We start from the raw sequence: 41,517 nt of genomic DNA on the forward strand, positions 1-41,517 counted from the left end.
CAGGATGCCCACCCCACAAGACACTTGATCTATGTTTTTATTCCCTGGGGCGGGCAGGATGCCCACCCCACAAGACACTTGATCTATGTTTTTATTCCCTGGGGCGGGCAGGATGCCCACCCCACAAAACACTTGATCTATGTTTTTATTCCCTGGGGCGGGCAGGATGCCCACCCCACAAAACACTTGATCTATTGTGGGATGGGCATCTTGCCCGTCCCTGACCCCTTGTAAGATCTAAGTTATGGAAATTCATCAAATCGTTGTGAAGTTTATATAATACCCTCTCCCATTGGGGGAAGTGCAAAAACCAAATATGTTTACCTATCAATGTCCGAAAGGTCACGTTTCAACCGAACCAGATTACTGTTCCGAATGCGGTGCTAAAATTCAGGGCATCTCTGAACTGTCATCGGTGAAAAATGCAGTTGCTGCAACTGTACCAAAAACCGCCCAAGCGATCGTAAACTGCCCTGAATGCGGCACACCCCACGAACCGGACAGCGGCAATTTTTGCGAAATTTGCGGTTATAACTTCACGACTGGGGCGCGTGGGGAAGTGCCAATTACTCCCGTTGCGAATATCAATAAAATTGATATCCCAACACCACCTTCTCAACCGCTAACCTCTAACTTTAACTCTGCCCCAACCAACAGACAAACTGCCGTTGCCCTTGAAATTATTGTTACCATAGATCCATCTTTAAGAAGTCCGGAAAGTCCGCCAGCGCCTACCAATCAACCGCCTATTACTTTCAAACTAGATCGAGAAAGCAATTTGATCGGACGCCGCAGCGAAATGCGGGGAATTCACCCAGATATTCCCTTAAATTTTGACGATGCCGTTTCTCACCGCCACGCTTTGATCGTTCGACAATCTGACGGAATTTTTATTTTGCGCGATATCGGTTCATCAAACGGGACGAAACTAAACGGTGTGGAATTGCAACCGATGGTAGATACTCCGATAAAAGATGGCGATGAATTCACGCTAGGACATTGGACGCGAATCAAGGTGAAAGTGGCTAATAGCTAATGGTTGGCTAATAGGTAATAGTAAAAATCTACCTAATACCATATTCCCCAATTAGCAATTAGCAATTAGCAATTAGCAATTAGCAATTAGCAATTACCAATTACCAATTACCAATTATGAAAACAACTGCAATTTCAAAACAGGCAAAGCAACCCACAAATATAATTGCCAAATTCAATACGCCGCAACTGCTTAAAGGTGGGTTATATCTCAGTTGGGGGACAAGTTTGCTGCTTTTAATTGCGACAATTTCCGGCGTTCAAGGGCAGCGACATGCTATCCAAACTGTGGGGAAAGACTCAGCTCCTAGTATCCTTACTGCTATCCGAATTAAGGATAGTTTGGCGGGTATGGATGCCAATGTTGTAAACGAATTACTTGTTAAACCGGGAGAAAACCCCCGAGCTATTCAAGACTACGAGGAGCGCTACCAAAAATTTGCTGAAAGAATGGTTGCTGTGGCTGAAAATATTACCTATGATGGGGAGCGCAAACCAATTGAAACTTTACAACTTGCTATAGGTGTATACATTGCAAAAATTCAACAGGCGCGGGACTTCAATGCCAGCGGCAATACAAATGGGGTGATAACTGCTTATCGCGAAGCTGCTGAAATTATGGATAAAACGCTTTTGCCAGCAGCGGATGAACTAGCTAAGGTAAATTTGGAACAGTTAGATAAATCCTACGATACGGAAAGGTTTGCTGCGGGGCGATCGCTCTTTTTTGTCATCATCTCCGGTTTGCTTTTAATGGGTACGCTGGTGGGAATTCAGCTATTTCTCAACTACCGGATGCGCCGCATTCTGAACCCGATGTTGCTGGCGGCGAGCGCGATCGCTTTCATTTTCCTTGGTTATACAATACAGGCATTGTTGGCTTCATCTCACCACCTAAAAGTCGCCAAAGAAGATTCTTTTAAATCTCTGCACTTGCTGCGACAAAGTCGAGCGATTGCCTACAGCGCCAATGCAGACGAAAGTCGCTATTTGCTCGATACAACTCGTGCTGCAATTCACGAACAAGCTTTCTTCAATAAGGTTGATAAAATTGCCAAATTGCCTAACAATCAGACATTTGAAACCCTCGCTACCACAGTCTTGAAGGGTGAGAAAGTTTGGGGTGTGACTGGGTTGATGGCTGATGCTTTGAATAATATCACCTTTGAAGGAGAAAAAAATGCGGCGGTGGCTACCCTTAACACTTTTGACAGTTATTTCAAACTGGATAAACAGATCCGCCAACTCCAGCAAAGCGGCAAACGTGACGAAGCTATAACGCTTTGTACCGGGTATAACCAAGGACAGTCAAACTGGGCATTTGAGCAGTTTAAAGCTGCCCATCAAAAGTTCCTCGATGTGAATCAGGAACAATTTGATGATGCGATCGCTAAAGGTTTCAAAGATGTACAAAACTTCGAGATTATTGCCTCAGTCGCAACTGCTTCAATCGCCTTACTAACTTTATTTGGACTGCTTCCCCGCATTAAAGAGTACGAAATGTAAATGGGTAATGCCGTTCCCAGGCAGATCCGTGGGAACGAGTCCCAATGCCGTTCCCAGGCAGATCCGTGGGAACGAGGAATGGGTAATGGGTAATAAAAAATCCTACCAATTACCTATTAGCAATTAGCAATTAGCAATTAGCAATTAGCAATTAGCAATTAGCAATTAGCAATTAGCAACATAATCTAATGCCAGATAAATAACTAAATCTTGACGCTCGTTTCCCTCCTCTTTGGTCATCATGTTGTGAGGGATATTTAATGCCTTTTCAAAGCCGATATACTGACATTTGGGTTGAAGTTTTACTACAGCTTTGAATAACTTTTGAGGTTCGCGTCTGCCGACGGCGCGATCGCATTCGCTTGATACAATTAACATCGGTGCCGCAGGGCTAGTTTTGGCGCGTTGGAGTACCTCATCTCCCATGTCTAAAAACAAGCGCAATGCTGGCATGTAAAAGCCTTCATAACCATAATTCACCGCTCCAGGCGGAGTTTTCCACTTAAAGTAAATATTGAACAATCCCACTACCAAATCTACTAACTTGTTAGTATTGCTTAAATAAGGAGCAAATATCAAACCACGGTCAATTTTTTGAGGGCATTCTAGTGCCAGCCAAGCGGCTAAAGTGCTGCCACCCGATAACCCGCCCACAACGACTTTTTCTCCAAAAACCCGCGCCTGCTCTAGCCACTCCAGCCCGAATTCCTGATAAGTTACCCGATTTTCTGGCAGGGGAGGCGGATTTTTTTTATCCCAATTACCTGCAATTCCATGACCGGGTAGACGTGGAATTAAAACATTGTATCCCGCCTGAAAAAAAGCTTCTCCAATCGGAACAAATTGCTGGGGAACGGCAGTGAATCCGTGGAAAAATAAAAGAACTTTATCCGTGGGAGTAGGATGAAGAAAAAAACGGGAGTAACAGGTATCATCTGCTAATCCCATTGCTTCTTCCCTTTCCCTAGTCTTTTCTACGATAATCTTTGAAATGGTAGAATAGTTAGACAATACTCCTTTCAAAGCGCTACACATAAGTTGCTCTTTCGACCTCTGCCCCACAAGGTTATTCACGATTATAACCCGACCCCGTGAAAATCAATAGCGGGTTGCAACAGCAGCGAAATCGCTGCTACAACCAAAAAAGATAAAGTCACCCAAAAGAAAATACGCATTTTACCTATTTGAGCTTCTGATCTAGTGTTAGCGTTGCGTCCGCGAGTTTATCGTGCGTCCCAAGGCGGATTTGTGAAAGAAAGCGGGTTTCTTTCACAATACCTTCGCCAAAATCCGACACCCTTAAGGGTGTGGCTATACAAACAAAGCCCGCCTGCGCGGGCTGCAAGAATTTTAGCCCAGGTCGGTGGGCTTTGTTTGTGTAGCCCCAGGCTTTAGCCTGGGGGCTCTTGGCGTTTCAGAAAATTGGCAGATATATTAATTAAAAAACGCGGTTTTTTTAATTAAGTATTAAACTAAAGTCATCGCCCTTCAGGCATAGATACTCACTGTTATGAGAAGGAAACTTGCTATCATCACCCTCAGCTTAGGAGCGGTGTTAGTCGATCTCGATGGATGCACGCCGAATCGGCTAGATGCCTTAACCGTAGCGCAAAACCAGGTGGATACTTCCGTCTCCATCCCTCAATCTGACGTCCCTATTTTCGAGTTACCCGCACCGAATTGGACGCCGTTGTTACCCGTAAAAGAGTCAGCTTTTACAGTTTGCTGTCAGTCTAGGCGCTGGGGTTTTGACGAGCAATTGTGGGAACAAAACGGTAAAACTGGGGATAAAGAAGCGCTTCTCCAATCAATTGATCGGAGTTTGCGTTACTTGCAAACTGCGGAATCCGCCGCCGCTTATCGCCGCTACCGCGTGGCTGGTATTACGCGCGAACGCGCCCGACGCAGTTTGAGGCGATTTCAACAACTTGTAATTGAGTCGCGATCCCCCGCAGAACTTCAAGCCGCAATTTACCGCGAGTTTGATATTTACCAATCCATCGGGAGTGACGGATTTGGTAATGTTTTATTCACCGCTTATTTTGAACCAATTTATACTGCTAGTCGCGTTCCTACCCCAGAATATCGCTATCCGATTTATCGATTACCCCCCGATTTCAAATCTTGGCGTAGACCCCATCCTACCCGCGAACAATTAGAAGGAAAAGATGGTTTGCAAGGTGACCAAGGAAAGTTGCGGGGATTGGAGTTATTTTGGTTCAAAGATCGCTTAGAACCTTATCAAATTCAAATCCAAGGTTCGGCTCGACTTCAACTCAACGATGGCACTCAAACAACGGTAGGATATGCGGGAAATACTGCTTATAATTATACCAGTTTGGGACGCTCGTTAATCGATGATAAAAAGTTACCAGAACAAGGGGTAACGATGCCGATAATTCTGCAATATTTCCAACAACATTCAGAGGAATTGGATATCTATATCCCGCGCGATCGCAGCTTTGTTTTTTTCCAAGAAAACCACGGTCGTCCTGCTACGGGAAGCATTCACGTTCCCCTAACTCCAGAGCGTTCAATTGCTACGGATAAATCTAAAATGCCACCCGGTGCTTTAGCGCTAATTCACGCCCAAATTCCCTATGTTAATGCTACAGGTCAGATGGAACAGCGAACCGTTAGCCGTTACGTACTCGACCAAGATACGGGAGGCGCAATTCGAGGCCCAGGGAGGGTAGATTATTTTTTAGGTAGCGGTCAAATAGCAGGCGATCGCGCCGGAGTTACTGTCGGAAACGGACAGCTTTATTATTTGTTTCTCAAGCGTTGAGAAAGGGAGCGGGTGAGCAGGTGAGCAGGTGAGCAAGTGAGCAGGTGAGTAGGTGCGCGGGTGAGCAGGGGAAAATATATAGCGGATTGCAGCCGTATGAGGTACGGCTTGGTGTGCAAGCAGCAAAAATGGCAGCGCGCTTGACAAACAAAGCGATTTGGCTTTCCTTCACTCGCTTACAATCCGCTGTACATTCAAATTCCCCTCTGCACCTGAAGCTCCCCTGCCCACCTGCACACCTGCACACCTGCACACCTGCCCACTTTCCCCATTTTCTGCTATTTGAGATCGGCAATAGCTTGGCTTACTTCAATGGGATTTTTAAACTCCCGATCTGGTAATTTCTCTAATGCTGAGATGGCTGCTTCATCAGCACCTTTTTGCCTGACGTGGTTGATTAAGTCTTGCTTTCTAGCTGGATAGTCAACCCCTTTTAGGTGCTTTTGTAGCTGAACTGGGTTGAGTTGAGCCATTGTTCTCCCCCTATTATTTTGATGCTCTAAGTGAAAATTATGCTTTCAAATTAGCGCCCGTATCGGGGTTTCTCATCTTACCAGGGTTACAGCCTGCTGTTAAATAAATCTGTCAATCGGAGTAATAAATAAAACTCCAAATTTAATTATCTATTCGTTAACCAGCCATTTACCAATAACCTGAGCCATACCAACGGGCTGTTCGGTAAAGCCAATTTTTTTGTAAAACTCAGGCGCATCATCTGTAAATAAATAACCCAAGTTGCTAGTTATAACTATCGTGGGTTGCACAGCAGAAGCTAATCGCCAGCTTGCTAATTGCTGATGGGAATATTTTTCGGTTCTACCAGCCATTAGCTATTAGCCATTAGCCTGTCTTGGGCCGTAAAAAGATAACTAGCAACTTGTGTTAAATATACATGTTGTCCTTTTAATTTCTCTAAAATGATTTGCATCATTGTGCGTGCAATTCCCTGACGGCGATAGATAGTAAGTGTCCAGACATCAACAATATAAGCATTGCAGACACCATCAGACAAAACACGAGCTGTGCCAATAATTTGATTATCTGCATAGGCAATACAAGTAGCGTAGCTATTTTCAAATGACTTTTTGAGTTGAGCATGGCTTCGTCCATTATCAAATGCATCGGCGCGTAGCACTGATTTCATCTGATGCCAATCAACATTGTCCAAATTTGTTTTGTAAGTTACTTGCAGCATACCCGATTAAACTAAAGGATCGCTCCTTGTCTGTTTCCCTTTGCCGCTTTAGAACCCCGGTTTTTCTAAAAAACCGGGGTTCTGTCAACTAGGATCTCAGACTTAGTTAATATCAGCCTCATACTTTGGGCAGATTTAGCCGAGGGGTATTTCGATGACAAACTCCGTCCCTTCTCCCGGTGCTGAAATACAGCTTAATTTGCCTCCATGTTTTTCTGCGATAATTTGGCGACAAATAGACAATCCTAACCCGGTTCCCTTCCCTAGGGTTTTGGTAGTAAACATCGGCTCAAAAATCCGCTGTTTTACTTCTGCCGTCATCCCCGAACCGTTATCAGCAATCCGGATTATTACATGATTTTTATCGCTCAGTTCAGTGCAAATTTTAATAGTAGGTAATTCGTGATTGGTAATTGGTAATTGGTCAAGAGTAATTTCTTTCCCATTACCCTCGTTCCCTGGCGCAGCCTGGGAATCTTCCAACGCATCAATTGCATTGGCAAAAATATTCATAAATACCTGATTCATTTGTCCGGGATAGCACGTCACAAGGGGGAGGTTACCATAGTGCTTAATGACTTTAATTTCCGGCTGGTTACCGCAGGCTTTCATTCGATGGCGCAAAATTAATAAAGTGCTATCGATTCCCTCGTGCAAATTTACCGGGATTTTTGTCGTGATATCCGAGCGCGAGAAATTCCGCAGCGAGTTAGAAATATTTTGAATTCGCTCCGACCCCAACTTCATCGAATCGAGAATTTTGGGCAGATCTTCTAGGATAAATTCTAAGTCTACCTCGTCTGATTCGTTTTCAATTTCGGGTACTGGTTGAGGATAATGTTTTTGATAAAGTTGCAATATTTTAGTCAGATCTGCTACATATTGTTTCGCCGGTTCAATATTGCTGGAAATAAAGCTGATTGGATTATTAATTTCGTGAGCAACCCCAGCGACTAATTCCCCCAAACTCGAAAGTTTTTCCTGCTGAATCATTTGAATTTGAGCTTTTTGCAGTTCTGCCGTTCGCTCGGCAACTCGTTGTTCTAATCCCTCGTTCAACTCTACGAGTTGAGCATTTTTTTCTTCCAGGGTTTTGGTTAAGGAGCGCAGTTTCAAATGCACCTTAACTCTCGCTAATACTTCCTCTTGTTCAAAGGGTTTTGTGATATAATCTACCGCTCCCAACGACAACCCTTTAAGCTTACTTTCCTTATCGGCAAGGGCTGTCATAAATATGATCGGAATGTCATAAGTTGATGGGTTAGATTTCAGTTTGATACAGGTTTCAAACCCATCAATTCCCGGCATTTCAACGTCCAACAAAATGAGTGCGGGTTGGTCATATTGTACCTGTTCGATTGCACTTTCACCATCCACAGCTACCCGCACTTTGAACCCCGCAGATTTTAGTGCTTGGGTTAGTACTGATAAGTTAGTGGGGTTGTCATCTACAACTAAAATGAATTCTGTCATTGTTTTAAACCAATAATTTTTGAGATAATTTTAAGCTAATTAATTAGCGTTTATCAAACTTTTAATAAAATTTTGAATTTGTTTTACCTGAAAGCTTTCGGCTAATTCAACTAATTTTTGGGCAAACGGTATTGATTCAGGCTGAGATTGTTTAAGCTGGCTAGCTGCTTCTACGATTTCATCGAGATCTCCTTTTTTAGCAAGTTCGTACAGTTGCATCAAGATATCTGCGCTTGGGGGTATGATCTCTTCTGAACTCAGGGTTACAGCGGGTGCTGAAACAATTTTTTTCAGGGGATCTCGCGCTTCGTAAACCCATGTTAGTTCCATGTGTACTCGCAGGATTTCTAGCAATTTTTCGGCTGGCAAGGGTTTAGGTAAAAACTCATCTGCTCCCGCATCTAAACTCTTGTTTTGATCCGTATCAAATACGCTGGCTGAAGAAGCGATCGCCACCACTTCTTTCAACCCCGCTATCTGTCGCAAGCGTCGCAGCATCTCGAATCCATCCATCACCGGCATCACCAAATCGGTAATAATTAAATCCGGTTGAAACTCGACGGCTTTTTCTAAACCTTCCGCACCGTTTTTAGCTTCCACTAATTCAAATCCAATCGGTTCGAGCAAATTCACCAAAATCGAACGATTTTCCCATCTATCATCGACAACTAAAATTTTCCGCTTTGTACCTTCAAACCCGATTATAGTTCCTTGTTGCGCGACTCTCGAACTTTCTGCCCAGTTTAATGCTAAAGGCAAGTTTAAATCAAAGCTAAAAATGCTCCCTTTTCCTGGTTGACTTTGCACTTCTAAGGTGCTGTTCATTAAAGATACTATTTTTTGGCTAATTGCCAATCCCAAACCCGTCCCTTCGGATTGCTTTTTGCTGTCTCCCACTTGCTCGAAGGGTAAAAATATTTTTTCTAATTGTTCGGCAGTCATCCCTACACCCGTATCTTCAATTTGAAAGCGAATTTTTTTGATGGGTAATTGGGAATTGGTCATTGGTAATTGGTGAGATTCTTTTTCATTACCCTCGTGACCAGGCGCAGCCTGGGAATGCAATGACCCATTCCCAATTACCTCAATAATTTTGCATGTTACTCCGCCATTTTCGGTGAATTTTATGGCGTTGCCGAGTAAGTTAATTAATACCTGTCGCAGGCGCTTTTCATCTACGCAAACGCCGATGGGAAGTTGACCCTCGCTTTGGTAAATAAAAGCCAGACCTTTTTGTTCGGCTCGAATGCGACAGATTTCGGCAACGCTTTGGAGAAAGGACGGAAAATGGATTTCTGATGAATTAAGTTCCATTTTCCTGGCTTCGATTTTGGACAGGTCAAGAATATCTTCGATTAGGGTTAATAAGTGAGAACCGCATTGATAGATAATACCCACTCCTTTTTGTTCTTTTTCGGTCAAAGTTTTTGAGCGTTGGAGAATTTGGGCATAACCCAAAATGCCGTTGAGGGGAGTACGCAATTCGTGACTCATGTTAGCGAGGAATTCGCTTTTGGCTTGGCTGGCAGTATCGACAATTTTTAGCGCTTCTTGGAGTTGCTGGGTGCGTTCTTCTACTCTAATTTCTAGTTCGGCTTTGGATTTTTCTAACTGATCGAATGCGGTTTGCAGTTGAGCAGCCATGCTGTTAAAAGCTTTGGCTAAAACTCCTAATTCGTCTTTTCTTTTAACGCTAACTGTTTGAGTTAAATCCCCAGCAGCTACCTTGGTTACTGTTTTAGTCATGGCTAAAATCGGTCGCGTAATTTGGCGCGATAGCCAGTACACTGCTACTAGCAATAATCCAGCCAAAACCAATCCAATTACTACAATAGTACTGGCTAGCTGTCTGGCAGGCGCAAAGGCTTCTGTTTGTTCGATCTCGGCTAATAGTGCTAAATTCTCTTTGTCAAGCCAGCGATAAACGCCTACAACTGGAATCCCGTCATAGTTTTGATAGCGTCCAAAACTGCTAGAACCTGCGACTGCGGCGTCGATACCGAAGCTGCGAATTCCTTCAGCAAATTTTTGGCTTCCCGCCTGTCTTCCTGAAATAAAAACGTTTCGGTTGGCTAATTTTCCTACTAGATACGTTTCGCCGCTCCTTCCTAAACCTGTGCGATCGCCTATTAATTCCTCGATACCTTTTAGATCTAAATTAACTGCGATCCCTCCCAGTCTCTGTCCCTCTTGGTTAAATATCCCAGTCGCAAAGGTAATCTTCGCTTCTCCAGTCTGCGGCGATGTATAAAACTTCGGCGCCGCCGCCTCTGCTGTCTCGCGGGTAAAATAAACTATCGGTTCTTCTAATCGAAAATATTTCCCTTCTAAAGTTTTATCGATTGAGGAAAAGACGACCATGTTGCCGTTAGTTGCGATCAAAATACTTTGCAAGCTCGGCTTAACTGCACTAATATCTGATATAATTTTTCTCAGCCGCGAATAGGCTATGTCCCGTTCCGGGTCATATTGGTCTTTTACGTACAAAATCGCCAGTTGTTCCTGAATTTCCGGCACTTGGGCGAGCCAAAGAATATCTTGACGCTGGTTTTTGATCCAATCTTCCAGCTGGTATTCTTTTAAGGATGTGGCTACGGTGAGTCGATCGACGACAGATTGTTCGAGGGCGTTTTGTGCTTGCACATAAACAGTTGTCGCCAAAAGACCGAGAACTAGGAGCGATAAAACTGAATAATAACTGACTAATTGGAATATCAAACTATTCTGGCGAAATTTCATAGATTAATCGCGGCGTGTCCTTTTTGTTTTTATTGCTGAAGCGAGGCGCGCGAGTGGCGAGCGCTCCCAAAAATCCCAGAAATACCAGTGTCAAGGTTCATACGTGTTTGTCATAGCTTGTTAGGTAACCCTGGCTGAATGGTTTATTCCACGTAGCTTCGTTCCCCGTTTTTTTAATTTAAGTAACATTTTAGACGAAAAAAAGCAGAAGGGAGGGGCGACGTTTTTATAGCGGATTGCAAATGAGTCAGGTACAGCCTTCAGGCTTTGTTTGTCAAGCGCGCACCGTTAACGGTGCCGCTACACAAACTTGCGGTGTACCTCATACGAGTGCAATCCGCTGTACTCTTCACGGCATCTTTAAAAATGGGGGGGAAGATGAGCAAGATCGGCAAGATGAGGAAAACAGGACTTACGCAAAGAAACCGGGTTTCTATGTCTACGCAGAAACTTTGGTGATAAGCTCGTAGTGCGTAAGTCCTGGCAAATCACCAAAGTTTCTCTGAAAAATCTTCGGTTTGGCAACGAGAGATCTACGCAGAAACTTTGGTGATAGGAACGCCCTTGCCTAAGTTTTAGAAGAATTCTTCTCGCTCTTCCCTCTCCCTAGAAGGAAAATACGCCTTAGGGTAAATTGCCAAAGATATGTCACCTATCTAAGGTAAAGAAAGCTAGCGACTTACGGGGAATAAAATTCCTTGGCAACTTTCATGGTCAAAATACCGCGTTATCAACTTTGGTGCTACGGCGTTGCTGCTTTCAGTGTAGCGATGGCGCTGTTACTCACCCTACTGCTAGAGCCATTTGTTTCCCCCAGGATTTTTGCGCTGTTTTATGCGGCGGTAGCCATCAGCACCTATTACGCCGGTATGAGGGCGGGGTTGCTCGCTACTCTATTATCTACCCTCGCCATCAGCTACTTCTTCCTGCCGCCACTTGATTCCTTTGCAGGCATGAGTCTGGCGAACACGATCCAGTTGGGTGCCTTCGTATTGGTAACGCTGCTAATCAATTCGCTCAACACTGCGTTGCGGGATGCCAAACGGCGCGCTGAAAGTAACTTGCAAAAGCTACAAGCAAGCGAGGAACGTTACCGCGTGCTGGCGGAAAACGTACCCCAACTGGTTTGGTTTACCCGCGCCGATGGTTTCGTGGAGTATTTTAACCAGCGCTGGTACGATTCCACCGGACTAACACCGGATACATCCTTTGGATGGGAGTGGCAACGCGCTATTCACCCAGATGACCTGCCAGAAATGCTCCGCAAGTGGAAAACTGGTCTGGCAACGGGTCATGCAGTTGAAACGCAATACCGCCTCAGACTAGGCAATGGTGCTTACCGCTGGCACATGACGCGGGCAGTCCCCTTACGTAACTCACTTGGTAATATTACTAACTGGTTCGGCACTTGTACTGATATTCACGACCAAAAGCAAGCAGAGGCGGCGCTTGAGCAGCAAAAGCAGGAATTGAAAGCTTTGGTGGAAAACTCGCCCGATATTATCGCTCGCTTTGACCAAAACTTGCGTCACGTGTATGTATGTCCCGCCGTCGAGCAAGCAACTGGAATGCCAAGAGAAGCGTTCCTGGGTATGACTAACCGGGAAATGGGTTTTGGAGAGAAAATTTCTAGTTTTTGGGACGAAAACCTGCGGCAAGTCTTTAATACTAAACAAGGAAAGACCATCGAGTTCGAGTTCTCGACCCCGAAAGGCACGCGCCACTATCACTCTATGCTCGTACCTGAATTTGCCCCGGATGGATCGGTAAATTCGGTACTGGGTATCTCCCGCGACCTGACAGAGTATAAACAAGCGGAACAAGAACGCATTCGCCTGCTGCAAGCACTGAAGTCAGAACAAAAGCTTTTGCAAGCGACGATCGAACAAATGCCAGCGGGACTGATAGTGGTAGAAGCGCCTGCGGGTCGCTTGTTGTTGGCAAACGCCCAAGCACAGCAAATTTTAGCTGGATTTTCCCTAAATCTGGAACGGGTGGTAGATTACGTTCAGCCTTCCCACTCATTTTTTGACTCGGATGGACGACGCTACACCGCAGAGGAAATGCCTTTAGCGCGCAGTCTCGTTTCCGGAGAAATTGTCATCGCCGAAGAGATGGAAGTTTTGTTCCCCGATGGGGGTCGCAAAACGTTGCTAGTTGATTCTAGACCGATTGGCAATGCTGCGGGAGAAATCGAGGCAGCGATCGCTACTTTCTACGACATTACAGAACGCAAGCAATTTGAACAAGCAGTGCGCCAACAAAGTGAAGAAAGATTTCGCCAATTGGTAGAAAACCTGCAAGATGTGTTTTGGATATCCGATCCAAAACAAGAGCAACTGATTTATGTTTCTCCCGCTTACGAACAAATTTGGGGGCGTGACTGCGAAAGTTTGTACGCTAATTTCAACGAATGGATGGAGGCGATTCATCCCGAAGACCGGGAACGAATTCGCACTGTTTTTTACGAGCGATCGCTCATTGGCGGATACGATGTTGAGTATCGCGTTGTCCGCCCCGATGGCACAATGCGATGGATACGCGATCGCGCGGTGCCGATTAAAGACGAATTTGGCAATGTGATTCGCGCCGCTGGTATCGCCGAAGACATCACCCGACTAAAGCAAGACCAAGAAATTATCGCCGCACTCAATCTTGACTTGCAGCACCGCGTATCCGAGTTGCAAACATTGTTTGAAGTGATACCGATATCGATTGCGATCGCTAACGATCCTCAATGCCGTCACATCCAGGTAAACCGAGCTTTGGCTCAAATTCTAGGCATCTCCCCCGATAGGAATGCTTCCAGCACCCCAGCAGAAAATGCTCCCCCACCGCCGTTTAAAGTTTACCGTCATGGTGAAGAATTACCAGGGGAAGAATTGCCCCTGCAATACGCCACGATTCATGGTGTAGAAGTGCGGGATGCAGAAATTGATGTCGTGCGCGACGATGGGACAGTATTTAACTTATATGGGTACGCCTCGCCTTTATATGACGAACAAGGACAACCCAGAGGCGCAGTTAGTGCCTTTTTAGACATTACCGAACGCAAGCGCACCGAAGCCGCACTCAAACAAAGCGAGGAACGGTTCCGCGTCACCCAAGAACTATCCCTCGATGGCTTTACCATTATGCAAAGCGTGCGAAACGCAGCCGGAGAAATTATCGATTTTGAATGGAATTACGTCAATCCCAAAGCTGGAGAAATTCTCCAACGTTCTGCTGAAGAATTAATCGGACGGCGTCTATTGGAAGTGCTGCCGGGGAATAAAGAAAACAGCGAATTGTTTGACCGCTACGTGCAAGTTGTCGAAACAGGAACGCCCCACGATATTGAAATTTACTACGAAGCCGAAGGCATTAAAGGTTGGTTCCGCAACATGACCGTAAAATTGGGGGATGGCGTCGCGATTTCGTTTAGCGATATTACCCAACGCAAATCTGCCGAAGCCGAACGAGTCGAGTTGTTAGAAAGAGAACGCACAGCCAGGGAAGAAGCCGAGAAAGCCAACCGGATCAAAGATGAATTTTTGGCGGTATTATCCCACGAATTGCGAAGTCCGCTCAATCCGATTATGGGATGGGCGAAATTGTTGCGAAGTCGCAAGTTCGACGAAACCAAGACAGCCAGCGCCCTAGAAACTATCGAACGCAACGCCAAATTGCAAGCGCAACTAATCGAAGACTTACTCGATGTCTCCCGCATTTTACGCGGCAAATTAACTTTAAATATCGCCCCCGTTAACTTAGCAAACACCATTGCAGCCGCAATCGAAACAGTTCGCCTATCCGCCGAAGCCAAGTCAATTCAAATTCAAACCGAACTTAACCCCAATGTCGGATTAGTTTTGGGAGATAGCGGACGACTTCAACAAGTCGTATGGAACCTCGTATCTAACGCCATTAAATTTACAGCGGATGGAGGAAGAGTTGAAGTAAAACTGTCAGCGGTAATGGGTAATAGGTCATCCCATTCCCAGGCGGATCCAGGGAACGAGGGTAATGAAAACTCTTTTCTTGCACCTGACATGGGCGAGACGGGCAGGATGCCCATGCCACAAGAGATGCCCATGCCACAAGAAATCCCCATGCCACAAGAAATCCCCATGCCACAAGAAATCCCCATGCCACAAGAAATCCCCATGCCACAAGAACAACCAGCCTCTTGTGGGGTGGGCGAGACGGGCAGGATGCCCATGCCACAAGAAATCCCCATGCCACAAGAACAACCAGCCTCTTGTGGGGTGGGCGAGACGGGCAGGATGCCCATGCCACAAGAAATCCCCATGCCACAAGAACAACCAGCCGCTTGTGGGGTGGGCGAGACGGGCAGGATGCCCATGCCACAAGAAATGCCCATGCCACAAGAACGGGCAGGATGCCCATGCCACAAGAACAACCAGCCTCTTGTGGGGTGGGCGTCCCGCCCGCCCAGTCTATTGCTGCAAGATCTCAGGAACAATTACCAATTACCAATTACCAATTACCAATTACCAACTACGCTCAAATTACCGTCACCGATACGGGCAAAGGTATCAAACCAGACTTTCTTCCCTACGTGTTTGACTACTTTCGTCAAGCAGATAGCAGCACAACGCGGAAATTTGGCGGGTTGGGATTGGGACTGGCAATTGTCCGTTACTTGGTAGAATTACACGGCGGTACCGTTCGGGCAGAAAGTCCCGGTGAAGGAATGGGAGCAACTTTCAGCGTCAGACTTCCCTATCGAGTAATGAAAAATGCAGCAGCAACAACAGAAGAACCAACCAACCTGCCAACTGTTGCTACAACGCATCCATTGCAAGGCGTGCAAGTTTTGGCAGTCGATGACGATGGGGATATGCGCGAGTATATCGCCTTTGTGCTAAAGGAGTCTGGTGCAGAAGTAACTTTGGCAGCATCGGCAGATGAAGCGCTAAAACTTTTGCCACAAATTAAACCACACTTGCTGGTAAGCGATATTGGGATGGCAAAGGTGGATGGTTATATGCTGATGGGGCAAATTAGATCTCTCGCACCAGAAGCAGGGGGGATGGTAAAAGCGATCGCTCTCACCGCCTATGCTGGTGAATACGACCAAAAACGCGCCCATGAGGCAGGTTTCCAAATGCACCTACCCAAACCTGTTGAACCGGAACAATTAATTGATGCAATCCGGCAAATTTTGGGGATTTGGTAATTGCTAATTGCTAATTGCTAATTGCTAACTCTATTCATTGAACCATTAGCGATTAACCATTAGCTATTAGCAAACATTCTAATGTGATGTAAAAATACCTCCTTCTCCCCGATTAACTATGGCGAATTGCCGGAGCCATTGCCAAAGTTTCTGCTGCTTTTTGCATTGCTTCAATCTCCGATTGCGTCCAAAAATGAGTATCCTGGCAGTGATGAGCAATCAGCAAACCCCACAGCCTTTTCTGATTCAAAACTGGCACGGCTAAATTCGCTCGCACTCCTAAACTGCGGAGAAAATCTCGGTGACAATCGCTAATTTGTTCTGTTGCAATATCTGGAATTGCCCGTACCCTTCCTGCTTGGTACAGCGCGGCATATTCGCTGTTAAAACACTCATCCGGGCCTACCGACCCAAAGATAGAAAACTGACTGGAACTTAAAGACTCAAATGTAACGCGACCCGCCCACTCGCGATAAAAATAATATAAAACTACCCGATCTACCTTTAGCAACTCTCTTAAAGAGTTTGTTGTTTTTTGAACTAAATCATCCCGCTCTATACTAGCAACCAAACGCTCAAAAATTTGTTGCAATCCTCGCTCAAACATCAGACCTGTTAGAACTCCGAGTCAATTTTTCATGATGTAATTAACGCTTGCTAGTTATCAACTCGCTAATTGCTAATTGCTTGCTAATTGCTAATTGCTGATGCAGCATTTTTCCTAACACTAGCCATTAGCTATTAGCCATTAGCTCTAGCTTTGAGATAACTAGCAACTTGAGTTAATTATTACATACACTAGCGCCCAAATATCGATCTGTATAGAGTATTTATGCTTAGAGGGCTGGATGGCTAGACTAATGGTAGAACAAGTTGGGGAAAATTCTGTAGCGAGCGCATCACTATTTATACCCACCTACTTAGAAGCTTTTTTCCAGAATCTCTGCCAATAGAAAGATGACTGCTTGCTGATAAAGGCAAGACAATACAAAACTAATTTAGCTCGCTCTGTTTCACAGGCAACGTCTAAAGTCAACTTACCTATACAGGACTTACGCGCACCCATCCGGGTTTCTACGAAAAATCTTTGGTTTGTAAACTAGAGAGCTAGGTCGAAACAAAGGTGATGGCAAGGTTGTGCGTAAGTCCTGCTATAGTTAAATTATGAATTAAGGAGATAAAAAGTGAAAATCGGAGCGAATTATCTTGGTAACAATCGTTGTGAATTTACAGTTTGGGCACCGGCTCACGAAGATTTAGCCGTACAAATTGTATCTCCGGAAAACCGCGTCTTGCCAATGCAAAAAGACGAGCGGGGTTACTTTTCAACAATGGCAGAAAATATTGAACCGGGAACGCTTTATTATTACAAAATAGCCGGAGAAAAGGATTTTCCCGATCCAGCGTCGCACTCGCAACCAAAAGACGTACACGGCGCTTCAGAAGTAGTCGATCATACTAAAATGAACTGGACTGACCCCCAGTGGTCGGGTATTCCTTTAGAGGAAATGATAATGTACGAACTGCACGTGGGCACGTTTACACCCGCAGGCACGTTCCTGGCAATTATACCGCGCTTAAGCGAATTGCGCGAGTTTGGGGTGAACGCAATTGAAATTATGCCCGTGGCTCAATTTCCAGGCGATCGCAACTGGGGTTATGATGGGGTTTATCCCTTTGCGGTGCAAAATTCCTACGGCGGTAGCGAAGGATTGAAAAAGCTCGTAGACGCGGCGCATAAAGAAGGATTATCAATTATTCTCGACGTAGTTTATAACCACTTTGGCCCCGAAGGAAACTACACGAGTCAGTTTGGCCCTTATTTTACAGAAAGCTACAGAACTCCTTGGGGTAGGGCGATAAATTTTGACGATATTTATAGTTTCGGGGTGCGGGAATTCTTTATCCAAAACGCGCTTTACTGGTTGGAAAATTACCATATTGACGCGCTGCGATTGGATGCGATTAACGCAATTTATGACATAGGGGCGAAACACTTCTTGCAAGAATTGGCAGATCGAGTAAATGAACTTTCTATGCGGGTAGGGAGGAAACTTTATCTAATAGCCGAAAGCGATTTAAACGACGTGCGAGTAATTCGCGAAAAAGAATTAGGCGGATATGGAATAGATGCTCAATGGAGCGATGATTTTCATCACGCCTTGCATACAGTCCTGACAGGAGAACAGGGGGGATCTTATCAGGATTATGGTAGCTGCGAACAACTAGCCAAAGCTTTTAAAGAAGGCTTTGTTTACACCTGGAACTATTCGCAATATCGTCAAAGATATTATGGGAGCGATCCAGGAGATCGCTCGGGAAATCAATTTGTCATTTTCGCCCAAAATCACGACCAAATCGGCAATAGAATGTTAGGCGAGCGACTCTCGAATTTAGTTGATTTTGAAGCTGTGAAACTAACTGCGGGTGCTGTCTTCCTTTCCCCTTACATTCCGATGCTATTCATGGGGGAAGAATACGGAGAAGATTCGCCTTTCCTCTACTTTATCAGTCACACAGATGCCGATTTAGTCGAAGCGGTAAGGCAGGGAAGAAAGCGAGACTTTTCTGACTTCTATAGCGAAGGAGAATTTATCGATATCTTCAGTAAAGATGCCTTCGATCGATCTAAATTGAAATGGGAGAAACGGCAAGAAGGCAAACACAAAGTCTTGCTCGAACTGCATCAACATTTAATTCAGCTACGCCGCACAATGCCAGTTTTGAAAAATCTGGATAAGCAAAATATAGAAGCATCTGCTGTAGAGGAAGATAAGCTGATATTCCTCCGCCGCCGCGACAGTATGGGAAGCCAAATCTTCTGCATAATGAACTTCAACCAAAAAGATGTAACCTGCCAAACATCACCAGGCGGAATCTGGCGAAAGATATTAGATTCTGCCGATACTAAATGGATGGGAGCGGGTTCTAAAATGCCAGAAAAACTAATTCACGAGCAAGAAGTAACAATTTGCCCCCAAAGTTTCGCTCTTTATGAATTAGAAACATTAGCACAATGACCTCTATTCCCCTCGTTCCAAGGCTCCCGCCTCCCCTCGTTCCAAGGCTCCCGCCTGGGAACGCCGTCCCCTCGTTCCAAGGCTCCCGCCTCCCCTCGTTCCAAGGCTCCCGCCTGGGAACGCCGTCCCCTCGTTCCAAGGCTCCCGCCTCCCCTCGTCCCCTCGTTCCAAGGCTCCCGCCTCCCCTCGTTCCCCTCGTTCCCCTCGTCCCCTCGTTCCAAGGCTCCCGCCTCCCCTCGTTCCCCTCGTCCCCTCGTTCCAAGGCTCCCGCCTCCCCTCGTTCCCCTCGTCCCCTCGTTCCAAGGCTCCCGCCTGGGAACGCCGTCCCCTCGTTCCAAGGCTCCCGCCTCCCCTCGTTCCCCTCGTCCCCTCGTTCCAAGGCTCCCGCCTGGGAACGCCGTCCCCTCGTTCCAAGGCTCCCGCCTGGGAACGCCGTCCCCTCGTTCCAAGGCTCCCGCCTGGGAACGCCGTCTAGGAGGCTATGCCTCCATTTGTCAGGAGGCATAGCCTCCTGACTAACATTTCCAGGTAGAACCTGGAAACGAGAATTAAACGAGAATTAACGAGTATTAAATCTGCCAATTGGAGTCAATTAAATTATGCGGATTCCTACAGCAACTTACCGAATTCAATTCCATTCAGGATTTAAATTTGAAGCGGCAAAAAAAATTATTCCTTATCTTGTAGATTTGGGAATTACTGACATCTACGCTTCGCCAATTTTTAAAGCTAGAGCAGGCAGTACCCACGGGTATGATATAGTTGACCCGACTCAAATTAATCCCGAATTAGGGACGCCAGAATATTTTGAATCCTTAGTAAAAGAAATTAAAAAATATGACATGGGATGGGTGCAAGACATCGTTCCCAACCACATGGCATATGATAGCCAAAATGCTTGGCTAATCGATGTTTTAGAAAATGGCCACGACTCGGAATCTTTTGACTTCTTCGATATAGAATGGGAACGGGCATATGAAGATATTATATCAAATCCGGTTGCATCGGAATGATCGGCCTTTCTTGGTAATTGCTAATTGCTAATTGCTAATTGCCCCTACAGGTCGTAATTCCGATGCAACGGTCAACGATATTAAAGGACGAGTGCTTGCCCCAATGTTGGGCAATTTTTAGGGAGAATGTTGGGAAAATGGCGAGATTCAACTCAAATATGACGAAACTGGATTAAGCGTCAATTATTACAGTTTAAAATTGCCAGTCAGAGTCGAATCTTATGCCAAGTTTATCACTCAAAACTTGCGACAGTTGGCGAAGGTATTGGGAAGGCGTCATCCAGATTTTATCAAATTACTGGGGATTCTTTATCTAATTAAAAGCGCACCCGGAGAAACCAAAGGCAAAGAACGATACGACCAAATCGCCTTTGTTAAAGGACTTTTGTGGGAACTTTATACCCAAAATCCCGATGTCAAAGAATTTATTGATGGCAACGTCAAGTTTTTTAATGGAGAACCGGGTAACCCAGAGAGTTTTAACCCTCTGGATAGCTTACTAAACGAACAGTTTTACCGTCTAGCGTTCTGGAAAGTTGGGGCGGAAGAAATCAATTATCGCCGATTTTTTACGGTTAACGAATTGATTTCGGTTAAAATACAAGAAATCAAAATATTTCACAAAGCTCATGATTTGGTCAGTCAGCTAATTGAACAAGGAAAAGTAACCGGACTAAGAATCGACCACATTGACGGACTTTACGACCCAACGGAATATTTAAAGCGACTGCAAGACAAAGTGGGAGATGCTTATATTACCGTTGAAAAGATTTTGGAACTGAAAGAAAAATTACCAGAATGCTGGCCTATTGAGGGAACGAGCGGGTATGATTTTTTAAACTACGTTAACGGGATTTTCTGCAAGCGGGAGAGCGAGAAAGAGTTAACCGACCTCTACGTCAAATTTACTGGCATTAATAGTTCTTACGAGGAGCAATTTATTGAGAAGAAAAATATCATCATCGAAAAGAACTTAGCCGGGGATGTAGATAATCTGACTCAAATTTTGAGAAAGATAGCTGGTCAATCGAGGCGTTATAGCGATTTTACCATCAATGGGTTAAAACGAGCGCTGGCGGAAGTGCTGCGAGTTTTTCCAGTGTATCGGACTTATGTAAATGGAGATGGTTTGATCGAACAAGATCGCGGTTATATTCAGGAAGCGATCGCACATGCCAGAGAACGCATTCCCCTCCTAGTTAACGAATTGAATTATATCGAAAAATTGCTGCTTTTGCAATGGGAAGAATTCCTCACCGAAGAACAAAAAGCCGATCGACTTCATTTCGTGATGCGGATGCAACAGCTTAGCGGCGCTTTAATGGCAAAGGGAATTGAGGATACCTTATTCTACGTTTATAACCGACATTTAGCCTTAAATGAAGTCGGCGGACATCCGGGTAAATTTGGCATCAATATTGAATATTTACCCGAATTTAATCAACAACAAAACGTTGCTTGGCCTCACAAAATGAACGCCACCGCTACCCACGATACTAAACGCGGCGAAGATGTGCGGGCAAGATTGCAAGTGCTTTCAGAAATACCGGAAGAATGGGAAAAACAAGTGAAAACTTGCAGCGAAATTAACCTGCCCAAGAAAAGCTATGTGCGAGGAAAAGCCGTTCCGGTTCCCAATGACGAATACTTCTTTTATCAAAGTTTGTTGGGTGCGTATCCCTTCGATGAAAGCGAGAACGAATCCTTTTTAGGACGGGTTAAAGACTATATCCTTAAATCGCTCCGAGAAGCGAAGCTGCACAAGGCTTGGTTGCGCCACGATAGGGATTATGAAGCAGGATTTCTGGCTTTTGTGGAGAAAGTTTTACATACTTCTGACTCGAATCAATTTATGAAGCAGTTTCTGCCTTTCCCAAAGTGGATAGCCACCTATGGAATCTATAATTCGCTTTCCCAAACTTTGCTGAAGTATACATCTCCAGGCGTCCCCGATACTTATCAGGGAACCGAGTTGTGGGATTTGAGTATGGTTGACCCAGATAACCGCCGCCCGGTAAATTACGAACGGCGAATCGGGTATTTAAAGGAGATTAAAGAGAAAGCACAGATAGATATTCATCAACTGCTCGATGAGTTATTGTCTAATAAAGAAGATGGGCGGATTAAGCTGTTTTTAACTCACAAAGTGCTGCCAGCAAGAAAAGAGAATGTGGCAGTTTTTGAGCAAGGAGATGCGTTGGCGAGGAGCTTTGGGGATAAAATGGCGATCTCCGTCGCCCCGAGCTTCTTCACCACCCTAGTAAAACCAGGGGAATTGCCTCTAGGCGAGCAAGTTTGGGCAGATACTAAGTTGCTAATGCCCCTTGGCGTGGAGTCTACCGGGCGCGATGGGATTACCAATCAAACTATTTCTGGGGGCAATCGGGTAGCGCTCGCGCAAATTTTACAACACTTCCCCGTGGCATTGCTGATTAGTCAGGCTTAAACAAAGGGCAATCGCTCGCTTTGAATTACAAAATATACCAGCAGGGGCATCTGAATCATGAAAAATTTTTCATAGATTTTTCACCCGCGTATCACACAAACCTACGAGATTAGATACTGTAAGGCAATGAACCCTTACATCTGAGTAATCGGTAATCTTGGAGGAGATCAATCGTGAAAGCACATCTCAAAACGGTTCTGTTGCTTGGTTTTGGTAGCTTGGCAACTGTTCTGGGCGTCGCGACTTTGCCTCAAGCTGCTGTTTCTCACAACTCAAATGCCAGTATGGAAGTCGTTCAGGCGGCGACAGAACCGTTATCAGAACGGGAGATTCAAATCGCTCAAGCACCCAGAGGGAATGCTTTGGCAGCAGAGTTGCAGGGTAAACCAACTATCGTCAAAATCTATGCCGACTGGTGTTCTGCCTGCCAGCGCCTCAGACCTGTGACGAATTCATTGCAGCAGCAATTCAAGGGCAAGGCAAATTTCGTTGTGTTTGATGTGACAAATCGCACCACCACTCAGGCAGCAGAAGCCAGAGCCAGACAGTTAGGCTTGAGCAATTTTCTGGCAGCGCACCGCGCCCAAACATCCACCATTGCGGTGATTAATCCCAGTAATGGGCAGATTTTCCGACAATTTCGCTACAACTTCAATCAGCAACAATACGTAAACGCGATTAACCAAGCGATCGCTCGCATCAGTGCGCGTTCATAGCAAATCGAAGGCTCGTTTTCAGTCAACCGATTCTCTCGCTCCCTATTGCTGCCAAATTAACGGAGTTAACCCATCATGGCTCAGTCTATTTCGCTGCATCAAACCCTTGACATCGGTGAGGAAAAATCAATTTTGGTCAAGTTTGTTGCGCCCCATTGTAGTGGTTGTGTGACGATCAAACCGCTCTTGGAGCAACTGACACGGGAACAAAGCGAAGTTTTACATCTGGTGGAAATTGACATTACCGAAGAGCCAGAATTGGCGATGGAACTGGATGTCAGAAGCGTGCCTACAGTTGCGTTGTTTAAGCAAGAGCAAGAATTGGGGCGACTGGTTGGATTGCAACCCAAGAAACATTACGCGAACTTAGTGCAACAGGCTGTTTAAAAGATGCCTTTTTCCTCAGGACTGACGCATCGATCCCCCCTAGCCCCCCTTGCCCAGGGGGGAACCTGACAGCTCCCCTTGCCCAGGGGGGAACCTGACAGCCCCCCTTGCCCAGGGGGGAACCTGACAGCTCCCCTTGCCCAGGGGGGAACCTGACAGCCCCCCTTGCCCAGGGGGGAACCTGACAGCCCCCCTTGGCATTGGGGGTTGGGGGGATCGGCATGTGAGACATTGGGTGCATAAGTCCTGTTCCTGATTCTCAGGATTTGATATTTGAGCCGTTAAATGCGTCAGGGCGAAGCATCACCAAAGATTTTCTCATCAATGCTTCACCCCTACTTTCCCCCTACACCAATCTGGAGAACTGGCGATGAAATCCGAACGTACTGCTCACGAAACCTCTCTGGAAATGCCCCGCACGCGCCGCAAACTTGCTTTCACTGGCAAAACGCTATTCTACGGTGGGCTGTTTCTGGGAGCGATCGCACTAACTTTAATCTCGCCTCATCTTTCAGGCTGGTATCTTTATCTCACAGAACTTGTTGGGCAGGTTCAAAATCCTTATCACCAATGGCTGGAAGAGCAAAATCTCAGCAATCCCTTGGTTCTGATTCCATTAGCATTTATTGGCGGATTAATTGCCAGTATTTCTCCCTGCATTTTGTCACTCCTGCCCGTTAACTTGAGCTATATCGGCACGTTGAAAATTACATCTCGTCGGGCAGCGTTTGCCAAAGCAGGATTTTTTGTTCTGGGTGTCGTTACTGTGTTCAGTTTGTTTGGGCTGTTTGCATCCTTTGCCGCAGCAGTGTTAGTCGATTATCGCGGCTATTTCCACGTCGTTGTCGGTGCAATCATTTTGGTCATGGGGCTAAGTTTCGCCGGATTGATTCACCTGCCTTTGCCTCAACCTAAGGCTTCTGTATCGGCGGCGGGTCCCTACGGAGTGGGGTTAACCTTCGCTTTGGTCAGTTCTCCCTGCTCCAGTCCGGTTCTGTTTGCTGCGATCGCTGCTGCCGCTGCCACTGGCTCCCAATTGGTAAGCGTGGCAACACTCGTAAGTTACGGATTGGGATACACAGCCATCATCTTCTTTGCCAGTCTGTACGCTGGATTGGTCAAGCAAAGCCGGGTGCTTCTGGGTCAATCCGACTGGGTGATTCGCGTGGGCAGTGCCGCCCTGATTCTGGCGGGCGGATTCTATCTGATCAACGGTATTCGCTGGTTCTTTTAATAACCCAAGTTGCTAGTTATAACTTGTGACAGCGGTAATTGCGAGCTTGCAAGCTTGCTCGCTTGCTAATTGCTAATTGGGTTAACAGGCTTTTGCCTTCTTGACAACTACCCATTAGCCATTAGCGATTAGCCATTACCAGTACCGCTTGATGTAACTAGCAACTTGCGTTAATAACAGATAACTCTGATACCTTTTTCTTGACACTCTGCGCCATAAATCGACGCAGATTCTTGCCTCTACAGACTCCTCTCGCCAGGAGAGGAATCCAACATCGGCGTTCAGGGGTGTGCCCAGCACCCCATCCTCTAAACCAGATACAGCTATAACCTGCTTCACAGAACTTGGCTAAACTTGCTTAAAGTTCACCATTCAACCAGAAACAGTTTTTGGAGGGTCTGCTTCCTGCTTCAACCTTTGGGAGTCGGCTCCTTCTTGTCCACAGGCGTTGAGTGCAGACTTTGCCAGCCGTACTATACCAACAAGTATAACTGGGATCCAGCACCAGTCAATTTTTGCCGCTTTGGAGCTTTGAAACTTACCTAAAATAGCCAAGTTTAGATAAGTTTAGGAAAGAAATTCGTTATGCAAGTCTACCTCTCTACTCGTATGGTTAATGGTATTGTAGAGGCGGGTTTTACCAATCAATCTGTGGCAGCACGAGATATTTCGTTAAACCCGCCCCTACTTTGATGCCAAGCGAATTGTGTTGATAAACCCGCCCCCCGCGCGATGCCCATGCCAGGGGACATGATATGCATGACAAAATATACCAGTAGGGGCACGGCATATTAAACATTTCGATTCCACGATAAACGTTAATTATGCCGTGCCCCGCTGTCGCTTTGTAGCTGTGAATACAAACTGATTTAACATTAGACCTGTTGCGGTATGAAAAAATTTTTTCCAGATGTTTATTAATCTCTTACTTTAGTTATTTGACGAAGGAAGAAGTACGACCAGTTAATTTGTGAATAACTTCTCTCAATGAGATGTATTCCAGCTTGCCTTATGAAACAAAAATTGGGGAATTAAACTCTTCAGGGCTGACGCAGCGGCAATACCTGTTGCTAACAATAATCTAATGGTTAATTCTGCGTCAGCCCTGATTTTTTCACCCGTTATTGCCTTTGAATTAGGCGGTAGATTCCCTATGGCAAGCGTTTTGATTCTCGCGATTGACTAGCAATTCGCATTCGCTAAATCGAGGAAGTCAGTAAAATACATGACAACAAAATTTCCCAAATTTAGCCAAGACCTTGCTCAAGACCCGACTACCCGTCGAATCTGGTACGGAATTGCAACGGCTCACGATTTTGAAAGCCACGATGGCATCACCGAAGAAGGTCTTTATCAAAAGATTTTTGCCACTCACTTTGGGCACGTGGCAATAATTTTCTTGTGGACTTCTAGCCTTCTATTCCACGTTGCTTGGCAAGGTAACTTTGAGTTATGGATTAAAGATCCGATCAATGTGCGTCCCCTCGCCCACGCGATTTGGGACCCCAGTTCGGCAAACCGGCAATTGACGCATTCACCCAAGGCGGTGTCAGCTATCCGGCTAACATTGCTTACTCTGGCGTCTATCACTGGTGGTACACCATCGGGATGCGGACGAATAACGACCTGTATCAGGGTTCAGTGTTCTTGCTGCTGCTGGCTGCACTTTTCTTGTTCGCGGGTTGGTTGCACCTACAGCCCAAATTCCGCCCTAGTTTAACTTGGTTTAAGAGTGCGGAACCTCGGCTCAATCACCACCTGGCAGGGTTGTTTGGCGTTAGTTCTTTAGCTTGGACGGGTCACCTAATTCACGTGGCGATTCCCGAATCTCGCGGCATTCACGTGGGTTGGGAGAATTTCTTGAGGATGCGACCGCACCCGGCGGGTTTAGCGCCGTTTTTCACGGGGAATTGGGGAGTTTATGCCCAAGATCCGGATACGCTCGAACATGCTTTTGGTACGTCCAATGGCGCTGGAACTGCGATTTTGACGTTTTTGGGCGGCTTCCATCCCCAGACGCAATCTTTGTGGCTGACGGATATGGCGCACCATCACTTAGCGATCGCAGTCATCTTCATTATCGCCGGACACATGTACCGGACAAACTGGGGGATTGGTCACAGCATCAAAGAAATGCTCAACTCCAAAAATTTCTTTGGCACTCCAGTTGAAGGTCAGTTTAACCTGCCCCACCACGGACTGTACGACACCTATAACAATTCGCTGCACTTCCAGTTAGGAATTCACCTCGCTGCTTTGGGAGTCGCCGCGTCGTTGGTAGCGCAACACATGTATTCGCTGCCGCCTTACGCCTTCATCGGGTTTGACTATACCTCTCAAGCATCCCTATACACCCATCACCAGTACATTGCAGGCTTTTTGATGGTGGGTGCATTTGCCCACGGTGCGATTTTCTGGGTGCGGGACTACGACCCAGAACAAAATAAAGGCAACGTTTTAGATCGGGTGCTGAAGCATAAAGAAGCGATAATATCTCACTTATCGTGGGTGTCGCTCTTTTTGGGCTTCCATACATTAGGTTTATACGTCCACAACGACGTCGTGGTCGCCTTTGGCACCCCAGAAAAGCAAATTTTGATCGAGCCGGTGTTTGCTCAGTTCATCCAATCAGCGCACGGTAAGCTGCTGTATGGCTTCGACACGCTGCTGTCTAACCCAGATAGCATTGCGACAACGGCTTGGCCCAACCACGGTAACGTTTGGTTACCAGGCTGGCTGGATGCGATCAATCGCAGCACCAACACGCTGTTTTTGACGATTGGACCAGGAGATTTTCTGGTACATCACGCTTTCGCACTCGGTCTGCACACGACTACCCTAATTTGCGTCAAGGGTGCGTTGGATGCTCGCGGTACCAAGCTGATGCCCGATAAAAAAGACTTCGGCTTCACCTTCCCTTGCGATGGGCCAGGGCGCGGCGGCACTTGCCAAACTTCGGCTTGGGAGCAGTCTTTCTACCTCGCCATTTTCTGGATGCTCAACACGATTGCCTGGGTAACTTTCTACTTCCACTGGAAACTGCTGGGCATCTGGCAAGGGAATGTGGCACAGTTCAACGAGTCTTCAACCTACCTCATGGGCTGGTTCCGCGACTACCTCTGGCTGTACTCGGCGCAAACAATCAACGGATACAACCCTTACGGTACGAGTAACCTGTCGGTCTGGTCTTGGATGTTCCTGTTCGGACACTTGGTTTGGGCAACTGGCTTCATGTTCCTGATTAGCTGGCGCGGTTACTGGCAAGAGTTGATTGAAACTCTCGTCTGGGCGCACGAACGCACGCCGCTGGCGAACCTGGTGCGCTGGAAGGATAAGCCCGTTGCTTTGTCCATCGTCCAAGGTTGGTTGGTGGGTTTAGTTCACTTCACAGTTGGCTTTGTCCTCACCTTCGCAGCATTCCTCATCGCCTCCACTGCGGGTAAATTCGGTTGATTTTGTCGCGGTTGACACTCCGCCCCATTCCGGATGGCGGATTCTTGCATCTACAGATTCCTCTCACAAGCAGAGGAATCTTTCATCAAGTTCGGGGCTGTGCCAAACAGCCCTTCTAAATTTTTATTAATAACTCAAGTTGCTAGTTATCTCTCTGGGAGCGGCTAATGGCGTTCCCAGGCAGGAGCCTGGGAACGAGGCTAATGGCTAATGTCAGTAAAAATCCTATATTAGCAATTAGCAATTAGCAATTAGCAACGGCCTTGTTTATAACTAGCAACTTGCGTTAATATATAAAACTTTATAAAACCTTTAAAAAATCGGCTTTTTTAAAGCTTACATAAATAAGAAAAGTCGGAAAAGTCGGAACTTTAGGGAAATTGCAGAGATTTGGGCATTAATTCGGTAAAAGGTGGCGAGTATATACGCAATCCTTCAAGCGGAGATTGGGTGAAGTAAAGCACCACCCAACACAAAAAATAAAACAGTTAGGTAGTTTTCCTGAAAGCCACCTAACAAGCTTTTAATGCGAAATAACAAACACCTTTAATGACCTACCCAAAACCACCCATAATATCGTGTCCGGTTGCATCGGTTGCGTTTGGAGAGCTGGGGGAGCAAAGGGGATGGGGGAGCTGGGGGAGAAAAAACGCTTTTTCGCACAATCAACTATACACAACTGATCTCTCGCGGACATGATATAACTCAAACCTCCACCGCCCCTGCTAAAAGCCTAGAAATCAACGCTTCCCGTCAATTCACCCCCTGGTTGTTCGAGCAAAATCTCAGTCTTGCCTTCACCACAATTCAAGCGGGAAAGCTATTTTTCATCGGCTGGCAACCTGACGGGCGACTCTCCGTATTCGAGGACATGATATGACGCCGTGCTACTAGGGCAAACCCCCTTCGCTTGCACCCTGAAGGGCTTTAGCCTGGGGGGCTGAAATTTTGTACCTAAAGGTACAGATGAACTTGCCTCGCTCCATTCCCAGGGCAGAAGACAGGAGAAAAAAATAGCGGGTTTTTTAGATAAATATTCTCGTTTTAAGCATTGGGAGATGAGCGCGCTTCATCGCTCAAAAAACTTTATGCCCAACAAAATTGAATTCAAATTATTTGCACCTCACAACAAAAGTGTCAGTAGTCAGGAAACAAGGCAAAAGTCTACAACCCGCCCGGAAATAAATTTCCGGGCTAATAGCTGAAGTCGGTTAAAACAGACTAAATGTAATCAAACCAGTTTGTTTTAACGGAATTGAGCTACTCGCTGTGGGAATAAATTCCCTGGCGGGTTCAATATTTTTGCAAGAGGTTTAGATAAACAGTCGATTATTGCATAGATGGCTGGTCAAACACACCCCGTCGCCCCTACACAACAAACTAATTAACGCAAGTTGCTAGTTATAAACAAGGGCGTTGCTAATTGCTAATTGCTAATTGCTAATCTAGGATTTTTACTGACATTAGCCATTAGCCTCGTTCCCAGGCTCCTGCCTGGGAACGCCATTAGCCGCTCCCAGAGAGATAACTAGCAACTTGAGTTAATTAACCAAAAATGCCCCAATTTTGAATACCCTGCTGGCTAAAGATTTCTCCAGCACGATTAATTTCTTCATCGGTCCCATCTACGATGACTAAATAACCCAAGTTGCTAGTTATAACTTGTGACAGCGGTAATTGCTAATTGCGAGCTTGCTAATTGCTAATTGCTAATTGGGTTAACAGGCTTTTGCCTTCTTGACAACTACCCATTAGCCATTAGCGATTAGCCATTACCAGTACCGCTTGATGTAACTAGCAACTTGCGTTAAATAGTAACCTTGGATCAGGCGATCGCTATAAGTTCTCGCTTGCGGTTCTTCAATACCCAACTCAGTCAGTGCTTTAACTAAACCACCGATATTTGCAGCACTCATAGCACTACCTGCCACACCAGTAAGCAACGCTACGCCGAGGCTACCAGCGGCTAGGATGGGGCCGATACCGGGAAGGGCTAAACTGGTCAAACCGACTAAAATAGTGCCCCAGGTAGCACACGTGACGGCGTCTCCTAGGACTGCGGTTGTGGACTCTACATCTCGATTGCCGATGCGATCGCTCATTGTAACACCGCTAAGTTGAGCGTTTTCTTCGGCTTGCTTGGCAATGACGGAAACGTTGTCCATTGGAGGGCCGGAAGCTTTTAATTCATTTATTGCTTGCTCTGTGGCTTTACGGCTGGGGAATATTCCAAAAGCACGTTTTTTAGCGATCGCAACCATATTTTCCTCCTGCTGCCATGTCAGACTCATATTAAAACTTTCGTCTTTTATTAATATTTTTTTGATTAACTTTATACGTTTCATCCCTCTAGCGATGTAGCCTACGACCTCAGCAATTGACCGCAAGCACGCATCAACAAAATTCCCTGGCAAAGTGGGGTTTAGCCAACATTTTATCCAGCACAAATATCGGTCTTAAGAAAGGGTGATATTTTGACACTATAGATAGACATTATCGCTGGAATGGGTCGTTAATATGAAGGCGTAACAAAGCGTAATCTAGCGGTAAAAAGGCGTGCAATCAATCAAATTTACCTCGGTATCTGTGGATGAAGAATCTATTAAAGGACTGGCGATCGCTGTTTCCATGATTAGTTTATGGGCGATTAGTCTAATTTTTCTACTCTCCGTCGCTCTGGCGCAAGTTCCTATTTTTTGGATAGGGGGTGCTGTTGTTTTACAAACCTTTTTATATACAGGTTTATTTATTACGGCTCACGATGCCATGCATGGGGTGGTTTATCCTAAAGACCCCATAATTAATAACTTTGTAGGGACAGTATCCTTATTAGTTTATGGACTATTTTATTACAAATAATTGTTGAAAAAGCATCATTTGCACCATCGCTTTCCTTCTAGCGAAAAAGATCCAGATTTCCACGACCTCAAGCACAAAGACTTTTTAAGCTGGTATCTCTATTTTATGAAAAATTACTGGAGTTGGACAAGACTAATGGGGATGGCTTTAATCTTCATTATTCTTCATTTTGCGCTCCAGGTTCCCATCGCCAACATGGCTTTATTTTGGATAATTCCTTCACTTTTGAGTTCGGTGCAACTGTTTTATTTTGGCACCTTTTTGACCCACCAAGAGCCAGAAGAGGGATATACAAATCCTCATCGCGCCAAAAGTACTTCATTTCCCGTTTTCTGGTCGTTTATCACTTGCTATCATTTTGGCTACCACGAGGAACATCACCAATATCCTAATGTTCCTTGGTGGAAGTTACCCGAAGTGCGTGAACGGCACAACTGTTAGTGGATAATTTACCTAGATTCAGCCGAGTGCGATGCAGATCTGCTCGGCTAATAGCAACAAACGAAAAGGTTTGGCGAAAACAGCAGCAACTTCCAAATTGGCAAAGTTTTCTCGCTCTAATTGTTGGGCTTTTGCTGTTCCCAAAATGACTGGAATTGCCTGAGTTTTTGGGTTGGTTTTGAGTTGTTGCAAAGTCGATCGTCCATCCAGATACGGCAGCATCATATCTAACAAAATCGCATCTGGTTGATGCTGGATAAGTCCTGCTTAAAGTAAAGTGCTACTGGCAATCTGATACAAGGATTGTAAAGTTATTCCATCGGTGGGATACTGAGCGATTCGCCACCCCAAAATCAACTTGAAATCCCTGAGTATCGGGTGCTGTAAACACTTGTGTTCGCAACGCAGTTAAGAGATCGGAGATGCGATACGTGCTGACGCACACGCTGCTGACTGGTGAGACACTGCAACAACATATCCACTAGCGCTTCATCGTCCTCAATTAGCAGAATCCTCATTGCTAATTTCTTCGCTAGTTTTTCCCGATATATAGCATTTTTCCCGATTGAGCGATTAGCCATTAGCCATTAGCCGTAACAAGTTTCAATCATTGTCATAATTTCATCAAAGCAGAAATTATATACCAGCGTACTCAATTCTTTTGCTAAACTTCTGTGAGTAGAAGGAATTTGATCGAGCAGTTGGGAAATCATATCCCCATCAACTGCGAGCGCTGCTTGATACAATTGTTCAATCCATTCTGAAGGCATTTCTGCAATACCATCAAGTGGCTCGATTTGACTGTTAGCTGGAGTTAGAGAGTTTTCTACTGGTGGCTGTTCGTAAATATATTCCACTCCCAAATATTGAGCCAGTTTATCAAAAATCACTTGTTCTCTAAAAGGTTTGCGGACAAAGTCATCGCATCCCGCTGCAAAAACATTGGCTTGTTGTTCTTCAAACCCACTCGCGGTTAAAGCAATAATGAAAGTATTAGGAAAGTAATTTTCCTCAACAGCTGCCACAGGCGAGACGCCTGTGCTGCGCTGCTCAACAGCTGCCACAGGCGAGACGCCTGTGCTACGCTGCATGGCTTTAATTTGCCTAGTAGCTTCGTAGCCGTCCATTAGAGGCATTCGCATGTCCATCCAGATTAGATGAGGATGCCACTGCTGCCAAATTGCGATCGCTTCTTCTCCATTCGCCGCACTTCTCGTTTCAAATCCCACCGTTTGCAGCAATCGTAATAGTAATTGGCAATTTTCTTGCCGGTCATCAACAACTAAAATGCGGTATAATGGTTGATTTGGAGCCAGTTGAATTACTCGCCCTTTGGTCGTAGGTTGGGCAATAATTTCCCCGGCTTTAGCTAACGTGACTGGCAGATGAAAAGTGAAAATCGACTCTTCACTCAAGACGCTATTGCAATGGATATTTCCTCCCATTAGTTGCACGTATTGTCTGCTAATTGTCAATCCTAAACCAGTCCCTTCTTTTGATTTAATTCCGCTTTCGGTTTGGACAAAAGGTTGGAAGAGGCGATCCATTTCTTCGGGGGCAATGCCTTTGCCGGTATCTTCTATTTCAAAAAATAGTTGAGGGTTAACGGTTGGCGAACTGTCAACAAATGCCCGCAAGGTGATGCCTCCGGTTTGGGTAAATTTAACCGCATTTCCCAATAAATTAATTAACACTTGCCGCAATTTACCTTCATCGGTGACAACAACTTGCGGCAAGTCGGGGGCGATATCAAACTCCAGGAATAATTGCTTGCTTTGGGTGCGAATTTGAAACATTTCTTGCAAGGTTTCTAATAAAAAATGCAAGTTAAATGGAGCCGGATTTAAAACGATTCGCCCTGCCTCAATTTTGGACATTTCTAACACATCATCGATCAGAGCGAGCAAGTGTTCGCCGCTGCGGTTAATAATTCCCAGGAATTCTTGCTGACGGGAGGTGATGGCGGGGTCTCGTTCCATTAATTGGGAAAAACCGAGAATGGCGTTTAGCGGCGTGCGGAGTTCGTGACTCATATTTGCTAAGAAAATACTCTTAGCTTTGCTGGCATTTTCGGCGGCTTCTTTGGCAACTTTTAAAGCAGATTCGGCTTGATGTCTGGCGCGTCCGATGGCGATGAGTTCTCCTACCAATCTGACTAAATTAATATCTTCTTGACTCCAATTTTTGGCAAACCGCATGGCATCTGCACCGATATAACCGACCACTTTGCCAGCGTGAATCATGGGGACATTCAGGCAAGATTTAATCAATTGTGTTTCAAAAGATGCTCGGATTTCTGTTGCGTCTGGTGGCAGTTCGTCTAGATTAGAAAGCGCGACGATTCGACCGTTAAGCATCTGGTTATTCAACCAAGAACAAACGTTAATAGAAGCCTCAGTATTCTGATGGCAATTGCCAAAAAATTGAATTCCAGCCGCACACCAATCGTAAAGCAAGCGGTATCGTTCTTGGTTTTCTGCATACTCAAAAATGCAGAGGCGTTCGGCATTGATGAACTTAGCGATCGCTGCTAATGTAAAATGAATCGCCGCCTCTGCATCAGAGTCGATAAACTGCCTGGAAATACTGCTGAGCATGCTATCAATTTGGGCGCGACGCTGGAGTGCGGCTTCAGCTTGTTTGTGCTTGATGCCTAATGCAATTTCTCTAGCTGCAAAGTGCAATGCTTCCAGGGTAGATTCGGTTAATTCTGATTTGGAAAAAATCACCAGCATTCCTAATATTTCTGACTCTAACATCAGGGGATAGCTGGCAGCAGCAACAATTCCCTCGCGCTGCACCCAATTCGGATTGACAATGGCTCGATTTTTGAGGATGGCGTTATTTCTAGAAAGCTTTGGCGATTGATTGGGGAAGAATTTGTGAAAAGGGACGCGATTGTAAGCAGCATTGGAGCGAGTATCGCTTCCTGCATTCGCTTGTAACTCGAAGATATTTTCTGTGGCGTTGATCGTCCAAATGCGCGCGCAAGTAATATTTAAATGTTTGACTGTCGCCTTGGCACAGCGATTGAGCATGACTAATAAACTATCGCTCATTCCGAGGGCGCTACCGACATCGGCGCGAAATGCGGCTAGACTTGCGCGTTGTGCTAAAGCAGCTTCTGCAGATTTGCGCTCGCTCAAATCTTGCACAATCGCTTGGACGTATTTGTTCGCGCCTACATCCACTGCTGTTAAACAAACTTCTGCCGGAAAATCCACCCCATCCGCGCGACGGTGCATCCATTCAAAAGTATAATTGCCTTTTTCTAAAGCTAACCCGATCGTTTGATTGGCAAGTGTATAAGCATCTTCACCATTTGGCTGGATGGGAGATGAAAATAGAGAAACATGCTTGCCAATCATTTCTGCACGAGAACAGCCAAAAAGTCGTTCTGCTGCACTATTACAATCCACAATTCCCGTCGCACTTCCCAGTACAATTGCAGAACTAATCGATTCGTAAAGCGCCCTTAATCTCGCTTCAGAAAGTCGCAACGCTTCTTCTGCCTGAATTCGCTCTGTAATATCGGTGATTGTGGCTAACGCGCCTATAAACTCTCCTTTCTCGTTTTGAAGTGGATTGCCAGAGACAATTGCCCACAAATCAGAGCCATCTTGGCGACGGAATTTAAAATCGTGTTGTTCTTCAATTCCTTGACGACGACGTTCTAGATATTGGGATGCGATCGCAATGTATTCTTCATCCATAAAATTAAATATTGGCTGACCGATGGTTTCAGCCACCTTATAACCCAGTAGATCGGCCATTTTAGGATTGACAAAAGTAGTAATCCCATCCGCGTCAATTTCCCAGATTCCTTCTTGTGCCGTTTCGATAATTTGACGATATCGTTCCTCACTTTCAGCTAAAGCAGCTTCGGCGGATTTGCGAGCAGTAATATCGGTATAAATTACCGTCGCCATCCAACAATTTGCCGCTGCATCTCGCTCAGGGCTAAAGCTAAAAGCAAACCAGCGCAATCTGCCATCCGGGTGGTTGTACCGATACTCGCCTTCGCCAGCTTCCCCGACAAAAACAGATGCAACACCTTGTTGATTGAGAACTGCCAAATCTTCCGGCACTATGCGCGATCCAAAAATATTTTTGTCAGCAATTATCGCTTCTGGTACATAGCCCCAAAGCTGAATACTGGCAGGAGAACAATATTCAAATTCCCATTCACCATCATCATAAATCCTCACTCTAGAGATGACAGCCAACGCCCGATTAAGAATTGTTGTGAGTCTGGTTTCTGAAGCGATTAAGGCTGCTTCGGCACGTTTCTTGTCGGTAATATCAATTGAAATTCCCGTTGTTCTCCAACAGTCTGTCGCATCATCTCGAACCGAACTCAAAGTCAGGGAAATCCAGCGCAGACTTCCATCTGGATGGAAATAGCGATACTCGCATTCATAAGTGCGTTCGGTAAAAATATAATCAAAGACATTTTGCAGCATTTCTTGCCAGTCATCCGGGTGCATCCGCGATGCAAACAAGTATTGATCTGCCATTAATTCTTCAGCAGTATAACCCCAAACCCAAACACATCCCTGTGAATGATATTCGACTTCCCATTCCCGATTGCTGTAATTGCGGTAATGGCTAACAGCACCACGCGCACTGCTGAGAATCATATTGAGTTTCGCTTCTGATGCTTTTAAAGCTTCTTCTGCTTGTTTGCGTTCGCGCAGCGCAGCTTGCTGTTCGCTTATATCCAGCCCTACACCAACAATTACTTTTTTACCATTAGCATCTTGCGCTAAAGCAAGATTACTAATATGCCATGCCCAAGTACCATCTTTATATTGAACTCGATACTCAAGTCCAGAATACTTTTCACCCGTTGTTAACACTTGGTTGAAAGCATCTAAAGCCTTTTGCACGTCATCAGGATGCACGGCAGGCATGTAATTACCTACCAGTTCCTCCCAAGAGTAACCCATGACATGCAAAACATTAGGAGAAACGTAGGATACCAACCCATCCGGGTAAACGATAAACATCAAATCGTTAACGTTCTCGACAATGGTGCGGAACTTAAATTCACTTTCTCGCAACGCTTCTTCTGCTAGTTTCCGTTCGGTGATATCCCACCCACTCGCAACGATCAGCAAGTTTCCCTCTTCATCTCGTAAAGTAGATGCGTTAAAAAGATGCCATCTCCAACTGCCATTTTTATGTCTGACGCGGTGTTCAACTCCTAATTGTTTTTCCCCTGTTGTTACGACTCGGTTGAAGGCTTCCTGACACTTGGATATGTCATCGGGATGGACGAAGGGTTCCAAAGATCGACCCTCCATTTCATCCGGAGTATACCCTAATAAATCTGAAACTTTAGGCGAAATGTAGCATAACTTTCCCGTTGCAGTGTCGATCAGGACAAAGATATCATTGGCATTTTCTACGATGGCGCGCAACTTGGCAAAGCTGGCTTTTAATGCGGCTTCGGTGCGTTGGCGATCGTCCCCAATCGCGCTCCAGCTACCAGAAATTTCCAGCACAGAAACCGGGTTTCTTCCAGACGGCTGAAATTCATACTCGGTAATTTCGTACTCCCCCTGAGTCACTTTGCTACTGGGTTTCCAGGCTCTACGAACGGTTTTTCGGGCTTTTGGCAGCGGTAGCAACTCTAATAACTTGTGTCCGATGATACTGCTGTGCGGGCGTTCGACCAATTGTTCAAACGACGCATTGCACCACTGCACTTGCTTGCGTGCATTGGAGAAAACGACGGCTGGCGCGATCGCATCCAACGCCACTTGCATTTGTTCCACCAACACAGCTAAATTCGCGGTCATTGCACACACCCCAGCTACCGTTACGTTTTACCGAACCAGAGGCAGAGCCTCTCGGCACTCGTTCCCAGGCAAGAGCCTGGGAACGAGATCTCCGAGGATCCGCCTCCGGATGTTGCGTTTTATTACAAGTTGCGGTTCTTCCCTACTTCTTCCCGATTCTTCCCTAATTTTATAACCGTAGAACTACAGACACCACTTAAATTACTTTAAGAGAAAATTAAATGATTCCTGAAAAAATAGCGACATTTTTGCAGGCTGTTACCAGAATTATGGGTAATTCCCCGCAACAGCGCCGCTTTGACAGCAATTATAAAGCGACTGCCAAAAAATTATCAATCTCCCTCATGGGGGTTGCGATAGTTGCATTTGGCACATCGGCTGCTGCCCAAGCCGCGACTTTCGTATCTACAAATGACGATTTACGCAAGTTGCAAGCGGAGCGGTTGCGTTCACAGATATCGCTATATCTGATACTGGAAAGCTATTCGGAATTAGCTTCAGCGAGTTGTAAGAAGTTGATTTGAATAAGTTGCTAGTTATCTCTCTGGGAGCGGCTAATGGCTAATGGCTAATGGCGAGATTGGTAAAAATCCTATATTAGCAATTAGCAAGCTTGCAAGCTTGCAACGCCGATAACTAGCAACTTGCGTTAGTAGTGGGGATTTAGTATTTGATGCTGCTCATCGATTCTTGGCGATTTCTAAAGGCGGGCAATAGGGAAACGATCGCTTGTATTCCATCGATATAACCAATTCTACTTACCTCGTTCTTGGGGATGGCAACATTGGTTTTAAACATGTGTTTGGCTTGACCTTCGAGAATGGGAATTTGTTTGGATATACGAGAGATCGCCAACAAATTTCCATCAATACCGTCACCGGACAAGGTACATTTGTTCGCAACATCACCGGCACAAACAGCGAAATTTGGGGTGCAACTTACCAAGCGCCCAAGTCGGATACTGAGAAAAGCGTACCGCAACCGAGTACGGTATTGGGATTGCTAGGCGTTGCAGCGATCGCAGCAAGTTCGCGACTGAAGCGGAAAGAACATCCGGCTTTCTAGTGGTTCGTAGTTGCGCTAAGCGGGAAGACAGCGCAACTACAAGCTTAAAGATTTTTATTTGAGATGGCTCGCGTCATTGCATTATTAGTGTATAATTGTTATCTTTGTGAATCAACTCGCCTGTTTGTGGGCGAAACAAAGGTAAAAAAGCAGCTAATCTGGCATTGATTGGGGAGATATATATGGCATCTATCAGCAATTTAGTCAAAGAAGCTTTAACGACAGGATATCTGACAGTGAGCGCGGAAAACAAATTGCGCTCGCTCCTGAGAACTAAATACCCATCGGAAGATTTAATCGCGTTTATGGAGTTGCAACAAGCAGCAATGAACGGTTGGGTAAAACAAGAGTCTCGCGAATTATTAAATCGTCAGCAAAATTATCCTTGTTATTTTAATTGAACTGGCGCGATTCAGAAACCCGGTTTGTTTAAGAAACCGGGTTTTCCATTCTTTTGATCGCACCGGAGGGACAAGGCATCGGAAAAACTTGGCGCGGGGGATAAAACTTACTGATGCCTTGTCCCTACGACTCAAAATTTTCCATTCTTCCCATCGCACTGGAGGGACACGGCATCGGAAGAAGTTTGAGCGGGGGATAAAACTTACTTTAGCCTTAGTCCCTACCACAAATTGGATGGAAACCTTAGGCAAACACCAAAGTTTCTCGGAAAAATCGTCGCTTTGTCACGAGAGATATACGCAGAAACAAAGGTGATAGGTTCGGTAAGTCCTTTGAAAGCAATCTGATCTAATGATTCAAGCAGACCAAGCTTCCCGGAAGTCGGCATAAAGCGTCAATCCACCATCTATAAACAGCGTTTGTCCGGTAATATAAGCCGCTTCATCTGACGCTAAAAAAGCCACTGCTGCCGCCATTTCTTCTGAAGTACCAGCTCGCCCCATCGGAATGTGGCTTTCTACAACTGCCTTCTTTTGGGGGTCATCTATCCAATCTTGATTAATCGGCGTAATAGTCGCGCCTGGGGCGATGGCGTTGACGCGAATGCCTCGGTTTGCATATTCCAATGCCAATGTTTTAGTCAGATTTTCCATCCCGCCTTTACTGATGGAATAGCTGACATACATCGGTCTGGGAATAATTTCGTGAACGCTGGAAATATTGATAATAATCCCTCGACTGTTTTGGGATAGAAAGTGTTTGATAGATTCGCGGGCGCATAGATAAGCACCCCGCAGGTTGACTCCAATCACCCGGTCAAAGTCTGCTGTGGGAATTTCGTGAGATGGGCATTCGATTTGAATTCCGGCATTGTTGATCAAAATATCTAAACTGCCAAATTTCTCAACTACCGTATTGACCATTCTGATAATGTCTTCTTCCTGAGAGACATCGCCTTGAATTAACAGAGACTTAACACCACAATTTTCGATGTCTCCACATGCCTTTTGCATCGCCATTTCTTCGGTATCTTCCGCCCCTTCCGGACTGGAACGATAGTTGATGGCAATGTTGCAACCTTCTTGGGCAAGGCGGATAGCTATTGCCTGACCGATGCCCGAACTTCCGCCTGTAATTAGGGCATTCTTATTTTTCAATCCTTTCATGTTGTTTCTCCCAGTAATAGAAAAGAAATGCTAATTGCTAATTGCTAATGGGAAATTGCAAGTTTATCGCAAATTTTCTGGAACTTTTTCAGGCACGACCCAGTAATAAAGCGTGTGCTGGCGGTCTCCTTCTGATTCCATTTGCACTACCCGCTCTGGTTTCCAGTCGCCCATTGTGTAATTGTGGGAGACAATACGAGTACCGGGTTTGAGTTCTTGCAACAACTTGGGTCGCAGTCTTAAATTGACATCTTGCAGCAGATATAGCGTGACTACAGTTGCGTTGCTCAAGTCGGTTTTGAACAAGTCTTGTTGCCGGAATTCGACGCGCGAGCTTACTCCCGCAGTCTGAGCATTATTTCGACTTTGCTGCACGAGTTGGGGATTAATTTCCACGCCGGTAGCACGACTCGCGCCGTATTTCTGCACCGCCGTAATCGGAATTCGCCCATCGCCGCTACCGAGGTCGTACAGCACATCATTTGGACCGACCTTTGCCAGTTCCAGCATGGCGTTCACAACTGATTGTGGCGTTGGGACAAAGGGGACATCTGCTTCCCTTTCTTGGGGTGGAAGCGCGGGTGCAGGTGTTTGAATTGGAGTGGAAGTAACAGGAGCTTGAGCTTCTGCTTCAAAGTTGCGTTCCCCAGTTGTGCATCCAACAAGTCCCAAACTCGCAACGCTCGTTCCTGTAATCAGTAACAGTAAGATTCGTCGCCATCCCATAGTCTTTTTTCCCTTTTCAAGTTATGCCGTTTCGCTCTCATGCAAAATGCTTGCATCGCTTAAAAGTTGTAACCAACGCCCACTGTTAGACCGACTTCTGCTCCATCAATAAAACCGACATTTGCCGCAGCATTTGCGGTAAATCGAGGCGACAGCGGCACATCTATACCGCCTGTCAATAGAAAGCCAGCTTTAGCACCATCATTCGTTGAAACTACAGCTCCCCCACCCAGATAAGGAGCGAGATTAATTTGTCCATTTGGAGTGACTGACTGGACTGGAAAATCAACAGTCAGCGGCACTAAAAAAACTGGAGGAGTGCTGGTAACCAAAACCGAGGGACGCAAAGACAAATTGTTAGTTAAACCAATCTTGCTGATAATCGCAAAAGACCTTTCACTCAGAGGTGAATCGCCCCCAAAACCGATGAGATTTCCACCGATGCCAATGTAGCTCGGACCAGAACGAGTAGTTCTACCAGGCGCAACATTTTGTGCTACCTGAGGTTGAGTCCGCAGCGCAGAGCTAGAAGTACTTGTCGTACTCGGAACTGGTGCAGGTGCCGCAGCATTTTTCCTAGTTTGAGCTTGTGCTGAGAATCCGCCCAAAGCAACGATTACAGTAGTAAGGCTAGCTAGAGAGCAAGTGCCTGGCAAAAAACGAGTATTCATGACTAAAATTCCCATAAACAACGGTTGAGAAGTTTAAAGACAGGCGGGACGCCTATCCCACAAGAGTTTGCCTATCCCACAAGAGTTTGCCTATCCCACAAGAGTTTGCCTATCCCACAAGAGTTTGCCTATCCCACAAGAGTTTGCCTATCCCACAAGAGTTTGCCTATCCCACAAGAGTTTGCCTATCCCACAA

General features: G+C 45.7%; 33 protein-coding genes and 3 pseudogenes. 20 read left to right on the forward strand and 16 right to left on the reverse strand.

Features of this window, described 5'->3' with window-relative positions; all coding sequences use genetic code 11:
- The 3 genes from MiSe_RS26620 to MiSe_RS26630 all read left to right on the forward strand — a co-directional run.
- The coding region (locus tag MiSe_RS26620) for a hypothetical protein (protein ID WP_226586227.1) at window positions 1-234 on the forward strand (234 nt) is incomplete at its 5' end.
- Between the two features lie 82 nt (window positions 235-316).
- Window positions 317-1,036, forward strand: coding sequence for an FHA domain-containing protein (locus MiSe_RS26625; protein ID WP_226586228.1), 720 nt, complete (start codon window positions 317-319; stop codon window positions 1,034-1,036).
- Between the two features lie 116 nt (window positions 1,037-1,152).
- Window positions 1,153-2,541, forward strand: a complete 1,389-nt coding sequence (locus tag MiSe_RS26630) for a GlnX family signal transduction membrane protein (protein ID WP_226586229.1) — start codon at window positions 1,153-1,155, stop codon at window positions 2,539-2,541.
- A gap of 165 nt (window positions 2,542-2,706) precedes the next feature.
- Here the strand turns inward: MiSe_RS26630 and MiSe_RS26635 are convergent, their stop codons facing one another.
- Window positions 2,707-3,552, reverse strand: a complete 846-nt coding sequence (locus tag MiSe_RS26635) for an alpha/beta hydrolase (protein WP_226586230.1) — start codon at window positions 3,550-3,552, stop codon at window positions 2,707-2,709.
- Between the two features lie 499 nt (window positions 3,553-4,051).
- On the opposite strand from MiSe_RS26635, the gene mltA reads away from it, so the two are divergent.
- Window positions 4,052-5,329, forward strand: coding sequence for a murein transglycosylase A (gene mltA / locus MiSe_RS26640; RefSeq protein WP_226586231.1), 1,278 nt, complete (start codon window positions 4,052-4,054; stop codon window positions 5,327-5,329).
- A gap of 278 nt (window positions 5,330-5,607) precedes the next feature.
- Here mltA and MiSe_RS26645 read toward each other — a convergent pair whose 3' ends face one another.
- From MiSe_RS26645 to MiSe_RS26665, 5 genes are all read right to left on the reverse strand, one after another.
- Entirely contained in the window at window positions 5,608-5,802 is a 195-nt protein-coding gene (locus MiSe_RS26645; protein WP_226586232.1) for a DUF2795 domain-containing protein, read from the reverse strand.
- A 150-nt stretch (window positions 5,803-5,952) separates the two neighbouring features.
- Window positions 5,953-6,156 carry a hypothetical protein gene (locus MiSe_RS26650; RefSeq protein ID WP_226586233.1) on the reverse strand — a complete coding sequence of 68 codons (204 nt, stop codon included), beginning with the start codon at window positions 6,154-6,156 and terminating at the stop codon, window positions 5,953-5,955.
- Window positions 6,156-6,524: a GNAT family N-acetyltransferase gene (locus MiSe_RS26655; RefSeq protein ID WP_226586234.1), complete on the reverse strand. Its 369-nt coding sequence runs from the start codon at window positions 6,522-6,524 to the stop codon at window positions 6,156-6,158. Before MiSe_RS26655 ends, MiSe_RS26650 begins: the two co-directional genes overlap by 1 nt.
- Before the next feature lie 135 nt (window positions 6,525-6,659).
- Entirely contained in the window at window positions 6,660-7,997 is a 1,338-nt protein-coding gene (locus MiSe_RS26660) for a hybrid sensor histidine kinase/response regulator (protein ID WP_226586235.1), read from the reverse strand.
- 39 nt (window positions 7,998-8,036) lie between these two features.
- On the reverse strand, window positions 8,037-10,736 hold the full coding sequence (locus MiSe_RS26665; protein ID WP_226586236.1) for a hybrid sensor histidine kinase/response regulator: 2,700 nt from the start codon (window positions 10,734-10,736) through the stop codon (window positions 8,037-8,039).
- Window positions 10,737-10,978: 242 nt separating this feature from the next.
- Between MiSe_RS26665 and MiSe_RS26670 the strand changes: the two genes are divergently transcribed.
- The 3 genes from MiSe_RS26670 to MiSe_RS26680 all read left to right on the forward strand — a co-directional run bounded on the left by MiSe_RS26670 (window position 10,979) and on the right by MiSe_RS26680 (window position 15,918).
- Window positions 10,979-11,206 carry a hypothetical protein gene (locus MiSe_RS26670; protein WP_226586237.1) on the forward strand — a complete coding sequence of 76 codons (228 nt, stop codon included), beginning with the start codon at window positions 10,979-10,981 and terminating at the stop codon, window positions 11,204-11,206.
- Between the two features lie 240 nt (window positions 11,207-11,446).
- The gene (locus MiSe_RS26675) at window positions 11,447-15,388 is read left to right on the forward strand and encodes a PAS domain-containing sensor histidine kinase (RefSeq protein ID WP_444980555.1); all 3,942 of its coding nucleotides are present in this window, start codon (window positions 11,447-11,449) and stop codon (window positions 15,386-15,388) included.
- On the forward strand, window positions 15,274-15,918 hold the full coding sequence (locus tag MiSe_RS26680) for an ATP-binding response regulator (RefSeq protein WP_307731544.1): 645 nt from the start codon (window positions 15,274-15,276) through the stop codon (window positions 15,916-15,918). The genes MiSe_RS26675 and MiSe_RS26680 overlap by 115 nt, the downstream gene beginning before the upstream one ends.
- Window positions 15,919-16,030: 112 nt before the next feature.
- Here the strand turns inward: MiSe_RS26680 and MiSe_RS26685 are convergent, their stop codons facing one another.
- The gene (locus MiSe_RS26685) at window positions 16,031-16,525 is read right to left on the reverse strand and encodes a GAF domain-containing protein (protein ID WP_226586238.1); all 495 of its coding nucleotides are present in this window, start codon (window positions 16,523-16,525) and stop codon (window positions 16,031-16,033) included.
- A gap of 577 nt (window positions 16,526-17,102) precedes the next feature.
- On the opposite strand from MiSe_RS26685, the gene treZ reads away from it, so the two are divergent.
- On the forward strand, window positions 17,103-18,938 hold the full coding sequence (treZ, locus tag MiSe_RS26690) for a malto-oligosyltrehalose trehalohydrolase (protein WP_226586239.1): 1,836 nt from the start codon (window positions 17,103-17,105) through the stop codon (window positions 18,936-18,938).
- Here treZ and MiSe_RS26695 read toward each other — a convergent pair.
- Window positions 18,911-19,387 (reverse strand): hypothetical protein, encoded by a 477-nt coding sequence (locus tag MiSe_RS26695; RefSeq protein ID WP_226586240.1) that lies wholly within the window; start codon window positions 19,385-19,387, stop codon window positions 18,911-18,913. The two genes, treZ and MiSe_RS26695, sit on opposite strands and share 28 nt — an antisense overlap.
- A 150-nt stretch (window positions 19,388-19,537) precedes the next feature.
- On the opposite strand from MiSe_RS26695, the pseudogene treY reads away from it, so the two are divergent.
- From treY to MiSe_RS26720, 4 genes and pseudogenes are all read left to right on the forward strand, one after another.
- Window positions 19,538-22,397: pseudogene (gene treY / locus MiSe_RS26705) on the forward strand (malto-oligosyltrehalose synthase).
- 173 nt (window positions 22,398-22,570) lie between these two features.
- Window positions 22,571-23,113, forward strand: coding sequence for a thioredoxin domain-containing protein (locus MiSe_RS26710; RefSeq protein ID WP_226586241.1), 543 nt, complete (start codon window positions 22,571-22,573; stop codon window positions 23,111-23,113).
- 75 nt (window positions 23,114-23,188) lie between these two features.
- The gene (locus tag MiSe_RS26715; protein WP_226586242.1) at window positions 23,189-23,500 is read left to right on the forward strand and encodes a thioredoxin family protein; all 312 of its coding nucleotides are present in this window, start codon (window positions 23,189-23,191) and stop codon (window positions 23,498-23,500) included.
- A gap of 370 nt (window positions 23,501-23,870) precedes the next feature.
- Entirely contained in the window at window positions 23,871-24,734 is an 864-nt protein-coding gene (locus MiSe_RS26720) for a cytochrome c biogenesis protein CcdA (RefSeq protein ID WP_226586243.1), read from the forward strand.
- A gap of 135 nt (window positions 24,735-24,869) precedes the next feature.
- Here MiSe_RS26720 and MiSe_RS26725 read toward each other — a convergent pair whose 3' ends face one another.
- On the reverse strand, window positions 24,870-25,073 hold the full coding sequence (locus tag MiSe_RS26725) for a hypothetical protein (RefSeq protein WP_226586244.1): 204 nt from the start codon (window positions 25,071-25,073) through the stop codon (window positions 24,870-24,872).
- Between the two features lie 305 nt (window positions 25,074-25,378).
- Window positions 25,379-25,519 carry a hypothetical protein gene (locus MiSe_RS26730; protein WP_226586245.1) on the reverse strand — a complete coding sequence of 47 codons (141 nt, stop codon included), beginning with the start codon at window positions 25,517-25,519 and terminating at the stop codon, window positions 25,379-25,381.
- Window positions 25,520-25,959: 440 nt separating this feature from the next.
- Here MiSe_RS26730 and psaB point away from each other — a divergent pair.
- Both psaB and MiSe_RS54000 read left to right on the forward strand, forming a co-directional pair.
- Window positions 25,960-28,187, forward strand: a pseudogene (gene psaB / locus MiSe_RS26735) (photosystem I core protein PsaB).
- A 700-nt stretch (window positions 28,188-28,887) separates the two neighbouring features.
- Window positions 28,888-29,055: pseudogene (locus MiSe_RS54000) on the forward strand (TIGR03032 family protein); the annotation flags it as partial.
- A 904-nt stretch (window positions 29,056-29,959) separates the two neighbouring features.
- Here the strand turns inward: MiSe_RS54000 and MiSe_RS26745 are convergent.
- Window positions 29,960-30,478 carry a hypothetical protein gene (locus MiSe_RS26745; RefSeq protein ID WP_226586247.1) on the reverse strand — a complete coding sequence of 173 codons (519 nt, stop codon included), beginning with the start codon at window positions 30,476-30,478 and terminating at the stop codon, window positions 29,960-29,962.
- A 265-nt stretch (window positions 30,479-30,743) separates the two neighbouring features.
- On the opposite strand from MiSe_RS26745, the gene MiSe_RS26750 reads away from it, so the two are divergent.
- Both MiSe_RS26750 and MiSe_RS26755 read left to right on the forward strand, forming a co-directional pair.
- Window positions 30,744-31,046: a fatty acid desaturase family protein gene (locus MiSe_RS26750; protein ID WP_226586248.1), complete on the forward strand. Its 303-nt coding sequence runs from the start codon at window positions 30,744-30,746 to the stop codon at window positions 31,044-31,046.
- 3 nt (window positions 31,047-31,049) lie between these two features.
- Window positions 31,050-31,487: a fatty acid desaturase gene (locus MiSe_RS26755; protein WP_226586249.1), complete on the forward strand. Its 438-nt coding sequence runs from the start codon at window positions 31,050-31,052 to the stop codon at window positions 31,485-31,487.
- An 18-nt stretch (window positions 31,488-31,505) separates the two neighbouring features.
- Here the strand turns inward: MiSe_RS26755 and MiSe_RS26760 are convergent, their stop codons facing one another.
- Window positions 31,506-31,745, reverse strand: coding sequence for a response regulator (locus tag MiSe_RS26760; protein WP_226586258.1), 240 nt, complete (start codon window positions 31,743-31,745; stop codon window positions 31,506-31,508).
- A 329-nt stretch (window positions 31,746-32,074) separates the two neighbouring features.
- Window positions 32,075-37,291, reverse strand: coding sequence for a PAS domain S-box protein (locus tag MiSe_RS26765; RefSeq protein WP_226586250.1), 5,217 nt, complete (start codon window positions 37,289-37,291; stop codon window positions 32,075-32,077).
- Between the two features lie 221 nt (window positions 37,292-37,512).
- On the opposite strand from MiSe_RS26765, the gene MiSe_RS26770 reads away from it, so the two are divergent.
- The 4 genes from MiSe_RS26770 (at window position 37,513) to MiSe_RS26785 (ending at window position 39,073) form a co-directional block, all read left to right on the forward strand.
- Window positions 37,513-37,815 carry a hypothetical protein gene (locus MiSe_RS26770; RefSeq protein WP_226586251.1) on the forward strand — a complete coding sequence of 101 codons (303 nt, stop codon included), beginning with the start codon at window positions 37,513-37,515 and terminating at the stop codon, window positions 37,813-37,815.
- A 205-nt stretch (window positions 37,816-38,020) separates the two neighbouring features.
- On the forward strand, window positions 38,021-38,356 hold the full coding sequence (locus MiSe_RS26775; RefSeq protein ID WP_226586252.1) for a PEP-CTERM sorting domain-containing protein: 336 nt from the start codon (window positions 38,021-38,023) through the stop codon (window positions 38,354-38,356).
- 182 nt (window positions 38,357-38,538) lie between these two features.
- Window positions 38,539-38,757, forward strand: coding sequence for a hypothetical protein (locus MiSe_RS26780; protein ID WP_226586253.1), 219 nt, complete (start codon window positions 38,539-38,541; stop codon window positions 38,755-38,757).
- 118 nt (window positions 38,758-38,875) lie between these two features.
- Window positions 38,876-39,073, forward strand: coding sequence for a hypothetical protein (locus MiSe_RS26785; protein ID WP_226586254.1), 198 nt, complete (start codon window positions 38,876-38,878; stop codon window positions 39,071-39,073).
- 41 nt (window positions 39,074-39,114) lie between these two features.
- On the opposite strand, the gene MiSe_RS26790 is transcribed toward MiSe_RS26785, so the two are convergent.
- The 3 genes from MiSe_RS26790 to MiSe_RS26800 form a co-directional block, all read right to left on the reverse strand.
- Window positions 39,115-39,924 carry an SDR family oxidoreductase gene (locus MiSe_RS26790; protein ID WP_226586255.1) on the reverse strand — a complete coding sequence of 270 codons (810 nt, stop codon included), beginning with the start codon at window positions 39,922-39,924 and terminating at the stop codon, window positions 39,115-39,117.
- Window positions 39,925-39,987: 63 nt separating this feature from the next.
- A complete protein-coding gene (locus tag MiSe_RS26795; protein ID WP_226586256.1) occupies window positions 39,988-40,650 on the reverse strand; it encodes an SAM-dependent methyltransferase in 663 nt (220 codons plus the stop codon).
- 59 nt (window positions 40,651-40,709) lie between these two features.
- Window positions 40,710-41,321 (reverse strand): hypothetical protein, encoded by a 612-nt coding sequence (locus tag MiSe_RS26800; protein ID WP_226586257.1) that lies wholly within the window; start codon window positions 41,319-41,321, stop codon window positions 40,710-40,712.
- Between the last annotated feature and the right edge of the window lie 196 nt (window positions 41,322-41,517).

It is taken from the genome of Microseira wollei NIES-4236 (genome assembly GCF_020521235.1).
Classification (GTDB): domain Bacteria; phylum Cyanobacteriota; class Cyanobacteriia; order Cyanobacteriales; family Aerosakkonemataceae; genus Microseira; species Microseira wollei.

Excerpts from the sequence above, each read along its gene's own strand:
- MiSe_RS26715 (WP_226586242.1), top strand. The coding sequence starts at position 23,189 with ATGGCTCAGTCTATTTCGCTGCATCAAACCCTTGACATCGGTGAGGAA.
- MiSe_RS26770 (WP_226586251.1), top strand. The coding sequence starts at position 37,513 with ATGATTCCTGAAAAAATAGCGACATTTTTGCAGGCTGTTACCAGAATT.
- MiSe_RS26795 (WP_226586256.1), bottom strand. The coding sequence starts at position 40,650 with ATGGGATGGCGACGAATCTTACTGTTACTGATTACAGGAACGAGCGTT.
- MiSe_RS26800 (WP_226586257.1), bottom strand. The coding sequence starts at position 41,321 with ATGAATACTCGTTTTTTGCCAGGCACTTGCTCTCTAGCTAGCCTTACT.
- MiSe_RS26720 (WP_226586243.1), top strand. The coding sequence starts at position 23,871 with ATGAAATCCGAACGTACTGCTCACGAAACCTCTCTGGAAATGCCCCGC.
- MiSe_RS26660 (WP_226586235.1), bottom strand. The coding sequence starts at position 7,997 with ATGACAGAATTCATTTTAGTTGTAGATGACAACCCCACTAACTTATCA.
- MiSe_RS26765 (WP_226586250.1), bottom strand. The coding sequence starts at position 37,291 with ATGACCGCGAATTTAGCTGTGTTGGTGGAACAAATGCAAGTGGCGTTG.
- MiSe_RS26625 (WP_226586228.1), top strand. The coding sequence starts at position 317 with ATGTTTACCTATCAATGTCCGAAAGGTCACGTTTCAACCGAACCAGAT.
- MiSe_RS26685 (WP_226586238.1), bottom strand. The coding sequence starts at position 16,525 with ATGTTTGAGCGAGGATTGCAACAAATTTTTGAGCGTTTGGTTGCTAGT.
- MiSe_RS26670 (WP_226586237.1), top strand. The coding sequence starts at position 10,979 with ATGAGTCAGGTACAGCCTTCAGGCTTTGTTTGTCAAGCGCGCACCGTT.
- MiSe_RS26790 (WP_226586255.1), bottom strand. The coding sequence starts at position 39,924 with ATGAAAGGATTGAAAAATAAGAATGCCCTAATTACAGGCGGAAGTTCG.
- MiSe_RS26745 (WP_226586247.1), bottom strand. The coding sequence starts at position 30,478 with ATGAGTCTGACATGGCAGCAGGAGGAAAATATGGTTGCGATCGCTAAA.
- MiSe_RS26645 (WP_226586232.1), bottom strand. The coding sequence starts at position 5,802 with ATGGCTCAACTCAACCCAGTTCAGCTACAAAAGCACCTAAAAGGGGTT.
- MiSe_RS26675 (WP_444980555.1), top strand. The coding sequence starts at position 11,447 with ATGGTCAAAATACCGCGTTATCAACTTTGGTGCTACGGCGTTGCTGCT.
- mltA (WP_226586231.1), top strand. The coding sequence starts at position 4,052 with ATGAGAAGGAAACTTGCTATCATCACCCTCAGCTTAGGAGCGGTGTTA.
- MiSe_RS26655 (WP_226586234.1), bottom strand. The coding sequence starts at position 6,524 with ATGCTGCAAGTAACTTACAAAACAAATTTGGACAATGTTGATTGGCAT.
- MiSe_RS26780 (WP_226586253.1), top strand. The coding sequence starts at position 38,539 with ATGGCATCTATCAGCAATTTAGTCAAAGAAGCTTTAACGACAGGATAT.
- MiSe_RS26630 (WP_226586229.1), top strand. The coding sequence starts at position 1,153 with ATGAAAACAACTGCAATTTCAAAACAGGCAAAGCAACCCACAAATATA.
- MiSe_RS26665 (WP_226586236.1), bottom strand. The coding sequence starts at position 10,736 with ATGAAATTTCGCCAGAATAGTTTGATATTCCAATTAGTCAGTTATTAT.
- MiSe_RS26650 (WP_226586233.1), bottom strand. The coding sequence starts at position 6,156 with ATGGCTGGTAGAACCGAAAAATATTCCCATCAGCAATTAGCAAGCTGG.